This is a genomic window from Polaribacter sp. 11A2H (assembly GCF_011379025.1).
Taxonomy (GTDB): Bacteria; Bacteroidota; Bacteroidia; order Flavobacteriales; family Flavobacteriaceae; genus Polaribacter.
Genome location: NZ_WTLD01000004.1, coordinates 258,588 through 316,258 on the forward strand (window position 1 = coordinate 258,588; position 57,671 = coordinate 316,258).

At 30.4% G+C, this 57,671-nt stretch carries 56 protein-coding genes and 5 tRNA genes (1 of these 61 only partly in view); 25 read left to right on the forward strand and 36 right to left on the reverse strand.

Going from position 1 to position 57,671, the window contains the following annotated elements; translation table 11 throughout:
• Together GQS58_RS07125 and GQS58_RS07130 are read left to right on the forward strand one after the other, a co-directional pair.
• Positions 1-929 (forward strand): aminoacetone oxidase family FAD-binding enzyme (locus GQS58_RS07125; RefSeq protein ID WP_240914576.1); only part of this gene is annotated, 929 nt, incomplete at its 5' end.
• A 185-nt stretch (positions 930-1,114) separates the two neighbouring features.
• Entirely contained in the window at positions 1,115-1,669 is a 555-nt protein-coding gene (locus GQS58_RS07130; RefSeq protein ID WP_166384321.1) for a thioredoxin family protein, read from the forward strand.
• A gap of 6 nt (positions 1,670-1,675) precedes the next feature.
• On the opposite strand, the gene GQS58_RS07135 is transcribed toward GQS58_RS07130, so the two are convergent.
• The 8 genes from GQS58_RS07135 to GQS58_RS07170 all read right to left on the reverse strand — a co-directional run bounded on the left by GQS58_RS07135 (position 1,676) and on the right by GQS58_RS07170 (position 5,519).
• The gene (locus GQS58_RS07135) at positions 1,676-2,059 is read right to left on the reverse strand and encodes a VOC family protein (RefSeq protein WP_166384323.1); all 384 of its coding nucleotides are present in this window, start codon (positions 2,057-2,059) and stop codon (positions 1,676-1,678) included.
• Positions 2,060-2,284: 225 nt separating this feature from the next.
• The gene (locus tag GQS58_RS07140) at positions 2,285-2,782 is read right to left on the reverse strand and encodes a hypothetical protein (protein ID WP_166384325.1); all 498 of its coding nucleotides are present in this window, start codon (positions 2,780-2,782) and stop codon (positions 2,285-2,287) included.
• Between the two features lie 117 nt (positions 2,783-2,899).
• Positions 2,900-3,274 (reverse strand): hypothetical protein, encoded by a 375-nt coding sequence (locus GQS58_RS07145; RefSeq protein ID WP_166384327.1) that lies wholly within the window; start codon positions 3,272-3,274, stop codon positions 2,900-2,902.
• A gap of 149 nt (positions 3,275-3,423) precedes the next feature.
• Positions 3,424-3,720 (reverse strand): TM2 domain-containing protein, encoded by a 297-nt coding sequence (locus GQS58_RS07150; protein WP_166384329.1) that lies wholly within the window; start codon positions 3,718-3,720, stop codon positions 3,424-3,426.
• Positions 3,721-3,822: 102 nt separating this feature from the next.
• Positions 3,823-4,056, reverse strand: a complete 234-nt coding sequence (locus tag GQS58_RS07155; RefSeq protein ID WP_166384331.1) for a hypothetical protein — start codon at positions 4,054-4,056, stop codon at positions 3,823-3,825.
• A 9-nt stretch (positions 4,057-4,065) separates the two neighbouring features.
• Positions 4,066-4,671 (reverse strand): thiamine diphosphokinase, encoded by a 606-nt coding sequence (locus GQS58_RS07160; protein WP_166384333.1) that lies wholly within the window; start codon positions 4,669-4,671, stop codon positions 4,066-4,068.
• A 62-nt stretch (positions 4,672-4,733) separates the two neighbouring features.
• Positions 4,734-5,069, reverse strand: a complete 336-nt coding sequence (locus GQS58_RS07165; RefSeq protein ID WP_165733783.1) for a hypothetical protein — start codon at positions 5,067-5,069, stop codon at positions 4,734-4,736.
• A gap of 111 nt (positions 5,070-5,180) precedes the next feature.
• Positions 5,181-5,519 (reverse strand): hypothetical protein, encoded by a 339-nt coding sequence (locus GQS58_RS07170; protein ID WP_166384335.1) that lies wholly within the window; start codon positions 5,517-5,519, stop codon positions 5,181-5,183.
• A gap of 207 nt (positions 5,520-5,726) precedes the next feature.
• Here GQS58_RS07170 and GQS58_RS07175 point away from each other — a divergent pair, with 207 nt between their 5' ends.
• The 7 genes from GQS58_RS07175 (at position 5,727) to GQS58_RS07205 (ending at position 12,045) form a co-directional block, all read left to right on the forward strand.
• On the forward strand, positions 5,727-6,770 hold the full coding sequence (locus GQS58_RS07175) for a sensor histidine kinase (protein ID WP_166384337.1): 1,044 nt from the start codon (positions 5,727-5,729) through the stop codon (positions 6,768-6,770).
• Between the two features lie 197 nt (positions 6,771-6,967).
• A complete protein-coding gene (locus tag GQS58_RS07180; RefSeq protein WP_166384339.1) occupies positions 6,968-7,690 on the forward strand; it encodes a LytR/AlgR family response regulator transcription factor in 723 nt (240 codons plus the stop codon).
• Positions 7,691-7,718: 28 nt separating this feature from the next.
• Positions 7,719-8,828 carry a diphosphomevalonate/mevalonate 3,5-bisphosphate decarboxylase family protein gene (locus tag GQS58_RS07185; RefSeq protein ID WP_166384341.1) on the forward strand — a complete coding sequence of 370 codons (1,110 nt, stop codon included), beginning with the start codon at positions 7,719-7,721 and terminating at the stop codon, positions 8,826-8,828.
• A gap of 24 nt (positions 8,829-8,852) precedes the next feature.
• The gene (locus GQS58_RS07190; RefSeq protein WP_166384343.1) at positions 8,853-9,248 is read left to right on the forward strand and encodes a toxin-antitoxin system YwqK family antitoxin; all 396 of its coding nucleotides are present in this window, start codon (positions 8,853-8,855) and stop codon (positions 9,246-9,248) included.
• A 54-nt stretch (positions 9,249-9,302) separates the two neighbouring features.
• Positions 9,303-10,229 (forward strand): mevalonate kinase, encoded by a 927-nt coding sequence (locus GQS58_RS07195; protein WP_166384345.1) that lies wholly within the window; start codon positions 9,303-9,305, stop codon positions 10,227-10,229.
• A 49-nt stretch (positions 10,230-10,278) separates the two neighbouring features.
• Positions 10,279-11,151 carry a geranylgeranylglycerol-phosphate geranylgeranyltransferase gene (locus GQS58_RS07200; protein WP_317168366.1) on the forward strand — a complete coding sequence of 291 codons (873 nt, stop codon included), beginning with the start codon at positions 10,279-10,281 and terminating at the stop codon, positions 11,149-11,151.
• 36 nt (positions 11,152-11,187) lie between these two features.
• Complete coding sequence (locus tag GQS58_RS07205) at positions 11,188-12,045, forward strand: pseudouridine synthase (RefSeq protein WP_166384349.1); 858 nt, start codon at positions 11,188-11,190, stop codon at positions 12,043-12,045.
• Between the two features lie 241 nt (positions 12,046-12,286).
• Here the strand turns inward: GQS58_RS07205 and GQS58_RS07210 are convergent.
• The 5 genes from GQS58_RS07210 to fbp all read right to left on the reverse strand — a co-directional run bounded on the left by GQS58_RS07210 (position 12,287) and on the right by fbp (position 15,140).
• A tRNA-Leu gene (locus tag GQS58_RS07210) sits at positions 12,287-12,372 on the reverse strand.
• A 337-nt stretch (positions 12,373-12,709) separates the two neighbouring features.
• A tRNA-Leu gene (locus tag GQS58_RS07215) sits at positions 12,710-12,795 on the reverse strand.
• 15 nt (positions 12,796-12,810) lie between these two features.
• Positions 12,811-12,882, reverse strand: a tRNA-Gly gene (locus tag GQS58_RS07220).
• Between the two features lie 525 nt (positions 12,883-13,407).
• A complete protein-coding gene (locus GQS58_RS07225; protein WP_166384351.1) occupies positions 13,408-14,016 on the reverse strand; it encodes a superoxide dismutase in 609 nt (202 codons plus the stop codon).
• 113 nt (positions 14,017-14,129) lie between these two features.
• Positions 14,130-15,140, reverse strand: coding sequence for a class 1 fructose-bisphosphatase (fbp, locus tag GQS58_RS07230; protein WP_166384353.1), 1,011 nt, complete (start codon positions 15,138-15,140; stop codon positions 14,130-14,132).
• Positions 15,141-15,314: 174 nt separating this feature from the next.
• On the opposite strand from fbp, the gene GQS58_RS07235 reads away from it, so the two are divergent.
• The 3 genes from GQS58_RS07235 (at position 15,315) to GQS58_RS07245 (ending at position 19,033) form a co-directional block, all read left to right on the forward strand.
• Positions 15,315-15,794: a GNAT family N-acetyltransferase gene (locus GQS58_RS07235; RefSeq protein ID WP_166384355.1), complete on the forward strand. Its 480-nt coding sequence runs from the start codon at positions 15,315-15,317 to the stop codon at positions 15,792-15,794.
• Between the two features lies 1 nt (position 15,795).
• Entirely contained in the window at positions 15,796-17,049 is a 1,254-nt protein-coding gene (locus tag GQS58_RS07240) for an aspartate kinase (RefSeq protein ID WP_166384357.1), read from the forward strand.
• A gap of 178 nt (positions 17,050-17,227) precedes the next feature.
• Positions 17,228-19,033 carry a GNAT family N-acyltransferase gene (locus GQS58_RS07245; RefSeq protein WP_166384359.1) on the forward strand — a complete coding sequence of 602 codons (1,806 nt, stop codon included), beginning with the start codon at positions 17,228-17,230 and terminating at the stop codon, positions 19,031-19,033.
• A 384-nt stretch (positions 19,034-19,417) separates the two neighbouring features.
• Here GQS58_RS07245 and GQS58_RS07250 read toward each other — a convergent pair whose 3' ends face one another.
• From GQS58_RS07250 to GQS58_RS07265, 4 genes are read right to left on the reverse strand one after another with little or no spacing between them, the layout of a single operon-like run.
• Positions 19,418-20,617 carry a glutamate-5-semialdehyde dehydrogenase gene (locus GQS58_RS07250; RefSeq protein ID WP_166384361.1) on the reverse strand — a complete coding sequence of 400 codons (1,200 nt, stop codon included), beginning with the start codon at positions 20,615-20,617 and terminating at the stop codon, positions 19,418-19,420.
• 10 nt (positions 20,618-20,627) lie between these two features.
• Positions 20,628-21,398 (reverse strand): glutamate 5-kinase, encoded by a 771-nt coding sequence (gene proB, locus GQS58_RS07255; RefSeq protein WP_166384363.1) that lies wholly within the window; start codon positions 21,396-21,398, stop codon positions 20,628-20,630.
• Position 21,399: 1 nt separating this feature from the next.
• Entirely contained in the window at positions 21,400-22,206 is an 807-nt protein-coding gene (gene proC, locus GQS58_RS07260) for a pyrroline-5-carboxylate reductase (RefSeq protein WP_166384365.1), read from the reverse strand.
• Between the two features lie 47 nt (positions 22,207-22,253).
• Entirely contained in the window at positions 22,254-22,697 is a 444-nt protein-coding gene (locus GQS58_RS07265) for a GNAT family N-acetyltransferase (protein WP_166384367.1), read from the reverse strand.
• Positions 22,698-23,312: 615 nt separating this feature from the next.
• Between GQS58_RS07265 and GQS58_RS07270 the strand changes: the two genes are divergently transcribed.
• From GQS58_RS07270 to dnaG, 5 genes are all read left to right on the forward strand, one after another.
• On the forward strand, positions 23,313-23,672 hold the full coding sequence (locus GQS58_RS07270; protein WP_068449469.1) for a phage holin family protein: 360 nt from the start codon (positions 23,313-23,315) through the stop codon (positions 23,670-23,672).
• 92 nt (positions 23,673-23,764) lie between these two features.
• Entirely contained in the window at positions 23,765-25,087 is a 1,323-nt protein-coding gene (gene tig / locus GQS58_RS07275) for a trigger factor (protein WP_166384369.1), read from the forward strand.
• A gap of 193 nt (positions 25,088-25,280) precedes the next feature.
• The gene (gene clpP, locus GQS58_RS07280) at positions 25,281-25,943 is read left to right on the forward strand and encodes an ATP-dependent Clp endopeptidase proteolytic subunit ClpP (RefSeq protein ID WP_165733763.1); all 663 of its coding nucleotides are present in this window, start codon (positions 25,281-25,283) and stop codon (positions 25,941-25,943) included.
• A gap of 92 nt (positions 25,944-26,035) precedes the next feature.
• Positions 26,036-27,274 (forward strand): ATP-dependent Clp protease ATP-binding subunit ClpX, encoded by a 1,239-nt coding sequence (gene clpX, locus GQS58_RS07285; protein WP_166384371.1) that lies wholly within the window; start codon positions 26,036-26,038, stop codon positions 27,272-27,274.
• A gap of 225 nt (positions 27,275-27,499) precedes the next feature.
• Positions 27,500-29,518, forward strand: coding sequence for a DNA primase (dnaG, locus tag GQS58_RS07290; RefSeq protein ID WP_166384373.1), 2,019 nt, complete (start codon positions 27,500-27,502; stop codon positions 29,516-29,518).
• A 294-nt stretch (positions 29,519-29,812) separates the two neighbouring features.
• Here the strand turns inward: dnaG and nadE are convergent, their stop codons facing one another.
• A complete protein-coding gene (nadE, locus tag GQS58_RS07295; RefSeq protein ID WP_166384375.1) occupies positions 29,813-30,601 on the reverse strand; it encodes an NAD(+) synthase in 789 nt (262 codons plus the stop codon).
• Between the two features lie 59 nt (positions 30,602-30,660).
• Here nadE and gldB point away from each other — a divergent pair, with 59 nt between their 5' ends.
• On the forward strand, positions 30,661-31,620 hold the full coding sequence (gene gldB, locus GQS58_RS07300) for a gliding motility lipoprotein GldB (RefSeq protein ID WP_166384377.1): 960 nt from the start codon (positions 30,661-30,663) through the stop codon (positions 31,618-31,620).
• On the forward strand, positions 31,620-31,952 hold the full coding sequence (gene gldC, locus GQS58_RS07305; protein WP_166384379.1) for a gliding motility protein GldC: 333 nt from the start codon (positions 31,620-31,622) through the stop codon (positions 31,950-31,952). Before gldB ends, gldC begins: the two co-directional genes overlap by 1 nt.
• 374 nt (positions 31,953-32,326) lie before the next feature.
• Here the strand turns inward: gldC and GQS58_RS07310 are convergent, their stop codons facing one another.
• The 7 genes from GQS58_RS07310 to GQS58_RS07340 form a co-directional block, all read right to left on the reverse strand.
• On the reverse strand, positions 32,327-33,841 hold the full coding sequence (locus GQS58_RS07310; RefSeq protein ID WP_166384381.1) for an OmpA family protein: 1,515 nt from the start codon (positions 33,839-33,841) through the stop codon (positions 32,327-32,329).
• Between the two features lie 66 nt (positions 33,842-33,907).
• Positions 33,908-35,032, reverse strand: coding sequence for a 2-amino-4-hydroxy-6-hydroxymethyldihydropteridine diphosphokinase (gene folK / locus GQS58_RS07315; RefSeq protein WP_166384383.1), 1,125 nt, complete (start codon positions 35,030-35,032; stop codon positions 33,908-33,910).
• 121 nt (positions 35,033-35,153) lie between these two features.
• Entirely contained in the window at positions 35,154-37,388 is a 2,235-nt protein-coding gene (locus GQS58_RS07320) for a polyribonucleotide nucleotidyltransferase (protein ID WP_166384385.1), read from the reverse strand.
• A 282-nt stretch (positions 37,389-37,670) separates the two neighbouring features.
• Positions 37,671-37,940 (reverse strand): 30S ribosomal protein S15, encoded by a 270-nt coding sequence (gene rpsO, locus GQS58_RS07325; protein WP_166384388.1) that lies wholly within the window; start codon positions 37,938-37,940, stop codon positions 37,671-37,673.
• Positions 37,941-38,135: 195 nt separating this feature from the next.
• Positions 38,136-38,993, reverse strand: coding sequence for an acetyl-CoA carboxylase, carboxyltransferase subunit beta (gene accD / locus GQS58_RS07330; RefSeq protein WP_166384390.1), 858 nt, complete (start codon positions 38,991-38,993; stop codon positions 38,136-38,138).
• A 167-nt stretch (positions 38,994-39,160) separates the two neighbouring features.
• Positions 39,161-40,228, reverse strand: coding sequence for a class II fructose-bisphosphate aldolase (fbaA, locus tag GQS58_RS07335; RefSeq protein ID WP_166384392.1), 1,068 nt, complete (start codon positions 40,226-40,228; stop codon positions 39,161-39,163).
• A 99-nt stretch (positions 40,229-40,327) separates the two neighbouring features.
• Positions 40,328-42,841, reverse strand: a complete 2,514-nt coding sequence (locus GQS58_RS07340; RefSeq protein ID WP_166384394.1) for a BamA/TamA family outer membrane protein — start codon at positions 42,839-42,841, stop codon at positions 40,328-40,330.
• Between the two features lie 69 nt (positions 42,842-42,910).
• Here GQS58_RS07340 and GQS58_RS07345 point away from each other — a divergent pair, with 69 nt between their 5' ends.
• Entirely contained in the window at positions 42,911-43,642 is a 732-nt protein-coding gene (locus GQS58_RS07345) for a TrmH family RNA methyltransferase (protein WP_166384396.1), read from the forward strand.
• Between the two features lie 42 nt (positions 43,643-43,684).
• Here the strand turns inward: GQS58_RS07345 and GQS58_RS07350 are convergent, their stop codons facing one another.
• From GQS58_RS07350 to GQS58_RS07370, 5 genes are all read right to left on the reverse strand, one after another.
• Positions 43,685-44,404: a porin family protein gene (locus GQS58_RS07350; protein WP_166384398.1), complete on the reverse strand. Its 720-nt coding sequence runs from the start codon at positions 44,402-44,404 to the stop codon at positions 43,685-43,687.
• A 1-nt stretch (position 44,405) separates the two neighbouring features.
• Positions 44,406-45,137 carry a bifunctional demethylmenaquinone methyltransferase/2-methoxy-6-polyprenyl-1,4-benzoquinol methylase UbiE gene (ubiE, locus tag GQS58_RS07355; RefSeq protein ID WP_166384400.1) on the reverse strand — a complete coding sequence of 244 codons (732 nt, stop codon included), beginning with the start codon at positions 45,135-45,137 and terminating at the stop codon, positions 44,406-44,408.
• A gap of 68 nt (positions 45,138-45,205) precedes the next feature.
• Positions 45,206-46,111, reverse strand: a complete 906-nt coding sequence (locus GQS58_RS07360; protein ID WP_166384402.1) for a NifU family protein — start codon at positions 46,109-46,111, stop codon at positions 45,206-45,208.
• A gap of 132 nt (positions 46,112-46,243) precedes the next feature.
• Positions 46,244-47,635, reverse strand: a complete 1,392-nt coding sequence (locus tag GQS58_RS07365; protein WP_166384404.1) for an OmpP1/FadL family transporter — start codon at positions 47,633-47,635, stop codon at positions 46,244-46,246.
• A gap of 43 nt (positions 47,636-47,678) precedes the next feature.
• Positions 47,679-48,962 (reverse strand): hypothetical protein, encoded by a 1,284-nt coding sequence (locus GQS58_RS07370; protein WP_166384406.1) that lies wholly within the window; start codon positions 48,960-48,962, stop codon positions 47,679-47,681.
• A 155-nt stretch (positions 48,963-49,117) separates the two neighbouring features.
• On the opposite strand from GQS58_RS07370, the gene proS reads away from it, so the two are divergent.
• The 5 genes from proS to rpsT (GQS58_RS07395) all read left to right on the forward strand — a co-directional run bounded on the left by proS (position 49,118) and on the right by rpsT (GQS58_RS07395) (position 51,766).
• Complete coding sequence (proS, locus tag GQS58_RS07375) at positions 49,118-50,596, forward strand: proline--tRNA ligase (RefSeq protein WP_166384408.1); 1,479 nt, start codon at positions 49,118-49,120, stop codon at positions 50,594-50,596.
• Positions 50,597-50,692: 96 nt separating this feature from the next.
• A tRNA-Glu gene (locus tag GQS58_RS07380) sits at positions 50,693-50,764 on the forward strand.
• A gap of 34 nt (positions 50,765-50,798) precedes the next feature.
• On the forward strand, positions 50,799-51,050 hold the full coding sequence (gene rpsT, locus GQS58_RS07385) for a 30S ribosomal protein S20 (protein ID WP_166384410.1): 252 nt from the start codon (positions 50,799-50,801) through the stop codon (positions 51,048-51,050).
• Positions 51,051-51,406: 356 nt separating this feature from the next.
• Positions 51,407-51,478 (forward strand) — tRNA-Glu (locus GQS58_RS07390).
• A 36-nt stretch (positions 51,479-51,514) separates the two neighbouring features.
• Positions 51,515-51,766: a 30S ribosomal protein S20 gene (rpsT, locus tag GQS58_RS07395; protein ID WP_068449447.1), complete on the forward strand. Its 252-nt coding sequence runs from the start codon at positions 51,515-51,517 to the stop codon at positions 51,764-51,766.
• 240 nt (positions 51,767-52,006) lie between these two features.
• Here the strand turns inward: rpsT (GQS58_RS07395) and GQS58_RS07400 are convergent, their stop codons facing one another.
• The 6 genes from GQS58_RS07400 to GQS58_RS07425 all read right to left on the reverse strand — a co-directional run.
• Positions 52,007-52,246, reverse strand: a complete 240-nt coding sequence (locus tag GQS58_RS07400; protein ID WP_317168368.1) for a transposase — start codon at positions 52,244-52,246, stop codon at positions 52,007-52,009.
• 152 nt (positions 52,247-52,398) lie between these two features.
• Positions 52,399-53,679, reverse strand: a complete 1,281-nt coding sequence (gene rodA, locus GQS58_RS07405) for a rod shape-determining protein RodA (protein WP_166384413.1) — start codon at positions 53,677-53,679, stop codon at positions 52,399-52,401.
• A gap of 1 nt (position 53,680) precedes the next feature.
• Positions 53,681-55,546 (reverse strand): penicillin-binding protein 2, encoded by a 1,866-nt coding sequence (gene mrdA / locus GQS58_RS07410; RefSeq protein ID WP_166384415.1) that lies wholly within the window; start codon positions 55,544-55,546, stop codon positions 53,681-53,683.
• Positions 55,546-56,049 carry a rod shape-determining protein MreD gene (mreD, locus tag GQS58_RS07415; RefSeq protein WP_166384417.1) on the reverse strand — a complete coding sequence of 168 codons (504 nt, stop codon included), beginning with the start codon at positions 56,047-56,049 and terminating at the stop codon, positions 55,546-55,548. The genes mrdA and mreD overlap by 1 nt, the downstream gene beginning before the upstream one ends.
• The gene (mreC, locus tag GQS58_RS07420) at positions 56,042-56,872 is read right to left on the reverse strand and encodes a rod shape-determining protein MreC (protein ID WP_166384419.1); all 831 of its coding nucleotides are present in this window, start codon (positions 56,870-56,872) and stop codon (positions 56,042-56,044) included. The genes mreD and mreC overlap by 8 nt, the downstream gene beginning before the upstream one ends.
• 19 nt (positions 56,873-56,891) lie before the next feature.
• Positions 56,892-57,671, reverse strand: the 3' portion of a protein-coding gene (locus GQS58_RS07425; protein WP_068449442.1) for a rod shape-determining protein. Its footprint extends 249 nt past the window's final position; the window shows 780 of its 1,029 coding nt (coding positions 250-1,029); the start codon falls outside the window, past its right edge; it ends in the stop codon at positions 56,892-56,894.

Genomic DNA, 57,671 nt, shown 5'->3' on the forward strand with positions numbered 1-57,671 from the left:
CTTTAAAAATTGAAGCTGACAATCGTGTTTTTCCTGAAGCAAATACAAGTCAGGCAATTATAGATTGCTTTCAAAACGCTGTTGATAACTTAGGAATTAAAGTGTTAACAAACTGTGGTGTAAATTCGGTTTCTCAACAAGAAAATAAATGGGTTATCAACACCAAAGAACAAGTTTTTGAAGCAGATAAATTAGTAATCGCTGCAGGAAGTTCTAAAAAAGTGTGGGAGTTGTGTGAAACTTTAGACCATGAAGTTATAGAACCTGTTCCGTCTTTGTTTACGTTTAATATCAATGATAAACGTTTGGTAGATTTATTAGGGACTTCAGTTCCAAACGCAACAGTTACCATTTCTGGAACAAAATTAGAGGCTTCCGGACCTTTGCTAATTACACATTGGGGAATGAGTGGACCTGCAGTTTTAAAATTATCCGCCTTTGGCGCAAGAATTTTAGCAGACAAAAATTATCAATATAATGTTGAGGTAAATTGGTTGTCTAGACCAACTGATAAAGTTTTAAATGTTCTTTTAAACTTAAAAAAGAAAGAGCCTAGAAAAACGGCAATTTTAAAATCTCCATTTGCTGAGGTTTCTAAAAGATTGTGGGAACGTTTTGTGCTCGCTGCAGGAATTAGTGCAACTCAAAATTGGGCAGATTTAAATAATAATCAACTAGAAGGTTTAGCAAATCAATTAACCAAAGGAGTTTTTAACGCAAACGGAAGAACTACTTTTAAAGATGAGTTTGTAACCGCAGGAGGAATCGATTTAAAAGAAATTAACTTTAAACGTTTTGAAAGTAAGAAACATGAAAATCTGTTTTTTGTAGGTGAAGTTTTAAATATTGATGCTGTTACTGGAGGATTTAACTTCCAAAATGCTTGGACAAGTGGTTTTATTTGTGCGAATGCTTTGGCAGAAGATTAGTAAAATATAAATTTTATAACCGTGTCATTCCGAATGAGGAATGAAGAGGGGGCTCATCATAATTATAATGAGATTCCTCAATCGCCTAAAAAGGCTCATTTCGGAATGACATTCTGAATATAAATAATAATATAGAAAACATAGTTTTTATAAGCTATGTTTCTATGTGGTAAAAGACAATAATTATGGCAAGAGCAGAATCTAACGAGTTTAAAAACGGAACAAAAGCACCAGATTTCAATTTATTAAATACGGTTGATGATACTTTTCTTTCTTTAGAAAAAGCGAAAGGAGAAAAAGGAACCGTAATTATGTTTATTTGTAATCATTGTCCGTTTGTGATTCATGTAAATACTGAGTTGGTAAAAATGGCGAATGAGTATCAGCAAAAAGGAATTAATTTTATTGCGATTAGTTCTAATGATGTAGAGAATTATCCGCAAGATTCACCTGATTTGATGACGCAATTGGCAAAAGATGAAAACTATCCTTTTCCGTATTTATATGATGAAACGCAAGAAGTAGCAAAAGCATATGATGCTGCTTGTACTCCAGATTTTTATGTTTTTGATGAAAGTTTAAAAGCCGTTTATCACGGACAATTAGACGATTCTAGACCAGGAAACGGAAAGCCAGTAACAGGAATTGATTTATGTAACTCTCTAGACAATTTATTAGAAAATAAACCAGCTTTAGAAAACCAAAAACCAAGTATGGGGTGTGGAATTAAATGGAAATAGTATTTATTAGATATCATTATTTACTTCAATCCAATATCCATTGGGATCTTGAAAATACACTTGTAGAATTCCATCATTTCTAACATAGTCTTTGTTTGTTGTACCGATCCAATCGGAATACTCAATTTTTAATTCTTTTAAATGTAGTATAAATGTGGCAATATCTGTGGTTGATAAAGCAAAATGTACAGCTTTATTCGTTTTAATGATCGCATCAGGACGAGGAATTATATGAAGTTGTTTTCCTTCCCCAAGAGATAACCATCTTGTCTTTGAATTAGAAGCAGTATTTTTAATTTCTTTTAGTTGAAGTACTTTTTGATAAAACGCTATAGATGTATCTACATCTTTTACAGAAAGGGCAATATGATTAAATATAAAAGGTTGCATTTATAAAGTTTTATGAGGGGTTTACTTTTCCTAACAACAAAACTAATAAAGAATATCTAATTTCAATTGACGTGCCTCTTTTATTTTAATCAAATTCAATATAGTTTTTTACATCAATTTTCAGGGAAACATCAACGAACTAATGGGTGTTGAGTACTTTGTAAATAAGAACGAATCTTACTTTGTGTATATGAATAAGTAAGATTCGTTATTATTTTAAGGGTATTATGCAGCTTTATTTTGTTGCTGATTTTGAAGTAATGAATTAATTACTTTGTTCCATTTTTCTATAGAATCGAATTCGTTACCAGGTTGAAAATTAATATCTGAATTATAAAATTCAAGAACAATACTAGGTTTGTTTTTACCAATAACGTTCAGTTTTAAGTTTAATTTATCTAGTGTTGTTTCGTTCTTCCCTATAGATTTACTGATGTTATTTATCTCGCTGTTTTTAATAGTGTTAAGATCTATAAATTGAAGATTAACTTGCTCTTTTGTTTTTTGTAAAAATGAAATTGCATGTTTATTTTCATCTAAACCAATAGCATAACACTCACTAATTTCGTGTTCTGTAATTTCAGAATTATGCTGTTTTGCAAACTCTATCAACGAGTTTAATACTTTTTTTTCTTTATTTTTTTTGTTTCTATTTGTTAATACAAAAGGTAGTGCACATAATGCAATACATATTACTCCTATTATTATTGTACCTAAATCCATTTTATGTTTTTTTAATTTTTTTGATATACTGGTTTTTATATGAAACGGGTATCCGCAACATATCAATGTTTTATTTTAACTACGCAAAAGGTAGTTGTTAGTAAATAAAATAAAGGGTTACCAAAAATTATGGAAGGGAAAAATAAGATCAGACTTTCGTTGTCTAATCAGGGTGTTTTCTAAGTAGTTTTTATACTGTTTAAACTTAGAATTAAACTCTTGTTTAGTCGTATAAGAAATTGCTAATAAATCGTCTGAAGACAATTTAAAATTGGGTAATGAAAAATCTATTGTTTCAGAAACTAAGTTTTCTGATTGTTGTGTATGCGCATGAAATACTTTAGAAGCTGTAACTAAATAGGTAAGCTGTTCTGTATCCTGTTTTGCATTTTGCGCGCTAAAATAAGATGTTGTATTTGCAGAAAGATACATCCCAGAACAATAAATTGAAATGAGTAATAGTACTTTTAGTATTTGGTGTTTCTGCTTCATTATTTTTTGCCATACAAATTATGACACTGCAAAATTAGTTAATTTTATAATAGGAAAAATAAAAAAGTGTATTTGTTGTATAATAATTAACTATTCTAAAAAAAAATGCAACCAAATGAAATATAACATTGTTGCATTTTTTAAATATATTAATTTCCTTTAACAGCTGAAATCATAGCCAATTGTCTAGCTTGATCATCTTCCCTTTCTCTCTTTTCTATCTTGTCAATTTTTCTATATATCTCGGCGTTATGTCTTTCAACTTTTCCAGAAATTGTAAAAAGATCTATTAATGCCCAAATTCCAAGTCCACCGAATGTAAACCAGAATAATAATTGAATTCCCCATTTTCCTAGATAAGCGTAATGTGTACCAAATACAAATAAGAAAAGTAAATAGGCAGTTCCGCTTGATTTAATTTGAGATTGAAGTAAGTGTTTATTCATTGTTTTTAATGTTAAGTTATAATTATCACAAACTTAACTTCTCTTAAAGTAAAAATCTTACGGTTTTCCGTAAGGTGTCTTTGTTTTTTTAAGAAAACGAAATTATCCAACTTCTCCTCGATGCGGTTTTAAAGCATCTCTATAAACTTTAATATCTTTTTCATCTACTGTAATGAAGGCAGAAAATAACATAGGATTTTTTTCTTCAATATCTATTTCAAAGAAAGTTAAGTTTTCCATTTCTGCAAACTCTTTTAAGTGAATAGTATGATGTTTTGCTGTTTGTGCTGCATCTGGACCTCTAAAATCCCATAATAATTTTATTTTTCTAGACATTTATTTGTTTTAATGGTTGATGAAAATGAATAACTCGCCACTTTCAAAAGTAATTTTAATCTCGTTATTAGTTGCTTTGTTTCTTGTACCAATTCTTTCTCCGAAAGATAAATCTTCTTTTTTTAACGGATATTGCAATCCTTCTGTACTGATGTTTGTAGCTGTAGGGAAAGGAACCAAAGAAACCATTTTGTTTGTACAATTCGAAATTGAAGTGTTTTTATCAGCTAAAAAATAACGACTATAATCATCAAAAAAAGTAAGCTGTAATTTGTTTTTCCACTGAATTGTTGTGTGCAAGTTTCCTAAAAAATGATCTTGTTCTTTTCCGCTTCCACCATAAATATCAATGTTTTTGTAGCCTTTATCAAATAGAATTTTTAGCATTTTATCAAAATCTGTAAAATCTTGATTCGGAGTATGAATAACCTCTATGTCATTTGGTAAATTTTCTAGAGAGTCAAAATCGCCACTAATAAAATGAGGTGTAGTATTTTGTTCTTTTAAAAACTGATACGCGCCATCTGTAGCACAAATAATTTCATATTCGTCTAAATCAGGGAGTGTTTTTGGCGGTTCTCCGTTTAACAATAGAAAGACAGTTCCTTTTTTCATGGATGCAAAAATACCCATTTCAAAATTAATGAAATGGGTGTTTTGAAAGTGATTATTAGGGTTTATTTTTCTTTTATAATAAGTCCGATTATTCCTAATCTGGCAATTAAAAAAATTGTCATACCAATTATTGTTGGTGTTATGGAATATTTGAAACCTACTGCTAGAACACCAGCTGATGAGTCTGTAGCAATAGCAACCATTTCGAATATCCAAAACAATTCTTGAAAAAGACACCCAAATCCAAAAACTAGAGCAAAAAGACTTATTTGTTTAACAAGTTCTCTGTTTTTCTGTGTATTATTTTTAATGCTTTTTATAAGTAAAATGATAGTAATAATAAAAATGATAATTAATGGGATTATAAATAAAGGATATCCGTTTGTGATTGTTTCCATAGTATATGTTTTAAAGTTCGTTTTTAAAATAGTAAGAATGTTTGTTCTTATAATATAATTGAGACCAGTGGATAGTTTTTAATTTGTTTTTACTAAAACTGTTTTTTTTGTTTATTCTTTTTTCATCCAAGTAAGTGCAATTACACCTAATCTGCCAATAAGAAAAATGATAAAACCAAATATAACTGGTGTAATTTCGCATTTTAAGCCTATTCCTAAGACCTGGTGAGATACATCATTCGCTATTGCAATCATAGTAAACATTTGGTACAAACCAATAAAAAGGTTTAAAAAACCAAATACAAGTGCAAATAAACTGACAGATTTAATGAGTTCCCTATTTTTTTCTGAATTTATTTTAAAACCCTTCATGACTAAGAAAAGTGTTAAAAGTAAAAGAATAATTAAAGGAATCATAAATGTATTGCCTCCATCGATAATATATTTCATAATATAAGTTTTTAAATTCGTTTCAAAAATATTGGTAATGTTTGTTCTTAAAATATAATTGAGACGAGTGAATCCTTTTTACTTGGTTTCTACAAAAAACAGGTAGTTTTAGTATAAAAAGTGTCAAATTTGCTTTTTAGAGATTAAAATAAGTAATCCGTCGTTAATTATCCTAAAAATTAAATCTTTATTTTTATTTTGTAACATATGCAAAAAGAACTGATTTTAGTCTTAAAAAAAATACCAATACATTTTTTATGTTGGATGCTTGTTTGGTTTTTCTTCAAAAGTTTTTTTAGTGTAGGTTCATCAAACAAAGCTTTTTTATTTTGGTTTTCTTCTCTTTTAAGTATTGTAACATTAATTACTGCATATGTTTTTGTATATGATTTAATTCCTAAATATTTATTAAAAAAACAATATAAGAAATTTGTTCTTTATACTATTTATTCAGGTGTTTTTGTTGCTACAACTATTTTAATGATAGAAGTAGTTGGGTTTGTGTTTTATTTTAATTTAGAATTTCAAAAAATGCCAGCATTAACTACAAATCCTGCTGTAATTTTGATTTGTGTTTTTTTTATAGTTGTTCTGGCAAGCGGTTTAAAAATATTAAAACACAGTTATAAATCGTTAGATGAAAAAAAGACTTTAGAAAACAAATTTTTACAAACTAAGTTAGAGTTAAAGGAGCAAGAATTAAAGTTTTTGAAGATGCAAATTCATCCGCATTTTTTGTTTAATTCTTTAAATACAATTTATGGTTTTGCAATCGCTAAAGCGGATGAAGCGCCAGAAATGATTTTAAAATTATCTAATTTACTAGATTATATTTTATATCAAGTAGAAAAGCCAAAAGTACTATTAGTAGAAGAGGTAAATCATTTAGAAGATTATATTTCTCTAGAAAAAATGCGTTTTCACGATACTTTAAAGGTGAGTTTTAAAAAGGAAAATATAGATGATGATTTGCAAATTCCGCCTATGTTATTAATTCCGTTTGTAGAAAATAGTTTTAAACATGGTTTTGCTGCTAACGGAATTTTAAAAGTTGACATTCATCTTAAAATAGATGCTAATTATTTGTTTTTTGAAATAGAAAATTCATCCAAAGAAAAAGAAGATATAAATGCCGGAATTGGGTTAGAGAATATTAAAAAACGTTTAGAAATGTTGTATCCGAAGAAACATCAACTAAAAATTATAGATAAAAAAGATGCATTTAAAGTGTCTTTAAAAATTGAGTTTTAATAATATTGTCATTTCGACCTTTTAGGAGAAATCACATAAGGTTGCTAATTGTTGTGTTATCATTATTATGTGACTTTTCAATGCTTCGAAGTAACAAGTTTTGAAGGTTTTTTTCAAACAGTTTGTCATTCCGACAGAATGAGGTACGAATGACGAGGAATCTCATGCTTTCTAATCTAAAAATAAATAGCTAAAAAATGAACCAAATTACTTGTGTTATTGTTGATGACGAACCCGTTGCTAGAAAAATTATAGAAACTTTTGTAGCTAAAATTCCGAATTTAACTTTGGTTAAAAGCTGTAAGAATGCCATGGAAGCTTTTGATGTTTCTAATTCAAATAGCATAGATTTATTCTTTTTAGATATTAATATGCCCGACGTTTCTGGTTTGTCTCTGGCAAAATCCATCAACAAAAAATCTAAGATTATTTTTACAACTGCCTACAGAGAATATGCTGTGGATGGTTTCGATTTACAAGCGGTAGATTATTTATTAAAACCAATTGCATTCGATCGATTTTTACAAGCAGTAAATAAATTTTTTGAAACTAAGGTAGCTATTACACCTAAGCTTGATGTTGAAGAAACGACAGTAAAGAATAACTATATTTTTGTAAGATCAGATCGTAAAATGGTCAAGGTTATTTTTGACGAAATTCTATATGTAGAAAGCTTATCGGATTATATTAAGATTTATATAAAAGACAAGGTTTTAGTAACGAGAGAAACCATTTCTAATTTAGAAGTAAAATTACCTTCACATCAATTTTTAAGAATTCACAGATCTTATATTATCAATTTAAACAAAACAGACTCGTACACTAATGAGTTGGTTGAAATTGAGAAAAAAGCCATTCCTATTAGTAGAACCTACAAAGAAAATGTACTTAAAAAGTTAACTGAAAATTCTTTGAAATAGTTTTATCTTTGGTGCAAAATCAAGACGTTTGGATACAGCACAATTTATTTCGAAATCAAATAACAATTCAGTAGAAAAAGCAAGTTTTACCTGGCAAACACCAAGTAATATTGCGTTGGTAAAATATTGGGGAAAGAGTAATCCGCAAATACCAAAAAATGCTTCTATTAGTTTTACGTTAAACAATTGTCATACCATTACTACCATTGATTTTGAGAAAAAGCGTAATTCTGATGAGAATCTGAAACAAGTTCAGATTGACAAGAAGGTAGATTTCGATTTATTTTTTGAAGGAAAACAGAAAGATGCGTTTAAACCAAAAATTGCAGAATTCTTTACAAGAATACAAGAATATTGTCCGTATATATTTGAATATAAAATGACGATTAATTCAGAGAATTCTTTTCCGCATTCTAGCGGAATCGCATCATCTGCAAGCGGATTAAGTGCTATTGCAATGTGTTTAATGAGTTTAGAAGCGGAGTTAAATCCTGATTTATCAGTAGAAGAAATCAATAAAAAAGCATCATTTTTAGCACGTTTAGGATCTGGTAGCGCAAGTAGAAGTATAGAAGGCCCAATGGTTGTTTGGGGAAATCACCCAGAAATTGAAGGAAGTTCAGATTTATTTGGAGTTCAATTTCCTTATAAATTACATTCAGTTTTCGAGAATTATCAAGATGCAATTTTGTTAGTAGATAAAGGCGAAAAACAAGTTTCTAGTACCGTTGGTCATAATTTAATGCACAATCATCCGTATGCAGAAAGTCGTTTTACACAAGCTAATGATAATTTAGGTAAAATGTCAGCAATTCTTCAAAATGGAGATATAAAAGCATTCGTTAATTTAGTAGAAAGTGAAGCGTTAACATTGCACGCAATGATGATGACTAGCAATCCATATTTTATTTTGATGAAACCAAATACCTTAGAGATTATCAATAAAATTTGGGAGTACAGAAACGAAAATGATAGTAATATCTGTTTCACATTAGATGCAGGTGCAAATGTGCACGTTTTGTATCCGGAGAATGAAAAAGAAAAAGTAAATCATTTTATAGAAAATGTACTTTCTATATACTGTCAGAAAAATCACTATATTTATGATTCTGTTGGACTTGGCGCTAATAAAATGTAATTTATCAGAATTAAAACTATTTAAATGAATGCTTTTATAAAGTTAGTATCCATAATAATTTTTCTTTTTACAGTATCTATTTCCGCACAAAAAACCACTTGGTTAGATGGTCAGTTAAAAGAAACAAACCAAGCGAAATCTGTTTATTATACAGTAAATTCTAGTAATGCTAAAGAAGTAATTTATTTTTATAAAAGTGGTAAGGTTTTTAGAAAAATAGGATATTCTAAAGGGAAGTATGATGGAGCTTTTTCTGAGTTTTATGAATCTGGAGAATTAAGAACATCCGGAATCTATGTAGAAGGTTTAGAGGAAGGTGTCTGGAAAACGTATTATAAAAACGGTAAGAATCAAGAAAAAGGAAAATATACTAAAGGGGAAAAAGTTGGTGTCTGGAAAACTTTTTACAAGAATTTTTAATAAGGTTTTGTTAATTTATTAATTCGTATTTTTGCAACACTATAAAAAAGAAAAATGAAAGGACCATTATTTTATGCTAAAATCTTACTCTTCGGAGAATATGGAATCATTAAAGATTCTAAAGGTTTAGCAATTCCGTTTAATGCCTATAGAGGAGCGTTAAAAACGTCATCAAATTTATCTGGAAATCGTAAGGTCTCAAATGAAAATTTAGAACGTCTTTGCAATCATTTATCTGCTTTAAAAACAGATTTAGTTTCTTTTAATTTAAAAGATTTAAAAGCTGATATAGCTAACGGAATGTACTTTGATTCTTCTATACCACAGGGTTATGGAGTTGGTAGTTCTGGTGCTTTAGTAGCTTCTATTTATGATAAATATGCAGAAGATAAAATAACGGTTTTAGAAAACTTAACAAGAGAAAAGTTGTTAAAGTTAAAACAGATCTTTTCTTTAATGGAATCTTTTTTTCATGGTAAAAGTTCTGGTTTAGATCCTTTAAATAGTTACCTAAGCTTGCCTATTTTAATCAACTCTAAAGATAATATAGAGCCAGCAGGTATTCCTTCTCAAAAACAAGGAAAAGGAGCTGTTTTCTTATTAGATTCTGAGCAAATAGGAGAAACAGAGCCTATGGTGAACATCTTTATGAATAAGATGAAAAACGAAGGTTTTAGAAAAATGATAAGTGAAGAATTTGCAACAACAACAGATGCGTGTATTGAAGATTTTTTAGGAGGAAACGTAAAATCGTTGTTTGGGAATGTAAAATCTTTATCTAAAATTGTTTTAAAGAATTTTAAACCGATGATTCCGGATGCTTTTCATAAAGTTTGGGAAAACGGAATTAAAACGAATGATTATTACCTGAAACTTTGTGGTTCTGGTGGTGGTGGTTACATTTTAGGTTTTACGGAAGATTATGAAAAAGCTCAAAATAGCCTTAAAGATTATAAGTTAGAACTGGTTTATAGATTCTAAATGTATGCTTAGTTTTAAAGTCAAAAAATCTATTTTTAAACTTTTAAGCTTGGTTTCTGTTATCAGGGGTTATAATATTCTTGTTTTAGTTTTAGCACAATACTTAGCAGCTATTTTTGTTTTTTCGCCTAAAAAATCCCTTAGAAATATTATTTTTGATGTTGACTTGTTATACATTGTACTCGCAAGTGTATGTGTTGTGGCGTCTGGTTATATTATTAATAATTTTTATGATGCAAAGGTAGACCGCATTAACCGTCCTTTAAAAGCGGGTTTAGATAATTATGTAAAGCAGTCTACTAAATTAAAGCTTTATTTTACTTTAAATTTTTTAGGTTTTATTTTTGGTTGCCTAATATCTGTTAAAGCAGCGTTGTTTTTTGCTATTTATATTTTTGCTATTTGGTTTTATTCTCACAAGCTAAAAAAGTATCCTTTTACAGGTTTAGTTTCTGCCACTGTGCTTACCATACTTCCCTTCTTTGCCGTGTTTGTGTATTTTCAGAACTTTTCTAAAATCATTTTTGTACATGCAATTTTCTTGTTTTTAGTACTTATGGTAAGGGAATTGCTAAAGGATTTACAAAGTATGAAAGGGGCAATAGTAAATAATTATGAGACATTTCCTGTATTTTATGGAGAAGTAAGAACAAAACAATTATCAATATTCTTATTAATTTTAACACTATTTCCTATTGTAGCTTTGTTTAGTTATCCTGCTTTAAGCTACATGAGATATTATTTTTACTTTGCTTTATTTGTTCTTGTTTTTCTAGGCTTTTATTTATGGAATTCTTCCGAAACGAAACATTATATATTAATGCATAATGTTTTGAAAATCTTACTTTTAATAGGAGTTTTCTCTTTAATCTTTATAAAGCCTGAACTAATTGTAGAAAAAGTAATAGACCGATTGAATTAAGGTTTTTTTGTGTATTTTTGCAAAAATTTTTAAGTAATGAATTCAAATAAAAACTCGTCGAGAGGACGACAAGAAGGTAAAAAAAGTACTCCTTTAAGTAGAAAGAGCAAACCTGTAGCAAGAAAGGCTCCGAAGAAAACTTTTACCAAAATTAAAGAAGCTCCAAAGGCTAATAATGATGCCTCAGGAATCCGTTTAAACAAATACATAGCAAATTCTGGTGTATGTTCTCGTAGAGAGGCAGATACTTATATAGAGCATGGTAGTGTAGAAGTAAATGGAAAGCTGGTAACAGAAATGGGGTATAAAGTTCAGCCAGACGATATTGTTCGTTTTGATGGAACTTCTATTACACCAGAACAAAAAAAATATATTTTACTGAATAAACCTAAAAACTACATTACCACAATGGATGATGATAGAGGTAGGAAAACAGTAATGGAATTGATAGCAAATGCATCAAAAGAGAGAATTTACCCTGTTGGTAGATTAGATAGAAACACAACTGGTTTGTTGTTGTTTACAAATGATGGTGATTTAGCTAAGAAATTAACGCATCCAAAACACAATGTTCGTAAACTATATCACGCTTCTCTAGATAGAAAATTAGAGTTAAAAGATTTAGAGAAACTACGAGGAGAAGTTATTATTGAAGGTAGAAAAGTATTTATTGATGCTGTTTCTTATGTAGATGGGCAACCAAAATCGGAAATTGGTATTGAAATACATTCTGGTAGAAATAGAATTGTCCGTAAGATCTTTGAACACGTAGGTTATAAGGTAAGTAAGCTAGATAGAGTTGTTTTTGCTGAATTAACAAAACGAAACTTACCGAGAGGTAGATGGAGAGAGTTAACTAATTTAGAGGTTACCAATCTTCAAATAATGAAATAGAATAATTAAAAATCCAGCTTTTAGCTGGATTTTTTTTTACCATATAATCATGTTGTATTATGTTTATAGATAGTTAATCTGTGTCCTTTAATTAGGTTCAGGTTGATAAGGTGTCTGTTTACACTATAAACTTTTACGAAACAATATTCAGGTATAATAATCAAAGGGTGAAGGGGGCTGGGGCGGAAAGTTTGTAAAAGCAAAAAACCGTTGAAAATCATAAGATTAACAACGGTTATTGTACTGAAGGCGGGACTTGAACCCGCACGGCCATTACTGACCACTGGATTTTAAGTCCAGCGTGTCTACCAATTCCACCACTTCAGCATGGTATTTTATCTAAAGTAAATGATTAAATTGAATCAAAATTTACTTTTTTTATTTTAAAAGAACTTTTTATAGTTGTCCTTATTTCTAAGGAGTGCAAATATAGTATCTTTATTAGTAGTACGCAATATTTAAATGGAAAAATAATTAATTATTTTTATTATTTTCTGTAAAGTATTAAAGATCTATTGTTTAAATATTTTTTTTCTTAAATATAGCGCTATTGTTATTTAAAGTTAAATAATAAATAAAGGTTATAATTAAAGAAGGTGGGCGAGCGCCTAAGTTTGTAAAAGCAAAAAACCGTTGAAAATCATAAGATTAACAACGGTTATTGTACTGAAGGCGGGACTTGAACCCGCACGGCCATTACTGACCACTGGATTTTAAGTCCAGCGTGTCTACCAATTCCACCACTTCAGCATGGTAATTGAATAGAGCGAAAGACGGGATTTGAACCCGCGACCCCCACCTTGGCAAGGTGATGCTCTACCCCTGAGCTACTTTCGCAGTCAAAATTTCAAAAGAACTTTCTTTTTAATTACCCTTATTCCTAAGAGCGGTGCAAATATAATATCTTTTATTATTCTGACAAGTTTTTATTTGGTTTTTTTTACTTTTTTTAACCTTGGTTATTTTGTTATTAAAACGAGTAACTTTTTTTGACTATAGAGACTGGTAGAGCTAACAAATTCTAGTTTTTAATTTAGAATAATAGAGAGCTTAAATAGTTAAGGTAAGTTGTATTGTAATTTTATGGATAGAGGCTTCTAGTGGAGCTAATATATAGTAGGGTTGTAATCAGTTTTTTTTAAGAAATGGAATGGTTAAAGGTGTTTTTACTAGTTGTAATCTAAAGTTAGAGTTCAATACAAGTAAGAGCTATTTTTAAGAAAATGTGAATAATAAGTAACTTTAGAAAGAAAACAGGCTTTTTGTAAATGAAAAAAGCATCCTAAATTTAGGATGCTTTTTATTATAATAAAAGTAAACCTACTTAAAATTTAAGTAAGATACTTAAAGCAACTTCGTTGCTTACTTTGCTGTTGCGTAACGTTTTTCAACTTCATTCCAGTTAATTACATCAAAAAATGCATTGATATAATCTGGTCTTCTGTTTTGGTAGTTTAAGTAGTAAGCATGTTCCCAAACATCTAATCCTAAGATTGGAGTTCCTCCACAAGTTACACCTGGCATTAATGGATTATCTTGGTTTGGCGTAGAACAAATTTCTACTTTACCTCCTGGTAAAACACATAACCAAGCCCAACCAGAACCAAATTGAGTAGCTGCTGCTTTAGAAAAAGCTGCAATAAAATCATCTTTAGTACCAAAAGCTGCTTCAATAGCATCTTTTAATTCACCAGATAAATATCCTCTATCATTTGGGTTTAAAACTGTCCAGAATAAAGAATGATTGTAAAAACCACCACCATTATTTCTAACAGCTCCATTGCTCATATCTAAATTAGTAAGAATATCTTCAATAGATTTTCCTTCTAAGTCAGTACCTGCAATTGCATTGTTTAAGTTGTTTGTATATCCTTGATGATGTTTACTATGGTGAATTTCCATAGTTTTTGCATCAATATTTGGTTCTAACGCATCGTAAGCGTATCCTAATTCCGGTAATTGAAAAGCCATTTTTTTATATTTTAAAAAAGTTAGTATATTATTTACGATTGTAAAATTAACAATAAATGGATGGTTTTACAAGTAATTTATGGTCTGATAATTTATTAAGGTATAAATAAGATTTATTCTCCGTGTATTTGCATAAATTCTTCCAGCTGATTTACCATATTTTTGCTTCCACAAATAAAAGGAACTCTTTGGTGTAGCTCAGTGGGCTCCACATCCATAGTTCTTGTATATCCATCAGAAGATTTTCCGTTAGCTTGTTCTGCTATAAAAGCCATTGGATTGCATTCATAAAGTAAACGTAATTTTCCGTTCGGGTTTCTAGAACCTTTTGGATACATATAAATACCACCTTTTATCATGTTTCTATGAAAATCAGAAACCAAAGAACCAATATATCTGCTGGTATAAGGTCTGTTTCCTTCTTCCTCTTGGCAATATTTAATATATTTTTTTACACCTAAAGGAAAGTCTAAGTAATTTCCTTCGTTTACAGAGTACATCGTTCCGTCTTCTGGGAATTTCATGTTTGGGTGAGACAGGTAAAAAGTACCAATTGCAGGGTTTAAAGTAAATCCATTAACACCATCTCCGGTTGTATAAACAATCATCGTAGAGGTTCCGTAAACTACATAACCCGCTGCAACTTGTGCGCTTCCTTTCTGTAAAAAATCTTTTAATTCTACAGGAGTACCTGTTGGTGTAATACGTCTATAAATAGAAAAAATAGTTCCTACAGATACATTTACATCAATATTAGAAGAACCATCTAAAGGATCAATTAAAACAACATATTTATTCTGATGATTTTCATCATTACTATTAATGGAAATAAAGCTATCTTCTTCTTCACTAGCAATACCACAAACAATATTTCTTCTTGTTAAAGTCTGTATAAACTTATCGTTAGCATATACATCTAATTTTTGTTGATCTTCTCCTTGAATATTCGTGTCTCCAGCGGCACCAATAATGTCTACTAAACCAGCTTTATTAACTTCGTGATTTACCACTTTTGCAGCTAATCTTATAGAGTTTAGAAGGCTAGAAAGCTCTCCAGAACTATATTTAAAAGCATGTTGATGTTCTATAATAAATTCACCTAAAGTTTGTTTTTTTCCTGTCATTTTTAGAGTTGTGTAATTATTTCAACAAATATCTATTTTTTTTAAAGTTACTACAACGTTTTCGTTGTTTAATTTGCTTTAGAAATTTAAACAATTCAAAAATAATTGTCTAAAATCTTCAAATATTTTTGGTAGATATGTAAATAACTATCTTTGACTAAAATTTATAAAAAGATGGATTTTATTGTAAGATTAGGAGAGGAAAAAGACATGCAATCTGTATTAGATTTAATTACAGAATTAGCAGTTTTTGAGAAAGAACCAGATGCTGTAGAAATTACAGTAGAAGATTTAATAAAAGATGGTTTTTCTAAGAATCCTAAGTTTAAGGTTTTTGTTGCAGAGCAAGAAAATAAAATTATTGGTATTGCTTTGTTTTACGAGCGTTTTTCTACCTGGAAAGGAAGAACTATTCATTTAGAAGATTTAATAGTTACTAAAAGTAAACAGAAAATAGGAGCAGGAAAAGCTTTGTATACTGCTGTTTTAAAATATGCTCATGATCATAACTTTAAAAGAGTTGCGTGGGAAGTAATTGATTGGAATACCAATGCAGTAGAATTTTATAAAAGTACGGGAGCAACGTATTTAAGCGATTGGTCGGTAGTACAAATGGACAAAGAAAACTTATCAAAATTTATTCAAAATAATTAAAATGAAGATTTTTAAATTTGGAGGAGCGTCTGTAAAAGATGCAGCAAGTGTAAAAAATGTAACACAAATTTTACAAAGCGAAGGAACAGAAAGTACAGTAGTTGTAATTTCTGCCATGGGTAAAATAACAAATGCTTTTGAAGAGGTTATAGATGCTTATTATAATAAGACAGATAAGTTGTCTGAAAGCTTAGGTGTTATAGAGGACTTCCACAAAAATTTAATGAATGATTTGTTTGATAAGGACGATGAAATTTATAAAGAAATAGATATTCTTTTAGGAGAATTAAGCTGGTTCTTAGCCAGAAATACTTCACAGAGATATAATTATGTATATGATCAAATTATCTGTTTTGGAGAGCTTTTATCAACCAAAATAGTAAGTGCGTATTTAACCAAAATTGGTGTAGAAAATAACTGGTTCGATGTTAGAAACTACATAAAAACAGATAGTAACTATAGAGATGCAAAAGTAGATTGGAATTTAACGCAAGAACTAATCAGTAAAAAATTAGATGCATCTAAATTAAATATTACCCAAGGTTTTATTGCAGCAAATGATACAGAAAATACCACTACTTTAGGTAGAGAAGGGTCAGATTATACGGCAGGTATTTTTGCATATTGTTTAGATGCAGAAAATGTGACTATATGGAAAGACGTTCCTGGGGTTTTAAATGCAGATCCAAGAGTATTTACAGACACTACTTTATTAGAGCAAATTTCTTATGAAGAAGCTATAGAAATGGCTTTTTACGGAGCTTCTGTTATTCACCCAAAGACATTGCAACCTTTAGAAAGAAAAGACATTCCGTTATTGGTACGTTCTTTTATCAACCCTAAAGAAACAGGTACTAGAGTTTCTTTAGGAAAAATGTTAGAACCTTTTATACCATGTTTTATTGTTAAGAAAGACCAAATTTTGGTATCTATTTCTGCGTTAGATTTTTCTTTTATGGTAGAAAATAATATCAGTTATATCTTTCAAAAATTACATGATTATCAATTAAAAGTAAATTTAATTCAAAACTCAGCCATTAGTTTTTCTGTTTGTATCGATAATAAATTTAATAAGTTTGATGAATTTTACAATGAGTTAAAAACGCAGTTTAAAATTGATGTTCAGAAGGGTGTAGACCTGTTTACTGTGCGTCATTTTGATGATAAAGCTGTGGCAAGTATTGAAGCTAAAGGAACTCCTTTACTAACACAAGTAAATAAAGAAACTATACAAATTGTTTTAGTAACAAAGTAACTTCAGAATATAAAAAGGACACTAATTTTATCCGTTTTCAACAATAAAGAATCTTAAGTTTTTAATAGCTAAAGAGTCTTTGATATATGTAAAATTGGTGTATTTAATCTGTTTTAGTAACTAAATAGTAATTCAATATTTTTTTTTAGTAAGTTTGCAGTTCGTCTAATTATAATATATGGCATTAGTAACAGCTAAAGAAATTGCACAAGTAATTGGTTTACAAAAGTTTGGTTTTTTTGGAACTTTTATTGGGTGGATTCTATTAAGGATACTTCGTATATCTGCAATCAATAGAATCTACGAGAAAAATAAAAATAAAAAAGATTTAAATTTTTTAAATAGTATTTTAGATGATTGCAATATCAAATTTGAAATTCCGGAAGAAGATTTAAAAAGAATTCCAAAAGAGGGGCCTTTTATTACGGTATCTAACCATCCTTTAGGCGGTATAGATGGTGTTTTATTACTAAAACTACTCATAGAAAAAAGAGCAGATTACAAAATTATAGCCAATTTTTTACTACACAGAGTTGAGCCCTTAAAGCCTTATGTAATGCCTGTAAATCCTTTTGAATCAAGAAAGGATGCTAAATCTAGTGTAGCTGGTATTAAAAATGCATTATTACATTTAAGAGAAGGAAAACCTTTGGGTATTTTTCCTGCAGGAGAAGTATCTACTTATAAAGATGGAAAGTTAAATGTAGATAAACCTTGGGAAGAAGGTGCGGTAAGGTTTATTAAAAAGGCAAATGTACCTGTTATTCCTATTTATTTTCATGCAAAAAACAGTCGTTTATTCTATTTTCTATCAAAAATATCAGATACTTTAAGAACTGCAAAATTACCTTCAGAAGTAATATCTAGAGGAGGTAGAGTAGTCAAAGTAAGAATAGGGAAACCAATTTCGGTTAATGACCAAGATGAATATAAGGAGCTTTCTGCGTTTTCAGAATTTATTAGAAAGAAAACATATATGTTGGCAAATCCGTTTGAGAAAGCCCATAAGTTACTTTCTACTCAGAATATAAAAATTAAAAAAGCAGCAAAAAAAATAACGTCTCAAAGAAATACAGATTTATTTATTAAAGAAGTAGATGCTTTAAGAGAAGGAGATGGTAGGTTGTTAGAAAGTAAGAATTACGAAGTGTTTTTTGCCAGTGCAAAAGAGATTCCTAATTTATTACATGAAATTGGTAGGTTACGAGAAATCACTTTTAGAGCTGTTGGTGAAGGAACCAATAAAGAAATTGATGTAGATAAATTCGACAAATATTACCACCATTTATTGCTCTGGGACAATGATGCAAACTGTTTGGCAGGCGCTTATAGAATGGGTCTTGGAAAAGAGATTTACAAAAAATATGGTATTAATGGCTTCTATATTCAAACCTTGTTTAGAATAGAACCAGAATTATTTCAAATGATGGAAAATACCATAGAAATGGGTAGGGCTTTCATTATTGGCGAATACCAACAAAAGCCAATGCCGTTATTTCTATTGTGGAAAGGAATTGTACATGTTACGCTGCGTTACCCAGAATATAAATATTTAATGGGCGGTGTTTCTATAAGCAATCAGTTTTCAGATTTCTCAAAATCGTTAATGATAGAGTTTATGAAATCTCACTATTACGATCCGTATATAGCGCAATACATTCATCCGAAGAAAGAGTACAAAGTAAAATTAAAAGACGCCGATAAAGATTTTGTATTTGATGCCACACAATCAGACATGCAAAAGTTCGATAAAATTATCGACGAAATAGAACCTGGAGCTTTAAGAATTCCGGTTTTAATTAAAAAATACGTAAAACAAAATGCACGCTTAGTGGCGTTTAATGTAGATCCTAAATTTAATAATGCTGTAGATGGTTTAATGTATATTAAAGTTTCAGACATTCCAGATAGTACTGTAAAACCAGTTATGGAAGAGTTTCAGGCAGAATTAGAGCGTAAAGCTACAGAGTTGCAGAATAAATAAAATACCAGATATTTTTATTAGTGCGTTACCCAAAAGGGTCGGGCTTTCCGTTACAAGTCCTCGGTCGTTCCTCCCTGTGGGCTTTTCACTACAATCCCTAACGCGGGCTTGTTTATACATAAGTGATGTTTGTATTTTTATAGACCAAGTTTCCTTTAAAAGGTAGAAGTAACTAAACATAATATTTGGTGCTTTTCTCATCTAGTTTTGTCGTTTCAACGACAGGATGAATGGCATTACGGTGGTTAGTTTGTGTTTTGTTATCTTTATCAGACTTCCTTAAAAGGGATAAACAAACGTATTGGGTTTTTTCGCTAACGTGAATTGAGTATTATCAAGTTTAAACTCGGTACCCAAACGTTAGCGAACGTTCATTAAATAAATTTACACACGCACATTACCATCTCCAATAATATAGTACTTATTGGTTACTAATTTCTTTAATCCTAACGGACCTCTGTGGTGTAATTTGTCTGTGCTAATTGCTAATTCTGCACCAACACCTAATTGTCCACCATCTGTAAATCTTGTAGATGAATTTTTATAAACAGCAGCACAATCTACTTGTTGCATAAAATCATCTGCATTTTCATCATTGGTTGTCATTATAGCTGCAGAATGTCCGCCAGAATAGGTGTTAATCATTTTGGTAGCTTCGTCTAGATTTTCTACGGCACCAATACAACATTTTAAAGCTAAAAACTCTTCTTTCCAAACGTTAGCATCCGGAATTAAAGTCTCATCTGTTAATACTTTTTTAATGCTTTCATCAACTAAAATAGTTACATTTCTTTCTTTTAAAACAGCTTGTAAGTCTTTTAATTTTGCCTCGTAACCTTCTATATTTTTATTGATAAGAATTTTATCTAACGCATTACAAGCAGATATTTTAGCTGTTTTTGCATTGATAATTACCGCTAAGGTTTTATTCCAATCGGCGCTTTCATCAACATAAATAAAGTTATTTCCTCTTCCGCTAATTAAAACGGCACACGTTGCATGCTCTTTTACAAAGTTAATTAAGCGTTCTCCACCTCTTGGTACAATTAAATCTAATTGTTCCGTTGGGTTTTTTAAGAATGCTTGAGTTTCTGTTCTGTCCATTTGCAAGAACTTAATATAATCTTCACTTAGATTATTTTCGGTTAATGCTTTGTGCCAAAAATCGACTAACATTTTATTACTGTGTAAAGCTTCTTTACCACCTTTTAGTAAAATTCTATTGTTAGATTTAAAAGCTAAAACTGCTGCTTCTACAGTAACATCTGGTCTAGATTCGTAGATGATCATAATAGTACCAAACGGAGCCGTTTTATTCGTTACTTTTAATCCGTTTTCTAAAGTAATATCACTAATGATTTGATTTACTGGATCTTCTTGTGCTTTTACTTCATTGATGGCTTTTATCATTCCATCAATTTTTTGATCATTTAAAATTAAACGGTCAAACATTGCCTGATCTTCTTTATTAAAAGCCTCTAAATCTTTTTTGTTTGCTTTTAATAATGCTTCTCGATTTTCATCAAGAATTTTGGTCATGCTTGTTAATACGTTATTTTTAATGGTTGTTTCTAATAATTTCATTTGGTAGATTTTAAAGTGCCACTTTTGTACCAACAGATTTTCCGTCAATAATATCAATAATGGTGTTATCTCTTTTTCCGTTTGCTATATAGGTAGGTATGTTGTTTGATGCTGCTTCTTGTGCATAATCTAATTTAGAACCCATTCCGCCTCTACCTTCACCAGGTTTCTTGTTGCTGTCTTTTATGTATTTGTCTAAATCTTCAGTAGGGTTTACATTGGTAATTAAATTACTACTTTCAGCCTCTGGGTGTCCTGTGTACAATCCGTCTATATCTGTTAGAATAATTAATTTATCCGCATTTATTAACTGTGCAATTAAACTAGCTAACTCATCATTGTCAGAAAACATAGACATGGTAACAGAAACAGCATCGTCTTCATTAGCAATAGGAATTACACCTTCAGATAATAAACCTTCGCAACAATTTATCATATTCTGTCTGTGAACACCAGGAGTAAAATCTCTCTTTGTTGGTAAAACCTGAGCACATTTCATTCCGTAATCATTAAAAATATTGTAATAATGGCGCATCATTCTTGGTTGTCCAATAGCAGAATAGACTTGTCTTCTTTGAGTTTCATTTTCAATACTAGATTCTCCTAGAATTTCTTTACCTGCAATTACAGACCCAGAAGAAACTAAAATACAAATAATACCACGTTCGTATAATTCTGCAACTTGTTTTACCAAACGTCTTAAAACAGGTCTAACAATTCTGTTATCTCTGTTTGTCATTACGTTGGTACCTACTTTAATTACTATTCTTTCTTTGTACATTTTAATTTTCTTTACCCATTTCTACAGCTCTGTTAAAAGCAGCAAAAGCGGCGTCTTTAATTAATTCATTTACATTATTATCTTCCATAGAATCTAACGCAGCACGTGTAGTACCACCTTTAGAAGCTACTTTTTCCATCCAAGAATTTGGCGATAAGTTAGATTGATTAAACAACTCGATAGCTCCAGTAAAAGTCTGACTAACCAAAACAGAAGAATCATTTTTAGAAAAGCCCATTTTTAATGCGGCCTCCATCATACTTTGCATAAAATAAAAAACATACGCAGGTCCACTACCAGAAATTCCTGTAGAAGCATCAATCAATTTTTCGCTGGTTACTTCCATAGATTTACCAGTGGTGTCTAATAAACTTTCTACGGTTAATTTTTCTAACCTAGATACTTCTTCAGATGTTACGTAAGACGTTAAACCTTTACCTATTTGTGCTGGTAGGTTTGGCATTGCTCTTACTATTTTGTTTAATCCAGAATATTTTTTAATGTTTTCTATATTAACACCGGCCATAATAGATACAATAACCTGACCTGGTTTTGTAAATGGTTTTAACGCTTTGAATAAGTTTTCTGCGTGGTATGGTTTTACGGCAATAAAGATAATGTCTGCTTTTGGCACACAGTCTCCTAGTTCTTCAAATGCATCGAAGTGAGATATTCCGTTTAGCTCTTCTAGCTTTTCTGCAGATTTATCTAAAACCATGATGTTTTTTTTCTTTAACAATCTAGATTTAGACATTCCTTGAGCATACGTTAGCCCCATGTTTCCTGCTCCAATTACTAATATTTTCATTTTTTTGTGTTAAGTGTTACTATTATTTTTGATTTTTATTTTGTGTATTATTTGTACAATGTCATTTGAATTTTCTCTGATTCAAATCCGTTTTTCTTAAATAATTCAATGGCATTATTATTTCTATTGATGTTTAAAGAAAGATTTCCGTTACAGTAGTTGGTAGCCTCTTTTATTAGTTTTGTAGCAATTTTTTGTTCTCTATATTCTTTATGAACTGCCAAGTAGGTAATAAGGTTTTCAGATTGATATTCACTCATGCCTGTTTTATTAACTACAATTGCGCCAATTATTTTGTCTTTTTCTTCTATAACAAATGCATAGCCACCTAAGTTAGATGTTTCTTTGGCGGCATATAAAAGTGATTTACGAATGGCACTTTTGTCCTCTTTACAGTCGTCTTCTAAGTGCTTGTGTAAAAATTTTGAAATTTTATTAATATTAATGTAGGACATCCTCGTAAAGGCGTCAAAAGTTTTAATCATCATCATTATTTCTATTGATTTGATTTATCTAAAACGATAAAAAATGAAAAGCTAAAAAAGCTTAAAAAAGAAGTGAAACGCTAGGAGCGTTTATTTAAAAAAAAGAGTGAGGAGGTATGAATTTTTTAGGTTGGTTTTTAAACACTAAAAAATTAAAGTTGAATATTCTAAAGTTACGCTGTTTGTGTATCCTTATTTTCATTCTGCAAAGGTACAAAAAGCAAATGCCACTATCAAATTATATAGATTTAATAAGGGAATATCTTGTTTTAGTATTTTTATAGGTATTAAAAATGTTCACAAAAGAGTTGTAGAAATCTTAATGGTAGAGGCTCAATTGTAGGTCGTATATATACTGTTTTTATGCAATGCATTCATCCGAAGCAAGAGTAGAGCAACATATTACTGATACAGACAAATGATTGTGATTTTTTTAATTTTTCTAGTTTTTATGTATTAATAGATATAGTGATAGACTTGTATCTTGTTTTAACGTACTTATTTTGCAAAAGTTATTCGTATTTAAGATTCAAAACAAACGAACTCAAAACCAAAACATGACAAAAATGCAGACTTTTTCATTTGGTACAGTTTTAGCAATTATCTTTAAAAATATACAGTATGAAAACCTTTTTAAAAATTTTATTAACGGCTTTAGCAGTAATTGTTTTAGCTAATATTTTACCAGGTATTTCGGTAGCAGGGTATGTTGCGGCTATTATTGTTGCAGTGGTTATATCGTTACTAAACATGTTTGTAAGACCACTTTTAATCTTCTTTACATTGCCAGCAACTATTGTCACTTTTGGCTTATTTATTTTTGTAATTAATGCTTGCATTATATTATTGGCAGATAAGTTAGTAGATGGTTTTGCTGTTTCCGGATTTTTTGCAGCGCTATTATTCAGTGTTTTACTATCTGTTTTTAGATCGGCATTATTTTCATTATTAAAAGAGGATACCAAAACAATTCAAAACTAAATAACATTACTGAATTAGAAGTATTTAACATTTGTGCAATCAATTAAAATTATTAATTTTGCACTCGATTTTTCAAGATAAAAGAACAAGAAATGAATATTACAAAAGAAAACATTGATGCGTTAAACGCAGTTGTAAAAGTAGATATCGTAGCAGAAGATTATCAAGCAAAAGTATCAAATTTATTAGCAGATTACCGTAAAAAGGCAGATGTTCCTGGTTTTAGAAAAGGACATGTACCAATGGGGATGATTAAAAAGCAGTACGGTAAATCTATTATGATGGATGAGGTGAACAAGCTTTTACAAGAGTCTTTAAATAAATTTATAGCAGAAGAGAAATTAGAAATGTTAGGTAATCCTTTACCTAGAATGAAAGAAGATTTTAACTGGGATGCTGAGGTTTTTTCTTTTGAATTTGAATTAGGTTTAGCACCTGTTTTTGAGGTAGATTTAAAAGCTAAAGATAAAGTTACACAATACAATATTGTTGCAACAGAAGAATTACTTGACGAAGAAGTAAAGAACATACAAACTCGTTACGGAAACGTAAGTGCAATAGATGAAGCTACTGAAGAATCTAATATTACAGGTACTTTTGTAAATGAAGAAAAAGAAATAAACAAAAAATCTACTTTCATTGTAAAAGATGTAAATGGAGAAGCAAATATTGCTAAATTAGTGGGAGCTAAAGTTGGTGATGTAATAGAATTAGCAACTAAAGACTTGTTTGAAGACGCTCATAGATTACAACACCTTTTAGATGTTGAGCATGATGTAATTCACGATTTAGATATAACAGTTACCTTTACTGTAGAGGAAATTACAAAAACAACCCCAGCAGATTTAGACAAAGAATTGTTTGATAAATTATTTGCAGATGGAAGTGTAACTACTGTATCTGATTTAAGAGGAAAAATTAAAGAAGACGCAGAAAAGCAATTTCAACAACAAGGAGATCAACAATTATTAAATGCTATTACAGAGTATTTAGTAGAAAGTACAAAGTTTGATTTACCAGCAGAGTTCTTAAAAAAATGGTTAAGAACAGCAGGAGAAAAGCCTTTAACAGAAGAAGAAGCTACTGCAGAATTTGAAAAATCAGAAAAAGGTTTACGTTATCAATTAATCGAAGGAAAAGTGATGAAAGATAATGATATTAAAATAGATTATACAGAATTGGTAGACTATGCTAAAGGATTTATCCGTACGCAAATGGCTCAATTTGGTAATACAAATCCAGAAGAAAAAGAATTGGATGATATTGCTGGTAGAATCTTACAAAACCAAGAAGAAGCTCAGAAATTACAATCTCAGTTAATTAGTAACAAGTTATTAACTTTTTACAAAGAGAACATGAGTTTTAAATCTAAAGAGCTTTCTTACGAAGACTTTATTAAAGAAGTATATAAATAACAGCTCATTTGTCATTGAGAGGAACGAAGCAATCTGTTTTTTTTAAAATAGAATATCTTTCCCCTTTAATTGGCAATAAAAAAATAGAAAACCTGAATTGTTATATTCAGGTTTTTTTAGCGGCAAACCGAAGCAAAATAGTAAGAAATAGTTCTTATATTTACAATATTAAACTTAAAAAAGCATCAGAATAATGGATTACGGAAAAGAGTTCGAAAAATACGCAACAAAACATCACGGAATTAACAGCAACTATTATGGTAAAATTACAAGTAGTGTAACGCCATATATTATGGAAGAGCGCCAAATGAATATTACGCAAATGGATGTTTTTTCTCGTTTAATGATGGATAGAATTATCTTTTTAGGAACAGGAATTAATGACCAAGTAGCAAATATTATTCAAGCTCAGTTGTTATTTTTAGAAAGTGTAGATGCTAATAAAGATATTTCAATTTATATCAATTCTCCTGGTGGAGGAGTGTATGCAGGTTTAGGTATTTATGACACTATGCAGTTTATAAAACCAGATGTAGCAACAATTTGTACTGGTATGGCAGCTTCTATGGGTGCCGTTTTAATGTGTGCAGGAGCAGCGGGTAAACGTTCTGCATTACCACACTCTAGAGTAATGATTCACCAACCTTTAGGTGGTGCACAAGGTCAGGCTTCAGATATAGAAATTACTGCAAGAGAAATTATAAAGTTAAAAGGAGAGTTGTATGATATTATTGCAAACCACTCTGGTCAAACAGTAGAAAAAGTACATAATGATTCTGATAGAGATTATTGGATGAAGGCAGATGAAGCAAAAGCGTACGGAATGATTGACGAAGTTTTAGCAAGAAAAAAGTAAAAATCATTCTGTCATTGTGAACGCAGTGAAGCAATCTGATTTTTAAAATGAGATAACTTCGTAAAAACTCGTTATGACTTAAAGTAACTATAATGTCGAAAGAAGAAAATTTAGAATGTTCGTTTTGCGGACGAAAAAAAGCAGAAACAGACTTGTTAATAGCAGGTATAGATGCTCATATTTGCGATAAATGTATAGAACAAGCGCACGGAATTGTAGAAGAAGAAATTTCTGAAGCAAAATCTGGCGACTTGTCTAAAGATTTAATGCTAAAAAAACCTTTAGAAATTAAAGAATTCTTAGATCAATATATTATTGGTCAATTAGAAACTAAAAGAGCAATGGCGGTGGCTGTATATAATCATTACAAAAGATTATTACAAACCAAAGACGATAAAGACGATGTAGAAATAGAGAAATCTAACATTGTTTTAGTTGGAGAAACCGGAACTGGAAAAACCTTAGTAGCAAAAACAATTGCAAGAATGTTAAACGTACCTTTTGCTATTGTAGATGCCACTGTTTTAACACAAGCTGGGTATGTTGGTGAAGATGTAGAAAGTATTTTAAGTAAATTATTACAAGCTGCAGATTACGACGTAGAAAAAGCGCAAAGAGGTATTATTTTTATAGATGAAATCGATAAAATTGCAAGAAAAGGAGACAATCCTTCTATTACCAGAGATGTTTCTGGAGAAGGAGTACAGCAAGCGCTATTAAAATTATTAGAGGGTACGGTTGTAAATGTTGCGCCAAAAGGAGGAAGAAAACATCCTGAGCAAAAATTTATAGAAGTAGACACTAAAGAAATTTTATTTATTGCAGGTGGTGCTTTTTCTGGAATCGAAAGATACATTAGCAAGCGTTTAAATATGCAAGCTGTAGGTTTTGGTGCTTCTTTAGATGATGACAAAGTAGATGAAGAAAACTTGTTGCAATACATTATTCCTTCAGATTTAAAAGCTTTTGGTTTAATTCCAGAAATTATTGGACGTTTACCTGTTTTAAGCTACATGAATCCTTTAGATGCAAAAACATTAAGGTCTATTTTAACAGAACCAAAAAATGCTATTATAAAACAGTATACCAAGTTATTTACAATGGATGATGTGGCTTTTTCTATAGACGAAGAAGCATTAAATTACATTGTAGAAAAAGCGGTAGAATATAAATTAGGAGCAAGAGGTTTGCGTTCTTTATGTGAGGCGATTTTTACAGATGCAATGTTCGATTTACCAAGTTCTAACGAAAAAGAACTTAAAGTAACGAAAGCGTATGCAGAAGCAAAATTATCAAATTCAACCTTAAAGAAATTAAAGGCAGCTTCTTAATTTTTTTTGGGCGTTACCACAAGGGTCAGGCTTTTGCACTCGCTTTTTTTGTAGAAAAACAAAAAAGAGCTCAAACAATTGCGCAATCCTTAACGCGTAGCGCAAACTAAAAAAGGAAGTTTGTAAAATATAATTTCAGACCTCACAGGTTTTTAAAACCTGTGAGGTCTTTATATTTATAAAAAAACTTCTTATTATATTTGTATACCTTTTAATTAAAACTCAATGATATTAAGAAGTACCATAGACCGCATTTTCGAAACAGCTAGAGTAGAAGAGGTTATTGGAGAATTTGTTGTGCTTAAAAAAGCAGGAAGTAACTTTAAAGGTTTAAGTCCGTTTACAGACGAGAAATCACCATCATTTATGGTGTCTCCAGTAAAACAAATCTGGAAAGATTTTTCTACAGGAAAAGGAGGGAACTCAGTTTCTTTTTTAATGGAGCATGAACATTATACCTACCCAGAAGCATTAAGGTGGCTAGCCAAAAAGTACAATATAGAAATAGAAGAAGCAGAGCAATCATCTGAAGAAAAAGCACAGATGAATGAGCGTGAAAGTATGTATTTGGTTTCAACCTTTGCCAAAGACTATTTTCATGATCTAATGCTTACTTCAAACAAAGGAAAAGCAATAGGATTATCTTATTTTAAAGAACGTGGTTTTACAGATGAAACCATTAAAAAGTTCGAGTTAGGATATTGTATGGATGAGTGGGATAATTTTACAAATGCCGCTTTAAAAAAAGGGTATGACTTAAAATTCTTAGCATCCACAGGACTCACAATTGTTAAAGAAAACAAGCAATTCGACCGTTTTAAAGGACGTGTAATGTTTCCGATACATTCTATGTCTGGACGTATTTTAGGTTTTGGAGGACGTATTTTAACGGCCGATAAAAAAGCTGCTAAATACTTAAATTCTCCTGAAAGTGAAATTTATCATAAAAGTAAAATTCTATACGGATTATACCAAGCTAAAAAAGAAATAGCCAAACAAGACAATTGTTTTTTGGTAGAAGGCTATACAGATGTAATTTCTTTTAATCAATCTGGGGTAGAAAATGTTGTAGCGTCTTCTGGTACAGCTTTAACACCAGACCAAATTAGATTAGTAAACAGATTAACAAAAAATATTACTGTACTTTTTGACGGTGATGCAGCCGGAATTAGAGCTTCCATTCGTGGTATCGATTTAATTCTAGAGCAAGGAATGAACGTAAAAGTAGTTCAGTTTCCAGACGGAGAAGATCCAGATAGTTTTGCAAAAGCAAACTCCAACGCAGAGTTAGCTGCTTATTTAGAAAATTCTGCACAAGATTTTATCAACTTTAAAGTATCCCTTTTATTAAAAGATTCTAATAACGATCCTATAAAAAAGGCCGGTGTAATTAGAGATATTGTAACAAGTATCGCTAAAATTCCAGACGGTATTCAGAGAGAAGTTTACGTACAAGAATGTTCTAGAATTATGGACATTTCAGAACGTGTATTGTTTAGTGAGTTAGCCCAGTTGTTAAAAAAAGGGGCACAAGAAAAGAGTAAATTTACCAGACAACAAAACAATGCACCGCAAAACCCAAATGAGACTCCGCCAGAGTTTGCTAGTGGTAAAGAGCAAACTAAAATGGGCTTGGTTAAGGGAGGTGCTGTAACTAATCAGAAAATAGATCAACTTTCTATTTTAGAAAATGAAATTATTAAAATTTTACTTCTTTATGGAAATGAAGAAGTAGAATTTACGGAAGAGGTTGTAAATGTAGATGATGCAGGAAGAGAAAAAATAGGTACAAGAAAATATGAAAATACAGTTTCTGCAGAAATTTATGTGCATTTGCATGAAGATGAAATTGAGTTTTCTAACGTACTTTTTCAGGAGATTTATACAGAAATTATTCATCAATTAAATCAGTTAGAAAAATTAGATATAGATGGTTTAATTAATCATAAAAACACAGAGATATCTACCATTGTAACTTCTATTTTAATGGAAAAAGAAAATCCTAATAGACAATTAAGTAATTGGGAAGGACAAAATATAGAGGTAAAGTCAGCTTTAGAGGTTTTAGCCAAAGATGTGAATGATGTGGTGTATAATTTAAGACGAGTTTTAATAGGAGAGAAGATAGATGAGTTGATGAGTGAGGCGGTATCAAACCAAGGCGCACCAATAGATTTAGAGGTTATTAGAAATTATACGAGTCTAAAAATGAGGCTTTTTGAAAAGCTAAATAGAGTTGTTTAATATTATTAAATTGTAAAATGGGTGTTTACCCCTATAGTAAAAACTGATAATGATATAGATTTTTTGTATATTGCACTCGCAAAAAGAAAACCCTCATTATCATGAAAAAATTATTACAATTTTTAAGAATTATTCAATTATTTCTACTATTGCCATTTGAAATTTCAAAAGGGTCTAAGAAAAAAGCTTATATGAAGATAAAAAAAACGATGGTAGCTGCAAATTTACTTTAATTTCAAAATCTTAATAAAAAAGCCTTAATTTTATTTAAAAAATTAAGGCTTTTTTGTGCTTTTATTTTATTTCTTCGGGTATTTCACAAATAGGTATTGGCAACATTTTATGTTGGTTAATTCTATTTAATCTTGTGTAAATTTTAAAAACTTCTTGATCTCTTCCCGAAAAATCATTTTCAGATTTTCCCTTTTCTTGCATCACCATGGCCCATTCTAACTCATCATAAGAAGCGCCTATTTGATCTTCATCTGTTCTACTATCTCCAAATAAACCATCTGTTGGTTGTGCTTTTTGTATAGAATTTGGTACACCTAAAAACTCAGATAATTTATATACTTCAGATTTCATTAAATCTGCAATAGGACTTACATCTACACCACCATCACCATATTTGGTGTAAAAACCAACGCCAAAATCTTCTACTTTATTACCGGTTCCGGCTACTAAAGAACTGTGTAAACCGGCTAAATAGTATAAAGTTGTCATTCTTAGTCTAGCTCTTGTATTGGCTAAAGATAAATCTACTTTTGGAGAAGGAGTTGCATTTGGAACTACATTTTTAAAATCTTCGAAAGTAGAGGTTAAATCTACTCGAACGTCAGAAACATTATCAAAATTATTTTTTAATTGTGTAATATGTTCTTGTGCTCTAGTAACTTGAATTGGAGATTGATGAATTGGCATTTCTACACATAAAGTAGGTAAACCAGTTTTAGCACATAAAGTAGAGGTAAGGGCAGAATCTATACCGCCAGATACTCCAACTACAAATCCTTTTACTTTTGCATTTTCAGCATAATCTTTTAGCCATTTTATAATGTATTCGGCAACCTTTTCAGTCTTCATTGATAAACTATTTTAGTATTTTTAGCGTTCTTAAATCTAATGACTAAGGTACAAAGAATATGAGATTTTATTTTATGAATTTAATGGTTTTATGTGTTTTTTTTTCATGTTCTGATAAAAAAAACACTCAAATTGATGTTTCTACAGTAAATGTTGATTTTACCACAAAAAGATACGAAGTTGATTTTTATAATTCAACAGCAAAAACATTGCCCGCTCTTAAAAATGAATTCCCCTATTTATTTCCAAAGTCATTTTCAGATAGTTTAGCGATCTCTAAAATAGCAGATACGGACGAGCAAGAGTTATTTGCTGAAACACAAAAATTATATAAAGATATCTCTCAGCTAGAAGTAGAATTAAGAACCCTTTTTAAGCATGTTAAATATTATAATTCTAATTTTAAAGCGCCTAATGTAGTTACCATGATTTCTAATATAGATTATAATAGTAGAGTAATCTATGCAGATAGTTTATTGTTTATTTCTTTGGATGTTTACTTAGGAAAAACACACCGATTTTATGCAGATTATCCAAAATATATTAAAGAAAATAACAAAAGAGAAAATATAATTGTTGATGTTGCAAATACAATGATAGAAAAGCAATTAATACCATTTTCTAACAGAAGTTTTTTATCAAAAATGATTTATGAAGGTAAGAAGCTATATGTATTAGATTTGTATTTACCTACCATTTTAGATCAATTTAAAATTGGGTATTCAAGTGAAAAGTTAGATTGGGCTATTGCCAATGAAGAAAATATTTGGAAATATTTTATAGAAAAAAAGTTACTATTTAGTACAGAAACAGCTTTGAATAAAAGATTTTTAGACAATGCTCCTTTTTCTAAATTTTATTTACAGAATGATAATGATTCTCCAGGAAGAATTGGCGTCTGGTTAGGGTGGCAGATTGTGAAGTCTTTTATGCAAAATAATGATGTATCTTTGCAAGAATTATTAATTATTGATTTTGAAGAATTATTTCAAAAATCAAATTACAAGCCTAAAAAATAATGTCAATAAAACATAATTCACAAATTAATTTTGAAATTGGTTTAGATGAAAACAAAGTTCCAGAAGAAATTTACTGGACAGCAAACGATGGTGGTATAGATAATGAAGAATCTAAAGCGATTATGATTTCTGTCTGGGATCATAAGAAAAAAGATACTTTACGAATGGATTTATGGACTAAAGAGATGCCTGTAGATGAAATGAAGCAGTTTTATCATCAAACATTGGTCTCTATGGCAGATTCATTTGAACGCGCAACCGATGATCAGAAAATGAGTGCTACTATGCGTGATTTTTGTGATTATTTTGCAGAGAAGTTAGAGCTGAAATAAATACTACTTATTTTTAAACACAAAAAGGTTGTCCATGTTAATTGGACAACCTTTTTGTGTTTTTAATAAGATATACTGGTATTTATATAATGAGTTAAAAACTGATTGTATAACTATTTAGACTAGTTTATATCTACTAAAACTTCTTTAGGAGTATATTTATATTATTCCAAATAAGTGCAAAAGACATAATTTTATTCCTTGAACTTAGATTGTTTTAAATAGTACAACTTAAATAAAGATACTTCATATATGCTTTACAAGGTATATATATTGCTAATTAAATTAAAGAGGTGCTATTTTATATGTTACAATTTTAAATAAAAAAAGAGGCTACATAAGTAGCCTCTTTTTTTATTTAATAGATTAATTAATTATTCATCAATTCTCTCTACCTCACCTATTGCATCAATAGGTTTAATCTCAACTCTTCTGTTTAATTGTCTTCCACCTGCATTATCATTAGAGAATTTAGGTCTAGATTCTCCATAACCTACTGGTTTAAGTCTATCACTTGATATACCTCTCTTAATCATGTATTTTCTAACACTTTCAGTTCTTCTTTGAGATAAGTACAAGTTGTATCTGTCACTATTTCTATCATCTGTATGACCTTCAATAACGAATTTTACATCTGGTATTTTTTTCATTAATCCAATAATTTGGTCAATGGTACTGTAAGAAATTAATTTAATATCATCCTTATTAGTATCAAAGTAAATACTGGTTGCTAACAATCCAATTTGTTGGGTAATGTTAACTGGTGCTACTACTTCTTGTTTAGGACAACCTCTATTTTCTACAGGACCTGGAGTATTTGGACATAAATCTTTTGCATCCATTACGCCATCTCCATCTGTATCTACATTTAAAGGACAACCTTCATTTGATAATGGTCCGTATTCTAAAGGACATTTATCTTTAAAATCTGGTAAACCATCTCCGTCTGTATCTACAGCCTGACCGTTACCGTATACCATTGCACCTTTTGGAGTGTTTGGTTCTACATCTAATTCATCCATTACACCATCTCCATCTGTATCTACAATTGTAAATTGTGCTCCAGGAGCTTCTTCAGCAGCCCATATAATGTATTCTTTTTTCTTTCCTAATTTTAAAACAACACCTAAACTAGTAACAAAAAAGCTTTCCCAAGTCTGTTTATCAGAAACAGCTGCGTCTAAATGATCTTCATTATTAAAGTACATTCCTGTTCTAAATTCAACATCTATTCGTCTACTTATTTTTCTTTTTACACCTAGTTGTGCAGATAAAAAGATAGAACTTGCTTCATTTACACTATTTCTGTCTGGGTTGTAACCAAAGTCTACTAAAAGTTCATCTGGTGTTGCACCAGTTGGGTCTGTTTTATAAAGAGCAGAATCATATTGATGATATCCAACTCCAAAATAACCAGCCGCATGCCATTTAGTTGCATCCCTTTTAAACATATTTGTTAAACTTACAATTAAGTTTAACTCAGCACCGTAAGACCTACCTTCAAATCGTAAGTCAGAATTACTAATAACATTATTTGGTACATATCTAAGAGAATATCCGTTAGAGAAAGATTGTACGCCTCCAGACATTTTGTTATATGTAGCTTTAAGTTCTAAACCTAAAATTGGGTTAAACATTTTATCTACATATACATAACCACCAAAATTCCAATAATTAGAATCATCAGCAACTCCAATTGAACGTAAATCTCCATGCATGATAAAATTACTAAAACCACCACCAATTGCCCAGGTGTTATTGTCTTTAATAATATCCTTACCTTTTACTTCGGTACTGTCGGTGTTTATTATGGTGTTTTCGGTAGATTGACCGAATGATTGAGCTATAATAGTACTGCTCAATAAAATAAATAGTATAATTCTCCTCATTTTAATTTGATTTTTTTGTTTTAAATAGTATAGGGGAATGATTCCCACAAAAATATATTTTTTTTTTTAAAAAAGCTTTATTTTGTTAACAATGTTCTTATAATCATCTTCATTGTTAAGAAAATCCATATCCGAAACGTCAATAACTTGCAAATTTAAACTTTTTTCAGTTTTAATAAAACTTTTATAACCATTATGAATACGTTTTAAGTATTCTGGTTCTATTTTTTGTTCATAAGCTCTTCCTCGGTTTTTAATGTTTTCTAACAGACGTTCTGTATTCTGAAATAAATAAATATATAAATCTGGTTTTGTAATTTCTTTGTACATTAAATCGAACATTTTTCTATATAAGAGATATTCTTCTTTTTGTAATGTTACTTGTGCAAAAATTAAAGATTTAAAAATATAATAATCTGAAATTATAAAGCTCTTAAATAAGTCGAACTGCGCTAAATCGTCGGTTAATTGTTGATATCTATCTGCTAAAAAACTCATCTCTAAAGGAAATGCATATCTTTCTTTATCTTCATAAAACTTTGGAAGAAAAGGATTGTCTGCAAAACGTTCTAAAACTACTTTAGCATTAAAGTCTTTAGATAGTAAGTTTGCTAAAGTTGTTTTACCTGCACCAATGTTTCCTTCAATAGCTATATAGTTATATTTTTCTGAAATAGAGATAGGTCTTTTTAAGGTTTCACTTAATTTTATTATTTCAGAGGTATCATCACAACCGTGTAAACATGCGGCAATTTCTTTTTTCTCTATAGGATGAATTGTAGTTGAAGCTATTTCTGCTAGAGGAATCATAACAAATTTTCGTTGTAACATTTTAGCATGAGGCACTATTAAGGCATTAGATAATATTATTTCATTATCGAATAATAAAATATCGATGTCTATATTTCTGTTTTGATATCCTTCTACAGCACTGCGTTGTCTACCTAATTTGTTTTCTATTTTTAATAAAGAGTCTATTAAGGTTTCTGGTTCTAAATTAGTTGCTACTTTTATACAAATATTAAAAAAATCATCACCTTCAAAACCCCAAGCCGGAGTTTTGTATATAGAAGATATTTTTTGAATACCTCCAATGCCATCATCTATCAAATTAATAGCATTTTGTAAGTTTTCAAGTTTGTTTCCTTGGTTTGTACCTAAAGATAAATATGTAATATGTTGTATTTTCATTGTTGAGTGCAAAGAAAATAAAAGCATTCTATAAATACCCTATAAACCAAAAAAATCGCCAAAATTAATTGGCGATTTTTAATATCAATTATGAGATACTGAAATAAGTTCAGCATGACATTTATTCTTCTTTTCTTGGTTCTCTTGGTTTTCTGTCATCACGTCCGCGGTTATCTCTACTTCTGTTATCACGTCCACCAGAACGTTTATCATCTCTTGGTGGTCTTTCTACAAAACCTTCTGGTTTAGGTAAAATAGCCTTTCTAGAAACTTTTTCTTTACGTGTTCTTGGGTCTAAACCAAAGTATTTTACATCTAAGATATCTCCCATTTTAACAACATCAGAAACGTTATCTGTACGTTCCCAAGCTAATTCACTAACGTGAAGTAAAACTTCGTTACCAGGAGCTTCAATATACTCTACAACAGCACCAAAATCTAACATTTTGATTACTTTTACTTCGTACACAGAACCTTTTTCTGGTTTAAACATCATAGATTCAATTTTAGCAATTACTGCTTCAATTCCTTCTGGTTTTGTTCCTAAAATTTCAATAATACCTTCTTCTGTTACAGCGTCTTCAGTAATTACAATTGTAGTTTCTGTTTCTTTCTGTAATTCTTGAATGTGTTTACCTCCTGGTCCAATAAATGCACCAATTAATTCATTAGGTATTCTTCTATTAACCATTTTAGGTGCATGTGCTTTAACTTCTATGTTAGCACCTGCAATTGTATCTGTTATTTTTCCTAAAATATGTAAACGACCTTCACGAGCTTGTTTTAGTGCATTTACTAAAATCTCATATCCTAATCCTTTTACTTTAATATCCATTTGACAAGCAGTAATTCCTTCTGAAGTACCAGTTACTTTAAAGTCCATATCTCCTAAGTGATCTTCATCACCTAAAATATCAGATAAAACTGCGTAACGATCTCCATCAGAAATTAATCCCATTGCAATACCAGAAACTGGTCTTATCATTTGAACACCTGCATCCATTAACGCCATTGTACCAGCACAAACAGTTGCCATAGAAGAAGAACCGTTAGATTCTAATACTTCAGATACTACTCTTACTGTATAAGGACAGTCTGCAGGAATCATTCCTTTTAAACCACGTTGTGCTAAGTTACCATGACCAACTTCTCTACGAGATGTTCCTCTTAATGGTCTAGCTTCACCTGTACAAAAAGGAGGGAAGTTATAGTGTAAATAGAAGTTCTCTTCACCTTCATAAGATGGCATATCTATTTTCATTGCATCTCTAGATGTTCCTAAAGTTACAGTTGCTAAAGCTTGAGTTTCTCCACGAGTAAAGATAGAAGAACCATGCACAGATGGTAAATAATCTACTTCACACCAGATTGGTCTAATTTCGTCTGTCTTTCTACCATCTAAACGTAAACCTTCAGATAAAGTTAATTCTCTAACAGCTACTTTTTGAGATTTGTTGAAGTATTTACTAACTAAATCTCCATAATCTGCTAATTCTTCTTCGGTAAATGAAGCTTTTAATTCTTCTTTTACTTCAGCAAATGCAGTTGTACGTTCTACTTTAGATGTTCCTTTTTTAGCGATAGCATAACATTTGTCGTAACAAAAGTCATTTATTTTTGCTGCTAATTCTTCATCTTCTCTTTCTCCTTGGTATATTCTAGTTTCTTTCTTACCGAAAGCTTCTGCTAATTTTACTTGAGCAGCACACTGAATTTTAATAGCTTCATGTGCAAATTTAATTGCATCTGCCATTTCTTCTTCAGAAATTTCATCCATTTCACCTTCAACCATCATTACAGAATCTGCAGAAGCTCCAATCATCATATCGATGTCAGATTCTGCTAATTGTGCTCTGTTTGGGTTGATTACAAATTCTCCGTTGATACGACCAACTCTTGCTTCAGAGATAGGGCATTCGAAAGGGAAATCTGATAATTGAATAGCTGCTGATGCTGCTAAACCTGCTAATGCATCTGGCATAACATCTTCATCATGAGACATTAATTGAATCATTACCTGTACTTCTGCATGGTAATCTTTTGGAAATAAAGGACGTAAAACACGGTCTACAAGACGCATTGTTAATACTTCTCCATCACTTGGTCTTGCTTCTCTTTTAAAGAAACCACCTGGATATCTACCTGCAGCTGCAAATTTTTCTCTATAATCTACTGTAAGTGGTAAAAAATCAACGTCAGATTGTTTGTAGTTAGAAACTACAGTACATAATAACATTGCTTTACCCATTTGAACAACAACAGAACCGTGTGCTTGTTTTGCTAATTTACCGGTTTCTAATGAGATAGTTCTTCCATCTCCAAGGTCTATAACCTCTCTAAATACTTTTGGAATCATAAATTTTAATTCTAAATTTTTAATTTGTTTGTTGTTGCGTTGTTGTACGTTGTTGCAATGGAAATTCAAAAATGCTGTTACTATTTTTGATTTTTTTTCCTGCCTTTGCAGGAATGAGGCTAATTAATTTAACCTTTTTTATATAGATTCTGTTTGTTAGTCAGAATTTAATACTTTTTTCTATTCTCTGTTTTGTGAGAATATTTTTCACTATTTTAAAGGAATGCTTTAAAATTTAAAAACAAAAAAGAGGAACGTTTATAGCCCCTCTTTTTTTAAGAATTATTTTCTAATTCCTAATTCTGCAATAATTGCACGATATCTTAAAATATCAGATTTCTTTAGATAATCTAATAAACTTCTACGTTTACCAACTAACATTACTAATGAACGCTCTGTGTTATAATCTTTACGATTACTTTTTAAGTGCCCAGTTAAATGGTTAATTCTGTGTGTAAACAATGCAATTTGACCTTCTGAAGAACCAGTATCGTTTTTTCCTTTACCGTGTTTTTCGAAGATGCTTTCTTTTACTTCTTTAGTTAAATACATTCCAATATTATTTAAATGATTATTATGTATATCAATGATATATTCATTGAAGCTGCAAATATATGATTATTTTTTTAATTTGATATAGGAAAATATATACATTATTTAGCTCTTTCTAAGATACATTGTAATCTGTTTAAGGGTTAAAAACTAAGGGTTTACTTAGTTTTTAACCTTTTATAAGAATGTTTTATATTATGCTCTAACAGGTATATTCTGAATTAGATCGATATACAGATTAATCTGTTTTTTTAAGTTTTTACGTTCGTAAATTGCATCTAAGAAACCATGTTCTAATACAAATTCTGATCTTTGGAAACCTTCTGGCAAATCTTTACCGGTAGTATCTTTTACAACTCTTGGTCCTGCAAATGCAATTAAAGCATTTGGTTCTGCAATATTAATATCACCTAGCATAGCGTAAGATGCAGTGGTACCACCTGTTGTTGGGTCTGTACATAAAGAAATGTACGGAATATTAACTTCTGCTAATTGTGCTAATTTTGCAGATGTTTTTACCAATTGCATTAATGAAAGTGAAGCTTCCATCATTCTTGCTCCTCCAGATTTAGAAACCATTAAAAAAGGAATTTTGTTTTTTATAGAGTAATCGATAGCTCGCGCTATTTTTTCTCCTACAACAGATCCCATAGATCCACCAATAAAAGCAAAGTCCATTGCTGCAATTACAATATCTTTTCCTAAAGATTTTCCAACAGCTGTTCTAACAGCGTCGTTTAATTTTGTTTTTTCTTGTGCAGCCTTTAATCTATCTGGGTATTTTTTTGTGTCTTCGAATTTTAAAGGATCTTTAGAGGTTAGATTGGCATCTAGTTCTTTAAACTTGTTTTCATCAAAAAATAATTCGAAATATTCTTTACTTCCTATTCTTACATGATATCCATCTTCTGGGCTAACATATAGGTTTCTTTTTAATTCTTCTGTATCTATTATTTTTCCACTAGGTGTTTTGTACCATAACCCTTTTGGAGTGTCTTTTTTATCTTCTGTAGAAGTCTGTATTCCTTTATCCGTTCTTTTAAACCAAGCCATACTAGTTGTTGTGTTTTAGGTTATTTCTAAATTTATGTAAAAAAAAATTAGAACCGCAAATGTAAAAGTTTTTTCTTAAAAGTATCCTTTTTGATCTCTAAACTCATAAAAAAAAAGCACTTTGATTTTAATCAAAGTGCTTTTTAAAAATATTTTTAAGATAACTCTTATAAAGTATCTACATTGTTTAAGTCAGAAAATGCTTGTTTTAAACGTGTAATAAAAGTAGCTTCACCTTCACGTAACCATCTTCTTGGATCATAATATTTTTTGTTTGGAGATTCAGGTCCATCAGGGCTTCCAATTTGAGATTTTAAATAATCTACTTTATCACCCATATAATTTCTAATTCCGCTCATAAAAGCATATTGCATATCTGTATCAATGTTCATTTTAATAACACCGTAACCAATAGCTTCTCTAATTTCTTCTAACGTAGAACCAGATCCTCCATGAAATACAAAATCGATATGATTTTCTTCAACACCATATTTCTTAGTAATAAATTCTTGAGAATTTTTTAAGATTTTTGGAGTTAATTTTACGTTTCCTGGTTTATAAACACCATGAACGTTACCAAAAGCTGCAGCAATTGTAAATTTATCACTTACTTTAGAAAGCTCTTCATAAGCATAAGCAACTTCTTCTGGTTGTGTGTATAATTTAGACTCATCAACATCACTATTGTCAACACCATCTTCTTCACCACCTGTAATCCCTAATTCAATTTCTAAAGTCATACCCATTTTACTCATACGAGCTAAATATGTTTTACAAATTTCAATATTTTCTTCTAAAGGCTCTTCAGATAAATCTATCATGTGAGAGCTGTAAAGAGGTTTACCAGTTTCTTCAAAATGTTTTTCTGAAGCATCTAATAATCCGTCTATCCAAGGTAATAATTTTTTAGCACAGTGGTCTGTATGTAAAATAACAGGAACTCCATAAGCAACCGCTAATTCATGTACATGTTTTGCACCAGCAATACCACCAGCAATGGCAGCTTTTTCACCTTCGTTAGATAAACCTTTTCCTGCGTTAAATTGTGCACCACCGTTAGAAAACTGAATAATTACCGGAGCATTTAAGTCTCTTGCTGTTTCTAAAACACCGTTAATTGTATTAGATCCAATAACATTTACTGCTGGTAAAGCAAATCCTTTTTCTTTTGCGTATTTAAAAATAGCTTGAACTTCTGATCCAGTTGCAACACCTGGCTTTATATTATGACTCATGTTTGTTTATTTTAATCATTAATTACCCATCAAAAGTACTAAAAATACGGCTGAATGTAAGCATAAAATAACGAAAACGTTATAGGTTTTATTCTAATTTTAGAAAGGGTAGTTAATACCTATATTATAAACAGCATTGGCAAAGTTGTAGTTTTTAAGCCATTTGTTACCAGCTAAATATGGCTCGTAAGTTTTAAAACCAACATCTAAACGTAAAATTAAAAAACTAAAATCTAATCTTGCTCCAAAACCAGAACCTACGGCAATATCTTTTAGAGATGATACATTATTAAATTTAGACTCTTCATCTACAAAGTTAGAACCAGTAATGTCCCAAATATTACCAGCATCAATAAATAAAGCTCCTTTTAATTTGCTAACTACATCAAATCTGTATTCTGCACTGGTTAAAAATTTAAGGCTTCCTACATTAAATTCTAGACCAGTATTTCTGCTTCCAGGTCCTAATTCATAAGTTTGCCAAGCTCTAATATCATTAGATCCTCCGGCAAAATAACTTTTTGTAAAAGGGATATCAGAATTGTCATAAGGAATAATTGCTCCAAAGAAAGTTCTAATTCCAAAAACGGAGTTTCCGCCTACATCCCAAAATTTCTTGTACTCTAAATCTGTTTTAAAATATTGAGCTAGAGGTATGTTTGCAAGTGTTTTTTTGTTATTTGTATTTTTTTTGCTTGATAGTAAGCCTAAGGCATTTCCAGAATTTGCAATTCTTACTTTAAAGAATGAGAAATTATTGTCATTAAAATTAGATTGATTATTGTAGGTATATGTGTATGCTAAAACGGGTATTAAGAAATCTGATGTTACTATATTGTACCTATTTAAAATATTTAATGCAGTATTATAATCATCTGAATTTGTTGTTTTAAAGCTAGTGTCATTCGCTACTGTTTTCATAAAAGCCAATGCTTTTGGTACTTGAGTAGATATGTTGGTAGAAAGTGGGTGGTTAGTGTTGGTAGTAATATTATTTGCAGTATCGTAAGCTTTTGCTACGTTATCTAAATTTGAAAACTCTGAGCTGTAAATATCAAAATAGCTAGTAATGTTTAAGTTTTGTATGTATTGCGTGTTTAAAACTTCTAATTGAATTGTTTTTTTTGCGTTATACTGCCATTTGTAATCAGACAAAAATGTAAATGTTTGCCTGTCTAAACCTATGTTTTTTTGAAAACTAGATCCAATAGAAAACAAGGTTCTTGGAGACATTTCTTTAGGAACCAATTTATTTAGACCAAAAGGGGCAATAAGCCTTGGTATTTCTAAAGAAGCATCTGCACCAATTTCCCAACCAGGTCCACTGGTAGAGTTAAAGTAAGATCCTAAAAATGATAATTTTAGTAATTCTGCTCCTCTAAATGCATTTCTATTAGTGATAGAAAACTTTGCAGAAGAACCAATTTCTCTAATGTTAGAATGTGTTATTTCTGTTTCTAATCCTAACGTAAATTTTTCTATAGGTGCTAAAAATATATCCATCTTTAGTTCATTATCAGTTCCTGAAATTGGAGTGAATTTGATATTGGTAGATTTAAAATTTTTAAGCGATTTTAAATGATTTCTTGTTAAATTTCTTAAGGTGTCTTTGTAAATACTTCCTGGTTTTAAAAATATTGATTGTGATAAGTATTTTGGGTTGTATTTAATTTTTCTATGACCTAAATAGTTAATTCCTTCGTACTTTAAAGAGTCTAATAGTGGTTCTCCTTTTCTTGTAAAAGAATAATCTGTAGTAACATTTACTTCCGTTACTTTTTGTACTTTATAAGGAGTATTTACATAGATTCCGTTTGTTTCTTTTAGTCTATTTCCAGAAATTAAGAAATCTACATTTGTTTTATTATCGGTTCTTGTAGAGTCTACATAAAACCCCAAAGCAGATTCTGTAAAATTATAGACACCATTATTTCTAAATAGCTTTAAAACCCTGCTTGCTTCATTTCTAAAGGTTTTATCATTATATTGATTTCCTTTTTTTAAGAGTGATGGAGTCTTGGTGCTTTTATAAATAGAATCTAATACTAGAGACTCTATTTTAAAATTGATAGTATCTAACAGTGTTGGTTTTCCTCTATTTACTCTATATGCTACAGTCGCTTTTTTACTAATTGAATCTCTATTGATTTCTGAGGTTACTTTCGATTTAAAATAACCTTGATTTTTGTAATACGTTAACAAGTTGTTTTCGGTGTTTTTTACTTTTCTTTCGCTAACAATAACGGGCCCCTGGTAATTTAAAAACCATCTATTTAATCCAATAAAAGTTTTGGCGTATGCAATACTTTGTTTTTCAGAAAAAACATTTTTAATAAAATTATAAGAACGTAGGTTTTTTTCTCCCCATGTAGCAGGTGTTTTAGGTTTGTTTGGGTTTCCTATATTGTAAAAATACAAGCCAACGGGTAAGTTTAAAAACTTTGGATTGGGTTTTTGTAGAATGTATTTTTGAATATCACTACTTTTGTTTCTTACACTATCTACGTAAATATAATTTTGAGTAAGCATGTTTTTTCCTTCCGCAACATGCTTTGTAGAATTACATGAAACTAAAAGGAGCAAGAATAAAAGGGATAAAGAAAGTTTTTTCATTAATTTAGCAGTGCTATCAAATTCAAAAATAGTATTTTTCGGCGGTTTATTTTCAATTACAATCAATTAATGAGTATCTCAAAAAATCAATTTAAATTAATAACAAGTTTATCTCAAAAAAAGTATAGACAAAAGCATAAATTATTTATAGCGGAAGGTATAAAAGTTGTGCAAGAAATCTTAAACTCTTCATTTGAGCTAGAAATGCTTTTTTGTACGGATGATTTTTCTTCGGATTTTTCAGAAGAAAAAACAGTTCGTGTCTCTGAAGCTGACTTAAAGAAAATAAGTAACTTAAAAACGCCAAATAAGGCTTTAGGTATTTTTAAAATCCCTGATGAAAAACTTAATTTAGATAAGGGATTAACAGTAGCTTTAGACGCTATAAATGATCCAGGAAACTTAGGTACTATTATTCGCTTATGTGATTGGTTTGGAGTAGAAGAGTTAGTTTGTTCTAAAGACACGGTAGATTGTTACAACCAAAAAGTGGTGCAAGCAAGTATGGGGTCTTTAACTAGAATATCTATTCGTTATGTAGATTTAGCTAAATATTTAGCTGAAACTAAAAAACCAACTTTTATAGCAGATATGGATGGCGAAAATGTGTACAAAACAAATTTGCCTAAACAAGGGGTTTTAATAATGGGAAATGAAGCAAATGGTGTTTCTAACGAAATTAAAAATTTAATTACTCATAAAATTTCTATCCCAAGATTTGGAGATACTCAAGAAACGGAAAGTTTAAATGTTGCTACTGCAACAGCTATTTTGTTGAGTGAATTTAAAAGAAGTTACTAAGTATATATTTTTACAAACAAAAATAACTTTATAAGCTAATCTTTATTCAAAAGAAAGTGTTAGAAAAAGACCACGAGTAGCTAAGTAGTTTATTGGTGATGTATACGGACTAGTTCCTCCAAAGGAACTGGCTTTATCTTCTACCAACTCGCTAGGTAATGCAAAAACACCACGTATGGAAGGTGAAAATTTAAAGTAGTATAAGTAAATATCTATTCCTACACCAACCTCATACATATAATTACTTGTTTTTGTTCTAAACTGTCCTCCAGAGTTATCATCACCTTGTTCATTACTAGAAAAATTATAGTCGTAAGAAACGCCACCTAATACATAAGGTCTAATATTTTTATACCTGTCTGTACTAAATTTAAAAATTAAAGGGATGTGTAAATACGTAGAGTTTACCTCTCTAACTTTATCAGTTAGAGGATAACTTGGGTCTGTATTACTAAATGTAATCTGTTTTGTATTTGTCATTAAACCAGGTTCTAAACGTAGATTTACATTTTTATGTAATCGTAAATCTGCTATTAGACCTACATTGAATCCAATAGATGGGTCAATTTTTATAGTTGTGCCTTGAATAGGGGTACTGTTATTAAAACTATATTTAAAATCATTCTGATTTAAACCAAGATAAAAACCATAATGTATTTTTCTTTGATCGAAAGTAGGTAAGTATTCTACTTTTTCTCTTTGCGCAAAAAAAGCAATAGAAATTAAAAGGAAAAAACCGAATATTATAAATTTCTTACTCATATTATTTACTTGCAGTATAAATTGTAGCAACTCCAAAAGTTACTGGTGTATCTTCTGTATGTCTAAACCCATTTTTTTGTAAAATATTGTTGAACGCTTCTCCAAAAGGAAAAGAATTTGCAGATTCTGATAAATAAGAGTAGGCAACTTTATCTTTAGAGAATAATTTACCGACAACAGGTAAAAATAAGTTAGTATATAATTTATAACCTTGCTTAAAAGGGAATTTTGTTGGATTAGAAGTTTCTAAAATAACCAAAACACCGGTTGGTTTTAATACTCTAGCTATTTCTTTAATACCTTTATTTAAATTAGCGAAATTTCGAACACCAAAAGAAACTGTAATTGCATCAAAAGTATTGTCTGCAAAAGGCATTTCTTCAGAATCGCCAACAATCATTTCTATTTTATCAGAAAGATTTGCTTTTGCAATTTTTTGATTTCCTACTTCCAGCATTCCTTCAGAAATATCTAAACCTACAATTCTATCTGGGTTTAAAGCAGCCATCATAATAGCTAAATCTCCAGTGCCTGTAGCAATGTCTAAAATTTGTTTCGGGTTGTTTTTGCCAACAATATTCACAACTTTTTTACGCCATTTAACATCAATTCCTAAAGAAATTACTCTGTTTAAGCCATCGTAATTTTCAGAAATATTATCAAACATTTGAGCAACTTGCTCTTTTTTGCCTAATTTAGAATCTTTGTAAGGGTTTATTTTTTCTGCTGACATTATTTTTGCTTTAAGCTTTAGCACTTTGCTTTAAGCGTTTTGCCCAAAGCATAGTGCGTATTACAAGTTTATCCGTTAATTGCTACTACTTCGTTAATCTGATTTGGTAACATTTCTTTTAGTAAGCTTTCTATTCCGTTTTTTAAAGTAGCGGTAGAAGATGGGCAACCACTACAGGCACCTTGTAAAACTACACGTACTATTTTGTTTTCTTCATCATAAGAACGAAAAGCGATATTACCACCATCACTTGCAACTGCAGGCTTAATGTATTCATCTAAAATATCTGAAATTTGTGCAGAAATTCCTTCTAATGCTACTTGTGGTTCAGCAACTTTACTTTCTGAAGCTAATTTTTCTTCTGTAGGTAATTCTTTAATAATCGTTTTTCCAGAAACTAAATATTCACGAATAAAAGTTCTTACTTCTGCATACACATCATTCCATTCTACCATATCGTATTTGGTAACTGAAACATAATTGTCAGAAATAAATACTTCCTTTACAAAAGGGAAATTAAAAATTGCTTGTGCTAAAGGAGATGATTTGCTAGCTTCATCTATATTTTTATATTCAACATCTGTTTGTGTTAAAGATTTGCTGCTTCCAAATTTCATTACAGATGGGTTAGGAGTTGCTTCTGCATAAACCTCTATAGCTTCTTTTTTAGAAGTTGGAGATTCGTTTACAACAACGCCATTGTCATTTAAATATGCTTCAATTTGTTCTTTAACTTCTTCTTGTACATCTATCCATTCTAAAATGTCATAACGTTGTACAGCAATGAAATTTGCGGTAATAAAAATCTTTTTTACAAAAGGTAAGTAGAATAATTCTTGTGCTAAAGGTGAGTTTTTAGCTTCATCTATATTATTATATTCATAACTTCCTCCATTGATTAAAATTTGATTTGTATTAAATTTTATAATGGTATTGTTAGTAGTTTCTTGAACTGTTATTTTTACGTCTTGCATGGTGCTAAATATTGATTTGCAAAATTAAGGAAAAAAGGGAGATAGAATTGTTTTTGATATGTTAAATAAAAATCCGCTTGCGGATACTAGTTGTATCTACAAGCGGTTTTTTTTAATGTAACTTAATATCGTTTACAAATTAAAGCTAATCGATGCCGTAATTGTTTTATTGTCTATTTGTAGTTCTGATGGGTTTACGCTTGGTTCTGTATTAAGGTTTGAGTATAAGTTATATACACCGGTTCTATTATTGTTACTAAAAGAAAAGTCTAGTTTCATATTCCCAAAGTTGTAACCTGCACCTAAAGAATATCCTTTTAAATTATCTGAGGCTATAGATGATTTGCTAGGATCTTGCTCAAATTTATAACCACCTCTTACACTTATTCTATCTATGCGCCATTCTGTACCTAAATTAAAAGAATGTGTGTTTCTTAAGTCGTTTTCAAAAAAATCATTTTCTTTTATAAATTCACCGTTAGATAATTTTATGTTTTTATAATTTCTGTTGATGTAATCTAAACTGATTAAACCATCCTTCCCAAAAATAAAAGCAGCACTTGCAGTAACTTTACTCGGTGTTTTTAATTTATAAGATATAAATTGACGAGGATTGTTTTCTGAAAAGGAGTAAACTTCATCCGGGAAAAAAGCTGTTTCTCCAATATCAATATCACTATCTTGGTTGTAATTTGTGTCTTGTAAGATTTCTGTATACCAAGTTGGTGTTTGGTAAGCTAAACCAAATCTAAAACTTTCACTAGCTTTGTAAATAAAACCTGCGTTTGCAGAGAAGCCGGTTCCTGACGTAAGGTTTTCTTGATATAATTCTACGTCTAAAATATTAGCGACTTTATCACTATTAAATTCAGTTAAAATAGATTTTTGAGTGAAATTTAAATCATAAAAATTAAGACCTAAACCTACATATAATTTATTTTTATGAACTGATGAAAAAGCGATGTTTAACTCTGTTGTTTCTCCGTTGTAATTTGTATTGAATTGCTGACCATCTGTGAAATTGTATTTGTTACTTAGATCACGAGGGTTTGTGTCAAATCTAGTAACGGCTTCATTTCCTTGTGCAGAAAAACTGTTTTCAAAATCGTTCGTAATTCTATAGTTAAAACCAATTGCAAACTTATTCCAGTCAGATCTGTAAGCACTGTCAAAAACTAATACAGCACCGGCGTGAGAAAGGTTGAAATATTTATTATCAGTTGTCGTCTTTCTTCTATCGTTAAAGTCAGCGTCTCCAAATTTTGCAGAAATATCTGTATTTCTAGAATTTAGAGTTCCTGTAAAATAGCTATTTGTAAATACAGAAATACCAGCAGGGTTAACACTCATAGCAGAAACATCTCCTCCTAGTGCGCCAAAAGCACCGCTCATTGCTGTAAATCGGGCAGAGCCATTATCATCATTCTTAGAAAATAAGATACCTAAATCTTGGTATCTTAAAGATTGAGAATAAGACGTAACTGATGCTGCGAATAAAAAAGCTATCGTTATAATTTTTTTCATACTAGTATTTGTTTATTACCATTTAAAGATTGTAAAACTTTTTTTATCCTCTTCTTTTAGATGAGGATGAAGAAGATCTACTAGAGCTACTACTTCTGGTTGAAGAACTTCTAGTTGGTGTGCTTTTTGTTGATGAAGACCTAGAAGGAGTACTTCTAGTAGATGATGATCTAGATGAAGACGAACTTCTTGTAGATGGTGTATAGGTATTGTTACTCCTGCTAGAAGTATTGGTTCTACTTCTTGTTGATGTATTTTTTGTAGAACTTGAGCTTCTAGTTGTTGCAGCTCTGCTAGTACTTCTATTTGTTGATGAATTAGAACTTCTAGTAGTAGAAGGTGTTGATGCTCTTCTTACAACTACAACTTGCCTGTTGTTTCTACTATTTGTATTGTTGTTTACGCTTGCGCTATTATTTCTTCTTGTTGTTGTAGAACGACTTCTAGTCCCGCTGCTTCTTGTGTCACTACTTCTAGTTCCGCTGCTTCGTGTAGAAGTACTACTTCTAGTACTTCTTGTAGGTGTTGTACTTTTTCTTGTAGTTGTAGTAGATCTTCTTCTAGGTGATGTTGTTGTACTAGTTCTCCTACTTGTAGTGTTTGTAGGTCGTCTATTTACGGTACTACTTCTTCTACTTGTTGTACTTCTGTTTCTAGAATTAATGGTACTACTTCTTCTGTATGTACTATTGTTAGTTGCTCTTCTTCTGTAAGTATTATTAGTATATCTATTATTGTAGTTTCTATATCTGTTAGTGTAACCATAATGATAAGGTTGGTAATAATAAGGAGAATAAAAACCTACATTCCAAGCATAATAATTATGGTAAGGATGCCAATAAGGATTATGATTCCAAGCATATCCTCTATAATTCCAGTTTCTATACCCCCAAGTATCGTAGTAATTATAACCGTAATAATTATTCCAATATGGACTTTCAATTACATTTATATTTACAGCTACATCGTTGTTGCTGTTTTGACCCCAAGGTTGGTTAGATTTATAGTTTAATGTTTCATCTATATCTGCTTCATCAATATAAATGGTGTCTGCAGAATTGTAGTTGTCAACATCTGTAAAAACATCATTATTATCTACATTTTCTAAACTATTTAATTTGTTTAAAAAATAATTATCATTGTAATCATCATATCCATCTTGATCAACATAGATTACATTTCTATTTTCATTATTTGCTGTATCGCTACCATAAATACCATCATTATTATACGCACTTTGGTAAGTACCGCAAGAAACCAATACTAAACTAGTTGTTAGTATAGTTAATAGTTGGCTTAGGTTAAGATTTGTATATTTTAGTTTCATAATGAATATATTTAGATGAATACTTATTTTATTAATTAAATGTAGTTAAAACTCTTTAATTTATAGTAGTTTTGTACTGTTTTCGTATATTATAACTAATTTTTAACAAACATTTACACAATAAAGGTTACAATATTTGTGCCAAACTTTTGATTATGAGTAAACATTTAACAAAAAGAGCCGACGATTATTCTAAGTGGTATAACGAGTTAGTAGTGAAAGCGGATTTAGCTGAAAACTCAGCCGTTAGAGGTTGTATGGTTATTAAACCTTATGGTTATGCCATCTGGGAAAAAATGCAAGCAGAACTAGATAGAATGTTTAAAGAAACTGGGCATGAAAATGCTTATTTCCCTTTACTTGTGCCTAAAAGTCTATTTGAAGCAGAAGAGAAAAATGCAGAAGGTTTTGCTAAAGAATGTGCTGTTGTTACACATTATCGTTTACAAAACGACCCTGAAAATCCAGGTAAATTAAGAGTAGATCCAGAAGCTAAATTAGAAGAAGAATTGGTGGTAAGACCAACTTCTGAAGCAATTATATGGAATACTTATAAAGGGTGGATTGAATCTTATAGAGATTTACCATTATTAATAAATCAATGGGCAAATGTGGTTCGTTGGGAAATGCGTACACGTTTGTTTTTACGAACTGCAGAATTTTTATGGCAAGAAGGGCATACTGCTCATGCAACACAAGCAGAAGCTATAACAGAATCTAAGCAGATGCAAGATGTTTATGCAGAGTTTGCAGAAAATTTTATGGCTATGCCAGTGGTAAAAGGTGTAAAGTCGGATAGCGAACGTTTTGCTGGAGCAGTAGATACTTATACTATAGAAGCTTTAATGCAAGACGGAAAAGCTTTACAAGCAGGAACAAGTCATTTTTTAGGTCAGAATTTTGCAAAAGCATTTGATGTAAAGTTTACTTCTAAAGAAGGGAAACAAGAACATGTTTGGGCTACTTCTTGGGGTGTTTCTACACGTTTAATTGGTGGGTTAATTATGACTCATTCAGATGATTTAGGTTTGGTTTTACCTCCTAAATTAGCACCGATACAAGTTGTAATTGTTCCAATTTATAAAGGAGATGATCAATTAGAGGCTATTTCTGAAAAAATGAATGTAATTGTAAAAGAATTACGTTTAAAAGGAATTTCTGTAAAGTTTGATACCCGAGATACTTATAGACCAGGAGCTAAGTTTGCCGAATACGAATTAAAAGGAGTACCAGTAAGAATTGCAGTAGGAAATAGAGATTTAGAAAATGGTACTTTAGAGATTGCTAGAAGAGATACTTTAGAAAAACAAATTGTAGCACAAGATGATGCTGTTTCTTTTATAGAGAACCTTTTAGAAGAAATTCAAGAAAACTTATTTAACAAGGCAATAGATTTTAGAAAAGAACATACAACGGTTGTAGATGACTTTAAAGAATTTAAGAGTGCAATAAAAAATACAGGTGGTTTTGTTTCTGCTCATTGGGATGGTACAGAAGAAACAGAAGATAGAATAAAAGAATACACAAAGGCTACTATTAGGTGTATACCTAATGATGCTAAAGAAGAGGTAGGTGTCTGTGTTTTAACAGGAAAACCTTCTTCTAGGAGGGTTCTTTTTGCAAAAGCATATTAGTTTTATAAAAAAAAACATTTTTTTTTATAAAACTCTTGCAAGATTTAAAAAACATTGTATATTTGCAGCCGCAATTAGGATATACTTAATTGTTCTGGTCCGTTCGTCTAGGGGTTAGGACGCATGGTTTTCATCCATGTAACACGGGTTCGATTCCCGTACGGACTACAATGTTTTATTAAAAAAAACAAATTAAAGTATTATGGCAAATCACAAGTCAGCATTAAAGAGAATTAGAAGTAACGAAGCTAAAAGGTTACGTAATAAATATCAGCATAAAACTACACGTAATGCTGTTAGAGATTTACGTATTGTAGAAGATAAGAAAGATGCAGAAGAAAAATTAGTAAAAGTTATTTCTATGTTAGATAAATTAGCTAAAACTAATATTATCCATAAAAATAAAGCGGCTAATTTAAAATCTAAATTAACAAAGCACGTAGCTGCATTGTAATATTTTAAGCCTTAAAAAAATTAAAACTCTGAATAGTAATATTCAGAGTTTTTTTTGTCTTAAATTTAAGCTAGAACTTTTTATAGATACATGTTGTCGATTTCCTTAAAATAGACAATATGTAGTGTGTTTAAGATAAATTGCAGAAATATATTTGTTATCTTAAAACTACTTAGAGAGAGTATATAGAGGTTTAATTATTGGTTTTTAAGCTTTTAGAATATTTCTTTAAAGTATGTTTTGAGTACTGATTAAATATTTTTTAAAAAAAAATACTATATTTTATAATATTTACTTGCAGGAATTAAAAAACATTGTATATTTGCAGCCGCAATTAAGGCATTTTTAATTGTTATGGTCCGTTCGTCTAGGGGTTAGGACGCATGGTTTTCATCCATGTAACACGGGTTCGATTCCCGTACGGACTACAAGTTTTAATATAAAAAACTAATAAATTAAGTATTATGGCAAATCATCAGTCAGCATTAAAGAGAATTAGAAGTAACGAAGCTAAAAGGTTACGTAATAAATATCAGCATAAAACTACACGTAATGCTGTTAGAGATTTACGTGCTGCAGAAGATAAAACAGATGCAGAAACAAAATTAGGTAAAGTTATTTCTATGTTAGATAAGTTAGCTAAGAATAACATTATCCACAAAAATAAAGCAGCTAATTTAAAATCTAAATTAACAAAGCAGGTTGCTGCATTGTAAGATTTTAAAAGCATATATAATTAAAAGCTCTGAATGAAAATTCAGAGCTTTTTTTTGTTCTAAATTTAAATAATAATTCTTATAAGGTCTAAAAGTAGCTCTTACTTTTATAAGGGGGAAGTATGTATTATCTAGATTTCTAATTTACTTTCTAAAGGCTTTTATCACTACTGGTGTATAACTTTTAGTTGATACATTATTATCCTTTTAAGTAGTCTTTGTAGTCTTATCTAAGAAGGATCAAGTCCAAAAGTTATGGGATTTAGAAATTAGGTATAAATATTTGATGTTTCTAACACCTCTAAATTGTGCTCTAAAGGCCTTGATTTTAGCATTAAAAGATTCTGCAGAAGCGTTTGTACTTCTATTGTCAAAATAGTTGAGTATATTCTGATAATGTATAGACATTGTTCTAGCAATGCTATTGAAGCTTTTAAACTTTGCTTGTCTTATCTTTTCATAAGGGGAAGTAACTATTATTTAGATCTCTAATTTGCTTTCTAAAGGCTTTTATTCCTGGTTGTGTATAACTTTAGTTTATCCCTTTAAGTAAGGTCTTACAGTCTTATCTAAGAACTGTAATTAATTGTTAATAAAATAGGTTTTGCTATGGAGTTGGCTTAATGCTTATTCTACCAGTCGTAGTGTTTATGAGCATCTAATCTAATAAAGATAAAGAGTAAGATTGTAAATCCCCAAAGAGATGAACCTCCGTAGCTAAAAAAGGGTAGAGGTATACCAACAGTTGGTAGTAATCCTATAACCATTCCTATATTTACAATAACATGAAAAAAGAGAATAGAAGCGACACTGTAGCCATATATTCGTCCAAATTTATTAGCGTGTGTTTCTGCCAGATAAATGATTCTATACATCATCAACATAAAAAGAATAATAACCATGCTACTTCCTAAGAATCCCCATTCTTCACCAATAGTGCTAAAAATATAATCGGTGTGTTGTTCTGGTACAAAATCTCCTTTAGTAATATCTCCCTTTAAAAAACCTTTCCCTGTCCAACCGCCTGAACTAATTGTTAATTCTGACTGGTGTGAGTTGTATCCAATATTTTTTTTATCAGTTTTTAGACCTAATAATACTTCAAAACGATCTCTATGGTGTTGTTTAAAAATGTTATTATAAGTTAGGTTTGTTCCAAATACAAAGAGTGTGGCAACTATATAAAGTGCTAATACTTTATACCAATTAAAACGAAAAAATCTTTTACCTCCTCTATAAATAGCGTATCCAACACCTATTGTAATTAATAATAATAGGGTAAATAAAACGGAAGTATATCCGAAGAATATAGTTGAAATAAAAATAACGATGGCCAAAGTACCTAATATAATATAATTTAGGGTTAATCCCTCTCTGTTTAGAACAAAGAAAAAAGCTAAGTAAATTAAAGCAGAACCTGCATCTGGTTGTAATGTAATTAATACAGCAGGTGTAAAAATAATTATAAAAGCCTTTATCTGGTTTTTAACTAAGCCTAAATTGTATTGTCTATCACTTAAAAGCTTAGAAACAGCTAATGCAGTAAATGCTTTTACAAACTCTGACGGCTGTAAACTAATGCCTCCAAAGCTAAACCAAGATTTTGCACCATTTATTTCTTTACCAAATGGAAATAAAAGAATTAAGACAATCAATGAAATTATGTAGAATATACTGGAGTATTTCTCGTAAAATTTTGAATTAAAAAAAAGAATGATTACAATTAATGGTACACTTAAAATAATCCAAAGAATTTGTTTACCATAATTAGTAGAGAAATCCAATATTTGTGTAGTATCTTCTGTTTTAGATGCAGCATATATATTCATCCATCCAAAACCAACAAGAATTGCAAATAAGAAAACTAAAAGCCAATCGATCTCAGCAAAAATGTTATTTCGTTCTTGGCGCAATTTATTGAGGTTTTTGATTTAATTTAGCGTAAATATCTTTTAAGTTTAAGTCTAACATTCGTTGCTCTCTATATTTATTTTCTTTAGATATACTACCATTTATATATTTTTCTATAAGTAAACTGGTAATTGGAGCAGCAATTGTAGATCCAAATCCACCATTTTCTACAAAAATAGCTATAGCAATTTTAGGGTTGTCTTTAGGTGCAAAGGCTACTAGAATTGAATGATCTGGGAGTTGAATTTTTTGACCGTCTATTCTCGCAAAATTTTCTGCGGTTCCGGTTTTTCCACAAATTTCAATACCTTCTACTTGGTTAAATCTCCCTGTTCCTGTTTTGAATACTTCGTGCATAGCTTCAACAACTGGAGAAAAATACTTTTTATCTATAGTTGTTTTTTTTGCAATTGTATATGTAGAATCTTTTATAGGAGTTTTATTCACTTCTTTTAATACGTGTGGTGTATAAAAATATCCTCTGTTGGCAATTACTGCTGTAAAATTAGCTAGTTGAATTGGTGTTGTTAAAACTTCTCCTTGACCAATTGCGTTAGATATTGTGGTAGAACCGTTCCAAGAATATTTATAAATATCATCATAATATTTTCCGGTAGGAATTAATCCGGGACTTCCGGCAGGTAAATCATACCCTAAATAATTACCCAAACCAAAACTAGCAATATGATTATGCCAAGTGTCTAAACCTTCTGAGGGTTTATTGTTTTTTTCTATAATTTTTTTATAGGTTTGAGAAAAGAAAGTGTTGCAAGATCTAGCAATGGCAGATTTTAGTTGTACTGGCCTTCCTGTAATTCCACAATGGCACCCCATAAAAGCACCTGCTCTGCTACCGTATCTAAAACCATGATGACAACTAAAACCTGTATCTTCTGTAATTACACCTTCTTGAAGACCAATTAAAGCATTCATCATTTTAAAAGGAGAACCAGGTGCATAGGTAGCCAATAAACCTCTGTCATAAGAAGGTTTACTTATAGTATCGTTAAATAGTATTGTAGAGTTTTTAGATCGTTTTCTACCAACTAACATGTTAGGGTCGTAAGAAGGAGCAGTAACTAATGCTAAGATTTCTCCAGTAGATGGTTCTATTGCTACAATTCCGCCTCTTTTACCCGACATTAGTTTTTGAGCATAAAGTTGTAGCTCAATATCTAAGGTTAATGTTAAGTCTTTTCCGTTTTCTGGAATGGTGTCGTATGAACCGTCTAAATAAGATCCTGTAACTTTATTTAAGTTGTTTCTTTGTAAGTATTTTTTTCCTTTTGTTCCTCTTAAGTAGTCTTCATACTGTCTTTCAATTCCATCTTTTCCAATTAACTCTCCTGGTTGATAGTAGGCATTCTCTTTTGCCAAAGTTTCATTTACTTCTCCAATATAGCCAAGTACATTTGCTGCAGCATTTATTGGATATTTTCTAATGATTCTTTTTTGAATGAAAAAACCGCTGTATTTATGTAATTTTTCTTGAAGAAAAGCAAAATCTTCTTTTGCCAATTGTTTTAAAAATACCGAAGGTAAATAAGGTGCGTAATTATCTGCTTTTTTTAATCTTTTTAAGAAATCTTCTTTATCAATTTTTAATAGATTACAAAATTCTATAGTGTCTAATGGTTTTACCTGGTTTGGTTGCACCATAACATCATAAGAAAGTTGGTTTGCTACTAAAAGTTTTCCGTTTCTATCGTATACGTAACCTCTTTCTGGATAATCGTATTCTATTTTTACGGCAGAATTATGAATAGGATCATAGCTGGCACCTCTAATTACTTGTAATTGAAACAGTCTTCCAATAAAAAGGATTCCGATAAGTGTTATTAAAATATAGAGTAAAAAACTTCTTTGCATTATTCGCTTTTAGTAAAAATATAAGTTCCCAGAAAAAATAAAATCAATGTAAAAACACTAGAATATAATGTGTTTAAAAAAACCATAGATAAATTATCGAGACTAAAATTAGCAAAAGAAAAATAAATAAGGTGATGAATTACTGTTAAAGTTACTACATAGTTAAAAACTTTACCAAAAGATTCAGATTTTAAGCTGAAGAAAGGGTAATCTGCAGGTATTTTTCTAAAATAAACATTCACAAAAAACAACCTAATATAAGCAATAAATAAAGTTGCAAAGGCGTGTATACCTCCAGAATCTGAAAAGAAATCAACAAATAAGCCTAAAAGAAAACTGATAAAAAGAAAAGAATATCTTTTTTCATTTAATGGGTATAAAATTACAAAGCTTATATAAAGATATGGATTTATATGCCCTAAAAAATTGATGTTATTTAGTACTAATACTTGTAGGAATAACAAGAATAAAAAAGATAAAATTTGATTTATACTTTTATTCATTGCTTGTGTTTTCTAGAAATTGTAGTTCTTCTTTATCTAAATTCTTAATAATATACACATAACCAAGGTTACTCATATCATTAAAAAGCTTAACATCTACTTGGTTATTAGCAGTGTTTCCTTTGTTTATTTTAGAGATCGTTCCAATAGGTATTCCTTCCGGAAAAATAGTAGATTTTCCTCCTGTTTCAATGGTATCTCCAATTTTTAATGGAGCTTGTCTAGGTATATCGTGTAACTGAACAATATTATAATCTACACTGTTCCATTTTAATGTTCCGTAATAAAATGAGTTTCCTTTAAGACGTGCATTAATACCACTATTCTTATTTAAAATAGATTGAACTCTCGTATAATTGTTTGATGAGTTTTCTGTAATTCCAATAATTCCTTTGCTATTAATTACAGCCATTTCTTTATCTATATTTTGGTTTTTACCTTTATTTATAGTTATAAAATTAAATGGTTTAGAGTAGTTATTTTTGATAATTTTAGCATTTGTAAAAGTGTAATTTTGATGGTATTTTGTTGAATCTATTATCGTAGAGTCAATATTAAAAATTACAGATTTATTTTGCTCTAAAAGATTTTTTAGACGTGTGTTTTCTTCTGATAATAATTTATTTTCAGACTTTAATCCTAAATATTCTGTAGAATTAGAAAGGGTTGTAAGAAAACCACCTGTAACACTATTCGCAGAGTTTATAAACTTGCTTTTATGAAAACTTAGGTTGTTAAAAGTAAAAGTTAGCGCTATTAACTCTAACAATATAAAAAACAGAAAATACTTAAACTTCTGAAAAAAATAGATAATCTGCTGCATTGTAAGAACTTAAAAACTACTATTTCATTAATACATTTTTGTATTTTTTTAATTCTTTTAACGCAATTCCTGTTCCACGAACAACTGCTCTTAAAGGATCTTCTGCAACATAAACAGGTAAATCTGTTTTTCTAGATAAACGTTTGTCTAAACCTCTTAACATAGAGCCACCTCCTGCTAAGTAAATACCTGTATTGTAAATATCAGCAGCCAATTCTGGCGGAGTTTTAGATAAAGTTTCCATTACAGCATCTTCAATTCTTAAGATAGACTTGTCTAATGCTTTTGCAATTTCTCTATAAGAAACTTGTACTTGTTTTGGTTTGCCGCTCAGTAAATCTCTACCCTGAACCAACATTTCGTCTGGTGGAGTTTCTAAATCTTCTGTTGCTGCACCAATGGTGATTTTTATTTTTTCTGCAGTAGATTCTCCAACATGTAAATTGTGTTGTGTACGCATATAGTACATAATATCATTTGTAAAAAGATCTCCTGCAACTTTTACAGATTGATCACAAACAATACCACCTAATGCAATTACAGCAATTTCTGTTGTACCACCACCAATATCAATAATCATGTTTCCTTTTGGCTCCATAATGTCTATACCAACACCAATTGCAGCAGCCATAGGCTCATAAATTAAATAGATTTCTTTAGCATTCATGTGTTTTGCAGAATCACGAACAGCTCGTTTTTCTACTTCTGTAATTCCAGAAGGAATACAAATAACCATTCTTAATGCTGGTGGAAATAAACGCTTCTTAATAGAAGGAATCTGCTTTACAAATTCTTTAAT

Excerpts from the sequence above, each read along its gene's own strand:
- GQS58_RS07130 (WP_166384321.1), top strand. The coding sequence starts at position 1,115 with ATGGCAAGAGCAGAATCTAACGAGTTTAAAAACGGAACAAAAGCACCA.
- GQS58_RS07135 (WP_166384323.1), bottom strand. The coding sequence starts at position 2,059 with ATGCAACCTTTTATATTTAATCATATTGCCCTTTCTGTAAAAGATGTA.
- GQS58_RS07140 (WP_166384325.1), bottom strand. The coding sequence starts at position 2,782 with ATGGATTTAGGTACAATAATAATAGGAGTAATATGTATTGCATTATGT.
- GQS58_RS07145 (WP_166384327.1), bottom strand. The coding sequence starts at position 3,274 with ATGAAGCAGAAACACCAAATACTAAAAGTACTATTACTCATTTCAATT.
- GQS58_RS07150 (WP_166384329.1), bottom strand. The coding sequence starts at position 3,720 with ATGAATAAACACTTACTTCAATCTCAAATTAAATCAAGCGGAACTGCC.
- GQS58_RS07155 (WP_166384331.1), bottom strand. The coding sequence starts at position 4,056 with ATGTCTAGAAAAATAAAATTATTATGGGATTTTAGAGGTCCAGATGCA.
- GQS58_RS07160 (WP_166384333.1), bottom strand. The coding sequence starts at position 4,671 with ATGAAAAAAGGAACTGTCTTTCTATTGTTAAACGGAGAACCGCCAAAA.
- GQS58_RS07165 (WP_165733783.1), bottom strand. The coding sequence starts at position 5,069 with ATGGAAACAATCACAAACGGATATCCTTTATTTATAATCCCATTAATT.
- GQS58_RS07170 (WP_166384335.1), bottom strand. The coding sequence starts at position 5,519 with ATGAAATATATTATCGATGGAGGCAATACATTTATGATTCCTTTAATT.
- GQS58_RS07175 (WP_166384337.1), top strand. The coding sequence starts at position 5,727 with ATGCAAAAAGAACTGATTTTAGTCTTAAAAAAAATACCAATACATTTT.
- GQS58_RS07180 (WP_166384339.1), top strand. The coding sequence starts at position 6,968 with ATGAACCAAATTACTTGTGTTATTGTTGATGACGAACCCGTTGCTAGA.
- GQS58_RS07190 (WP_166384343.1), top strand. The coding sequence starts at position 8,853 with ATGAATGCTTTTATAAAGTTAGTATCCATAATAATTTTTCTTTTTACA.
- GQS58_RS07195 (WP_166384345.1), top strand. The coding sequence starts at position 9,303 with ATGAAAGGACCATTATTTTATGCTAAAATCTTACTCTTCGGAGAATAT.
- GQS58_RS07205 (WP_166384349.1), top strand. The coding sequence starts at position 11,188 with ATGAATTCAAATAAAAACTCGTCGAGAGGACGACAAGAAGGTAAAAAA.
- GQS58_RS07225 (WP_166384351.1), bottom strand. The coding sequence starts at position 14,016 with ATGGCTTTTCAATTACCGGAATTAGGATACGCTTACGATGCGTTAGAA.
- fbp (WP_166384353.1), bottom strand. The coding sequence starts at position 15,140 with ATGACAGGAAAAAAACAAACTTTAGGTGAATTTATTATAGAACATCAA.
- GQS58_RS07235 (WP_166384355.1), top strand. The coding sequence starts at position 15,315 with ATGGATTTTATTGTAAGATTAGGAGAGGAAAAAGACATGCAATCTGTA.
- GQS58_RS07240 (WP_166384357.1), top strand. The coding sequence starts at position 15,796 with ATGAAGATTTTTAAATTTGGAGGAGCGTCTGTAAAAGATGCAGCAAGT.
- GQS58_RS07245 (WP_166384359.1), top strand. The coding sequence starts at position 17,228 with ATGGCATTAGTAACAGCTAAAGAAATTGCACAAGTAATTGGTTTACAA.
- GQS58_RS07250 (WP_166384361.1), bottom strand. The coding sequence starts at position 20,617 with ATGAAATTATTAGAAACAACCATTAAAAATAACGTATTAACAAGCATG.
- proB (WP_166384363.1), bottom strand. The coding sequence starts at position 21,398 with ATGTACAAAGAAAGAATAGTAATTAAAGTAGGTACCAACGTAATGACA.
- proC (WP_166384365.1), bottom strand. The coding sequence starts at position 22,206 with ATGAAAATATTAGTAATTGGAGCAGGAAACATGGGGCTAACGTATGCT.
- GQS58_RS07265 (WP_166384367.1), bottom strand. The coding sequence starts at position 22,697 with ATGATGATGATTAAAACTTTTGACGCCTTTACGAGGATGTCCTACATT.
- GQS58_RS07270 (WP_068449469.1), top strand. The coding sequence starts at position 23,313 with ATGAAAACCTTTTTAAAAATTTTATTAACGGCTTTAGCAGTAATTGTT.
- tig (WP_166384369.1), top strand. The coding sequence starts at position 23,765 with ATGAATATTACAAAAGAAAACATTGATGCGTTAAACGCAGTTGTAAAA.
- clpP (WP_165733763.1), top strand. The coding sequence starts at position 25,281 with ATGGATTACGGAAAAGAGTTCGAAAAATACGCAACAAAACATCACGGA.
- clpX (WP_166384371.1), top strand. The coding sequence starts at position 26,036 with ATGTCGAAAGAAGAAAATTTAGAATGTTCGTTTTGCGGACGAAAAAAA.
- dnaG (WP_166384373.1), top strand. The coding sequence starts at position 27,500 with ATGATATTAAGAAGTACCATAGACCGCATTTTCGAAACAGCTAGAGTA.
- nadE (WP_166384375.1), bottom strand. The coding sequence starts at position 30,601 with ATGAAGACTGAAAAGGTTGCCGAATACATTATAAAATGGCTAAAAGAT.
- gldB (WP_166384377.1), top strand. The coding sequence starts at position 30,661 with ATGAGATTTTATTTTATGAATTTAATGGTTTTATGTGTTTTTTTTTCA.
- gldC (WP_166384379.1), top strand. The coding sequence starts at position 31,620 with ATGTCAATAAAACATAATTCACAAATTAATTTTGAAATTGGTTTAGAT.
- GQS58_RS07310 (WP_166384381.1), bottom strand. The coding sequence starts at position 33,841 with ATGAGGAGAATTATACTATTTATTTTATTGAGCAGTACTATTATAGCT.
- folK (WP_166384383.1), bottom strand. The coding sequence starts at position 35,032 with ATGAAAATACAACATATTACATATTTATCTTTAGGTACAAACCAAGGA.
- GQS58_RS07320 (WP_166384385.1), bottom strand. The coding sequence starts at position 37,388 with ATGATTCCAAAAGTATTTAGAGAGGTTATAGACCTTGGAGATGGAAGA.
- rpsO (WP_166384388.1), bottom strand. The coding sequence starts at position 37,940 with ATGTATTTAACTAAAGAAGTAAAAGAAAGCATCTTCGAAAAACACGGT.
- accD (WP_166384390.1), bottom strand. The coding sequence starts at position 38,993 with ATGGCTTGGTTTAAAAGAACGGATAAAGGAATACAGACTTCTACAGAA.
- fbaA (WP_166384392.1), bottom strand. The coding sequence starts at position 40,228 with ATGAGTCATAATATAAAGCCAGGTGTTGCAACTGGATCAGAAGTTCAA.
- GQS58_RS07340 (WP_166384394.1), bottom strand. The coding sequence starts at position 42,841 with ATGAAAAAACTTTCTTTATCCCTTTTATTCTTGCTCCTTTTAGTTTCA.
- GQS58_RS07345 (WP_166384396.1), top strand. The coding sequence starts at position 42,911 with ATGAGTATCTCAAAAAATCAATTTAAATTAATAACAAGTTTATCTCAA.
- GQS58_RS07350 (WP_166384398.1), bottom strand. The coding sequence starts at position 44,404 with ATGAGTAAGAAATTTATAATATTCGGTTTTTTCCTTTTAATTTCTATT.
- ubiE (WP_166384400.1), bottom strand. The coding sequence starts at position 45,137 with ATGTCAGCAGAAAAAATAAACCCTTACAAAGATTCTAAATTAGGCAAA.
- GQS58_RS07360 (WP_166384402.1), bottom strand. The coding sequence starts at position 46,111 with ATGCAAGACGTAAAAATAACAGTTCAAGAAACTACTAACAATACCATT.
- GQS58_RS07365 (WP_166384404.1), bottom strand. The coding sequence starts at position 47,635 with ATGAAAAAAATTATAACGATAGCTTTTTTATTCGCAGCATCAGTTACG.
- GQS58_RS07370 (WP_166384406.1), bottom strand. The coding sequence starts at position 48,962 with ATGAAACTAAAATATACAAATCTTAACCTAAGCCAACTATTAACTATA.
- proS (WP_166384408.1), top strand. The coding sequence starts at position 49,118 with ATGAGTAAACATTTAACAAAAAGAGCCGACGATTATTCTAAGTGGTAT.
- rpsT (WP_166384410.1), top strand. The coding sequence starts at position 50,799 with ATGGCAAATCACAAGTCAGCATTAAAGAGAATTAGAAGTAACGAAGCT.
- rpsT (WP_068449447.1), top strand. The coding sequence starts at position 51,515 with ATGGCAAATCATCAGTCAGCATTAAAGAGAATTAGAAGTAACGAAGCT.
- mrdA (WP_166384415.1), bottom strand. The coding sequence starts at position 55,546 with ATGCAAAGAAGTTTTTTACTCTATATTTTAATAACACTTATCGGAATC.
- mreD (WP_166384417.1), bottom strand. The coding sequence starts at position 56,049 with ATGAATAAAAGTATAAATCAAATTTTATCTTTTTTATTCTTGTTATTC.
- mreC (WP_166384419.1), bottom strand. The coding sequence starts at position 56,872 with ATGCAGCAGATTATCTATTTTTTTCAGAAGTTTAAGTATTTTCTGTTT.